The sequence below is a fragment of the Mobiluncus sp. genome, from assembly GCF_034180645.1.
In the GTDB taxonomy this organism is placed as follows: domain Bacteria; phylum Actinomycetota; class Actinomycetes; order Actinomycetales; family Actinomycetaceae; genus Mobiluncus.
The window spans coordinates 1-57,671 of the sequence record NZ_JAXFNY010000002.1 but is presented as its reverse complement, the minus strand read 5'-3'; the positions used below and the strand labels follow the sequence as shown (position 1 = coordinate 57,671).

Here is a 57,671-nt window from a genome sequence, read left to right as displayed (position 1 = left end):
CGGCTGCTGGACCACAATAGGGACCGCGAACATCGACCGTCTGTCTATGACCGGCAACTATGAAATTAATATGGAGATTTTTTCCACCGACCTGGCCGACCAGATGGAACAAGTGTTCCTCAACGACTTGACCAACGCTCGGCAACTCACCCTGGAGCAGTGGGAGGAACGACCCGTCGTTAATCGGGTCATTGAGCGTCTGTTGCGCCCGCTCGGCTCGGTTTTGTAGAGCTGGATATTCAGGGGTTTCGCCCACACGTCAGGAATCCGCCGGTGGCTACCCGCGGCTTGCACTGCGCTCAGAACCATGCTGCCCACGTCTCGACCCGGGCTGCCGCCAATCGCAGGACTGGCTCAGGTTCGCGACAAGCCCTTTTCTAGCAGGGCGTTGAAGTCAGCAGATTCGATGACGGGAATGCCCAGCGCCTGGGCTTTCGCCAGTTTTGACCCCGCGCCTGCACCGGCCACGACCAGGTCAGTTTTTTTTGATACCGAACCAGTCGCTTTCCCTCCGCGGGCTTCTACCGCTAACTGGGCGGATTCACGAGTGTAGCCGGGGACGTTTCCGGTGATGACTACGGTCAGGCCGGCCAGGGTTGGTGCTAATTCCCCAGCCAGAGAGGTTCCGCTCGCCGTTTCAGCTTGGCTGACTGCCCCGACTCCCGCGGCTTCCCAAGCATCAACGATTTCTTGATGCCACGGGACTGTGAACCAGTCGTGAATAGAGGCGGCAATGACCTCGCCTACTCCCTCGACTTCACCGAGCTGTTCCACGCTAGCGGCTCGGATAGCAGACATCGTGGCAAACTGTCGGGCTATGGTCCGAGCCGCGACCGGGCCCAGATGCCGAATGGATAGGGCCACCAAAACCCGCCACAGTTCTTTTGACTTCGCAGCTTGTAGCTGCTCAAAGAACGTCTGGACGACTTTCCCAGCCACGGGAGGCCCGAAGCGCTGTCCGGTAGCTTCCTGAGCGGCTTTCGGCAATGGTTTTGGTTTCGCCCAAAAGAACCGAACCTGTTGCCAATCCCGACCGTCAGTGCCCGGAATCTCGCGCCACACCATCACGTCGCGTAAATCCTCAGGCTGCAAAGCAAACAAACCCGCTTCTGAAGTCAGGACCGGGGACTGAACAGGCGGCAAGAGATCCTCGATAGCTTCCAGGCCGAGTTCCTGACCAGGCCGAACAGCGACAATGGTTCCGTCCTCCAGCTCACAGCGACCCCCAGCCGCGAGGGCAGCAGCCACATCGGCGCGCCCGAACTCCGGCTGGGTTAGCGCTAGAGCGCCTTCCTCACCCAAGCCCTCAATGTCCAAGGCGTTGCGTGAGCCTACGTGAATGAGCCTCTCGGTGATCTGTGCCGGGCATCCCGACTGATTGGGACAACGTAAGTCAATGTCACCTTCCTTTTGCGCTCCGAGCCTAGTCCCGCAGGAGGGGCAGGTATCGGGCATCACCCATTGGGGCAAACCAGCTGGCCGGAGGGACATTACCGGCCCTAAAATTTCGGGAATGATGTCCCCTGCTTTGCGCAACACGACGGTGTCGCCGGGCCGTACGTCTTTCCGGGCGACTTCTTTGGCGTTGTGCAGCGTGGCGCGCGAAACGTAGGAGCCGTCAACCAAGACCCGCTCCATCACCCCGAAAGGTGTGACTCGTCCGGTGCGTCCCACCTGCACCTCGATACCCAGCAAACGGGTGTGGACCTCTTCGGGAGGAAACTTGTAGGCACACGCCCAACGTGGCGCCCGCGCCGTAGACCCCAGGGCGTCCCGTTGTGCAAAGCTGTCAACTTTCAGCACTACGCCGTCAATCTGGTGGGCAAAATCGTGACGATGCGCCGTCATCTGGTCTAAAACCGAGTGAACCTCGGAGAGGGAGCGCATTCCCGCCAGAGGTAACCCCAAGCTGGCGGGGGTTTCCCGCACGGAATGCAAACCCCACGATTCCAATAACTCATAAAAGTCCTCTTGGGTCCCCAGCTGCGCTACCGCTTCGGGGCTAGCCCAACGTACTTCCCCAACCCCATGGGCTAAAAACGCGAGGGGACGCTTTGCCGCCTGGGCGGGGTCTTTTTGTTTCAAAGATCCGGTGGCCGCGTTGCGCGGATTAGCAAACGGTTTTTCTCCGTCCCGTTCGCGGGCCGCATTCATAGCGTCAAAATCCACCAACGGCAGGTATACTTCGCCGCGAATTTCCACCAGTTCCGGCACTATTTCACCATCGAGCAGTACCGGCACGGTCGCGATGGTTTTCACGTTTTCAGTCACGTCCTCGCCGGTAAATCCATCCCCGCGCGTAGCCCCAACCTCGAGCGTCCCGTGAAGGTAGGTCAAACTCATGGCCAACCCATCTACCTTGACCTCGGCAGAAACCGAGAAATCCTGACCTTCCAGGCTTTTTTCCACCCGCGCCCACCAGGCGTCAACCTCCGCGTAAGAGAAAACGTCATCGATAGACCCCATCTGTTGCAGGTGGCGATGCGGGGGGAACCCCTCCGAGCTAGCCGTTTGCCCGCTACCCCCGACTGTTTGCGTTGGCGAGTCCGGGGTCACCAGGCCGGGGTAGGCCGCCTCCAACAGCTGCAGTTGTACGAACAGGGCGTCATAGTCCGCATCGCTCAGCCGGGTCACGCCGGTTTCAGGAGTTTCGTCGTAGTAGTCCGTGCGCGCCGCCTCGATTTGGTCCACCAGGTCAGCATGTTGGGCTAAAGCAGACTCAGGGATAGAGGTTTTTTTCTTCACGATTCCATCTTAAGGCCAGCCGGAGACGAAAAATCCGCAGTTTCGCCCCGGTGCTGTTTGCACAGAATTTGTCGCTGTGTCGCCCGAAATTAACCGGGGCTTCCTTCCTGAGACCCCCCGCGAACCCTTCCGTCGCTATACTTGGATACGAAACTGATTCTGATGGTTAGGAGACGAAATGGAAGCCAGTATTTTTGTGGCCGATGGTGTCGAGGAATGTGAAGCCCTGCTGGTCGTGGACTTGCTGCGGCGCGGAGGCATCGAGATACAAACGGTGGCGGTCAACGATGCCGCCGGTGATGATGAAAAGGCGCGAACCATCGTGAGTTCCCACCGGGTTCCCCTGACTTGCGATGTTCACATCAACAACTTTGCTCCTAGCAGCGAACAAGTCCTGATTATTCCCGGTGGCAAGCTCGGGGTAAATAATCTCAAGGCATCAGCCAAACTATCCCAGATTCTGCGTTCTCACCAGGGGAATCTGGCGGCGGTGTGCGCCGGGCCGACCGTGTTGGGGGCGCTGGGCTTGCTCGATGGGCACAGAGCAACTGTTTATCCCGGTTTCCAAGACGGCCTGGGGAACGCCGACTATTCCGATACCGGCTTGATTCGTGATGGCCGGATTATCACCGCGCGGGCGCTGGGCTCCTCCATCGACTTTGCTTTGGCTATTATTTCTCTGCTGCGTGATGAGGCTCAGGCGCAACAGGTCGCTGCCCAGATTTGCTACCAAACTCACTGATTTTCCTGGTTTAGGTTCCTTCGGTTACTGTCCTGGTTCTCTGGGATAGAGTTGCTCTTTGAACAGGTTTTGCACAACTTTTTGAGGGTTATCAACAAGTCCTCACCCAAGGTTATCCACAACCTGTGGATAACCGTTTGCGAAAATCGGTTGCGGTCCCTAACTTGAGGGTATGGAACATTTTTTGCAACCAAGGGCGGCTCTGACATCTCCGTTGCTCTGGGTCGTTGTCAAAGGACCCGATTCAGGCCAAGCATTGCCAGCGATTCCAGGGATTTTTGGCAGACTGAGCGGACTGAGCGACCCGCAAGTCTCGCGTCAAAATCTGCACCTGGAGCCGTCGAAAAAAACTTTGCGCGCTTTGCCGTTCCCCGGTTCCGCACCTGTGTACAAAATGTGGAAAACGTTACCCTGGACCCATCGGATACGTCGGGCATGCCGCCTCAAGCCCGGTGCGCGCCTAAAACTTGGGGCCACCATCTTGCGCCTAAGCCACCGTCCGCCTGACCTTCGTCTGACTCCTCCCCCGGCGCCGCGACAGTTTGCGGGACGCACCGCTTTGTTTATGTTCCTGCCGCTGCTGCTCATGTTGGGTTTGGGGGCTTTCCTGGGGTGGCGCCTGCTGGTGATTCTGGGCATTGCCGGCGCAATTGCCCTGGTGGTGTTCATCCGACGGGCGCTGGCAGTACCGAATCCGGAAAAACTGTGGCTTGCCTCTGCCACCCCGCTGACGATGCCCTCGCAAAAGGTCACCGCGATTCGGGTGTTTTCGGGTCGGAAACTGCGCCGGCGTGTCCTGCAGATTCAACCGGGAGAAACGCTGTGTTTCACAGGAGCAAAAGGCGCAGATCAAGCCCGGTGGGTCATCGCCCAGGCCATCCTGTTTGGTCAGGCTCGGCTCAGCGAAAAGAATCCCAACCCGTGGCGCGGAATCAAACCTCGCGAAGAACCGGGCCAGGCCTCACCGCAAACCCTGGTGATTCGCGTGTTCGACCCCGGCGAGACCCCGCATTTGGAGACGGACGAAGTCGGGATGACCATCACCGCCGATACCCCTCCGCCGTGGGCGCAACGTATCCTCAACCCGTCCCCACGCCGCCGCGTTATTACGGCCGCCTGGTTCGGCTCTCTCCTGGAGGCCTTGGGGGACAATCCGCAGCGCCTTAGCTTGACCGCCATACCCCCCGCCGAAAGCCTGCCCGACTTGGTTGATGTCAGCCAGTGGTGGCAAATCAGTCCCGAAGCTATCGCCCAAAGCTGGCAGACACCTCCCCCAGGCTTGTGCGCTCAGCTCGGGGTGAGCACCGCAGATAGTCCGTGGCTGGTTGATTTGGTGAAAGAAGGACCTCACGCCCTGGTGGCGGGCACGACCGGGGCCGGGAAATCGGAGCTGCTGACCACGTGGTTGATGGCACTGGCTTTGCACTATTCTCCCCGCGATTTACGGTTTATTTTGCTTGATTACAAGGGTGGGGCGGCATTCGAGGCGCTGGGAGCGCTGCCCCACACTCACGGCGTATTGACGGACTTGACGCCGCAACTCACCTCTCGTGCTCTAGCGTCCCTGGAGGCATTCCTGAAGCAGCGCGAGACGGTTCTGTCCCAGGTTAAAGCCCGCGACCTGGAGCATTATCACCAGCTCACGGGACAACGGCTACCTAGAGTCCTCATCGTGGTGGATGAATTTCGCGCCCTAGCCACGGATCATCCCGAAACTTTGGAAAACCTGATTCGCCTGGCTACGCACGGACGTTCGCTGGGACTGCATCTGATTTTGGCTACGCAAAAGCCCGGTGGGGTGGTTAACGGCCAGATTCTGGCTAATACCAACCTACGGATAGCTCTGCGGGTTCGTTCTCCCCAAGACTCGACCGAGATACTCAGCGATACGCGGGCGGCGAGCCTCCCGCCCATTCCGGGGCGTCTGTTTTGGGAGGGGCTCACCTCCGGCGTGGCACAAGCCGCCTGGTGCGGAAAAGCCGACTGGGTACGCCACTGTGTGAATCAGATTCGCCAAGCCTGGGAGCAAGGCTGCGACAATGCACCCCTACCGGAAATCTGGTGTCCCGATTTGCCCTTGGCCCCGCCGTGTCCCCCCGGCAGTTTTGCCCTGCTGGACTTTCCCCACCAGGCTCGCCAAAGCTGGCGTTTGCCCCAAACGAGCTTGGGGCTTTTCGGCAATCCCGGCAGCGGACGGACTACCGCCCTAGCCACCCTAATCACGACGTGGCTGGGGCAAAATCGCTCGGTGATAGTCATCACCCCCAATCCGTCGGCCTTCTGGAACCGGTGGAGCAGACTGAGCGAACCGTTGGCCTCCCCGCTCCAACGCATTCTCACCGTATTCTCCCCGAAAGACTTGTGGAAACTCGATCAATTCATATCCTTAGCGGCTGACCGTGGTTTAGAAGGGGCCGCGGTGGCTATTGACCGCGCGGATTTACTGGCAGACGAGCTGGAACGGCTCTATCCGGGCCAAGGGGTCAAGCGCCTGGAAACGTTGCTGAGCGAAAATGGGGCGGGGGGCTATTTGCTGGCTTTCACGGCTCCGTTGAGCGCTGGGCATACGGCTTGGGGGGCCTTGGCTGGGGAAAAGTTTGTGTTGTGCCCACGCGATACGGTGGATTTGCATTCTGCCGGCATTGAATCCAACGGAGTGCGCGGGCGCCTGAGCGAGGCTTTGCCTGCCGTAGTTACGCCCGGCCGCGGGGTGTGGCAAATCGGCAACACGTGTGCCACCGCCCAAATCGGTCTGCCCAACTGTGAGGGTTTAGTTGAAATGGCTGGCATCATGCCTGGTACGGGCTCTCCTAACGGCAAACCGACGACCCCGAGCGGCGAGGCAATTGTCTTAACAGATCTGCCGAAAGTGTTTTCCCATCGAGAAATGCCCCGCTCCGCTCAGCAAGTTACGTTAGGCTGGTCCTCATCGCGCCGTGATTGGCTGAGCCTTTCGCCCGCGCGGCGTCACTGGGTAGTGGACGACCTCACCGAGATGCGTCCCCTGGTGGCTCAATTGAAACGGGAATATCGCCGTCTCGGCTATCAGGTGATTGAGGCAGAAGATTTTGAACTTGAACACATTGACCGGGATACCTTTGTCATTGTCTCCAATTCTGAACATAACACCCCTAACCTGAATATTTTACGGGAGCGTATTGAGAGTAGCCTGAAGTTTGACCTAACATTCCTAGAATTGCGTTCACCTGGGCTTATGCCGGGAAATTTAACCCTCTCATTACCAAATTTTACCAATCGGAAAGTGACGCTAACCCATTTAGGAAACACCATCGAAGCCAGACACCGGGCGGCAAATTACCTCGATATCGAGATGGATTTCGTCCGAAAAATCCAGGTTATTGGCGAATTTCCAGCGATTTATCAGACGGGCTCCGAGGTGGGCGCGCTACTCCCTCCAAGTGCTAATGTGACACATATCACCTGATTTTTGAAAAATTCTTCATTTACATCTCTTGAAAATGCGCTGGAATGATGTCACCCTTGTTAAGTCGAATTTATTCCACGCAAAAGTTTTACAAATCCCTAACCGAATCTTTTGCACCGAACTCTAAGGAGCAATTATGGACTGGCGTGATCAAGCAGCTTGCTTAACCGTAGATCCTGAACTTTTCTTTCCCGTGGGGAACACCGGCCCGGCATTGGCTCAGATTGAAGAAGCTAAGGCCGTGTGCGCGACCTGCCAGGTTGTGGACGTTTGCCTGAAGTGGGCTCTGGACAATAACCAAGATGCCGGCGTCTGGGGCGGCACCAGCGAGGATGAGCGCCGTTCTTTGAAGCGTCGCAATGCCCGCAATGCCCGTGCGCGCCGCGCTTCGAGCCTCTAAGTTACACGCCTCTGGGGGCGTCAAACCCGGGAAAGACCCCGCTGGTGGTGAGCGCATTAAGTGGCTCACCACCACGGTTTTTTTACTAGCCCAGCAGGCTACCGGAAGCTGCCGACTTACAGCTTGGTAGCGGTGAGGCGCACAATCGTACCGCTCGCGGGAGGCTCTCGGTTTTCCCACTGCACCGTCCCGACCAGTTCGGTTTTGACCAAAGTCTGGACAATCTGAGTGCCCAAGCCTGAACCGACCGATTTGCCGGTGAGGCCGTGTCCGTCGTCGGTCACCGTCACCACCAAAGTCTCGTTGTGGTAGTCCTGGTGGGCCTCGACCTCTACCACCCCGCCACGACCTTCTAAACCGTGTTCGATTGCGTTGGTCACCAGCTCGGTAAGCACCAACCCGAGGGCAGAGGCCGAGTCCGCTCCCAGCGTCCCAAAGCTGCCCAAGAAACGCGTCTCCACGAAGTGGTCGGAGGACGCCGCGGTCGCCACCAAAGCCAGTAGTTTACGGAACATGTCGTCAAAAGACACGGTCTCATCAACTGTATGTGACAGCGCCTCGTGCACCATCGCAATAATCGAAATTCGCCGTTCCGCCTGAGACAATTCCTCTTGAACCACCGCGTTATCTGAACGGCGAGCTTGCAGGCGCAACAGAGCACTGACCGTTTGGAGGTTGTTTTTCACCCGGTGATGCACTTCGCGAATGGTGGCATCTTTGCTCAACAGTTCCTTTTCACGATGGCGTTTTTCGGTCACATCACGGCACAGCAGCAGGGCTCCAATCCGTTCCCCTTCCTCGACCAGCGGTAGCGAACGAATGGTCAAATCCACTCCGCGCACGTCAATCTCGGCCATAGCCGAGGATCTTCCCCGAAGCACCGTTGACAAATCCTCATCGATGACGGCGCCTTTTTCCAACAGCGGCAAGATGGAGTCGCTAAGTTTCGTACCATGGAGCTGGTTGTGAAAACCAAGCCGTTTAAAAGCAGAAATCCCGTTCGGTGAACAATGTTCTACCAGCCCCTCATTATCCAGCATCAAGGCCCCATCGGCCACCCGGGGATTGCCGTGCTTACCGGTAGTCGGAGTGACCTCGAAAGGAAAGTCTCCGGCCGCCACCATCTTCCACAGTGTCCGGGAAACCGCTTTAAACCAACCCTCGCCACCAATCTCGCCGACCTGGAAAGCCAGGTTGGTTTCAATCGCCAGGACTCCAATGTTTCGTCCCGCAAAAGGCACGGGCACCAGCACCTCGGATACCGTGTTCATACCCGTCCAACGGCGTACGGGGTTCTCGATAATCTCGCCTTTTAACTGGGCCTGTTCCAGCAAGGGCAGACGAGTGGCAGGCAAGTTCAGCCCAATCACGTCATCGAGGTGAACCGTAGGTCCGGTGGCTGGACGGCAGTGAGCCGCGCAAGACATGCCGTCATAACGGTTCGGCAGCCACAGCAACAAATCGGCTTGGGACAGGTCAGAGATGATTTGCCAATCCGACACCAAACGATACAGCTGTTCTACAGCATCTTCGGTCAATACCTGGAATGGGGGTTCCCCCAGGGAGCGTTTAAACGTCGACACCTTCTCAGGTTATGCGTTGGGCTGTGTTTTGAGCAACCTGCATTTAGAATATAAGGGTAATTGATGCTTCAGGAGAGACCCGACATGAAATTCACCCAGACCCTGGCTTATCCCGGATCTCGCGCCCAAGTCACCGCGATGTTAAAAAACCCGGAATACTATAAAAAACGCTGGGCGGATTTGGATGATCACGCCCAAGTTGATTTGAGCCTGGTCGATAACCGTATCCGGGTATCTTCCACCGTGTCCATTTCTACTGAATACCTGGACCAACTGGCCAACAAGCTCAATACCGGGCTGAACCTAAAAGTGGTGGAAGTCTGGGATTTGAATCAGTCCGGGTGGGTTGAGAACGGCACTATGAGCGGCTCGATGGCGGGTGTCCCCGTAAAGTTTTCGACCACTATGGTGGCGAAATCTGAGCCAACTCCGCAGTCCGGCACCGAGATTACGCTGGAGGGCGAAGTTACCTGCGCGATTCCTTTTTTTGCGGCGGGCGTAGAGCGAGCCGTGGTAAAGACCATTGAAAACGCCTTCGCCAAAGAGACCGTCAAGGCGGACGAATTTTTGCTGTAGGGGTCCCTGATACAGTGGTTTTATACCGCCTTCAGCGTGTTTAAGAAGGGAAGATATGACCATCACCGACCACCAATACGAGGACTTATTAGCCGACATTATGTCCCACGGCGTGGAAAAACCCGACCGTACCGGCACGGGAACCCGCTCGATTTTCGGGCGCCAGCTGCGCTATGACCTCTCGCAAGGATTCCCCGCCATCACGACCAAGAGTCTGTACTGGCACGGCGTGGTCGGCGAACTGCTGTGGTTCTTACAGGGGGGGACGAACAACCGCTGGCTTAAGGAGAACAACATCCATATCTGGGACGAGTGGGCAGACGACTCGGGGGATTTGGGACCGATCTACGGTCATCAGTGGCGTGCCTGGCCCACCGCGGCCGGCCCGGTGGATCAGGTGAGAAACCTGCTCGATACCCTGAAAAACGACCCCTCTTCCCGACGAATGCTGGTGTCGGCCTGGAACGTTTCGGAGTTGGATCAGATGGCTCTGGCTCCCTGCCACGCTTTCTTTCAATGCTGGGTCGGGCAAGGCCGGCTCTCCCTGCAGATTTACCAGCGTTCGGCGGATATGTTCCTGGGGGTGCCTTTCAACATCGCCTCCTACGCTTTGCTGACCCATATGCTGGCTCAACAGTCTGATTTACAGGTCGGCGAACTCGTGTGGACCGGCGGAGACTGCCACATCTATGCCAACCACGTGGACCAGGTCACTCAACAGCTGTCCCGCGATCCTTTCCCCTTCCCCACTTTGGAACTGGATAGAGCCGACTCCATTGACGGCTACACTTTTGACATGATTCGTCTGGCGAATTATCAACACCACCCCAAGATTTCCGCTCCCGTAGCGGTCTGACATGAGAGGCAGCATGGTCGGCTTGAATACTGGCGCAAATAAACCGGTACACAATCCCTACGGATGGACTCCGCCAGTCTCTCCTGACCCGACCCCCATCCCGGAGGGCTCACCGACTGAATCCCGCGCCGGACACGGTATCGGTGTCCTCGGGATGATTTGGGCTGAGGACAAGGCAAAAGTGTTGGGTGCTGGCGGCAAAATGCTGTGGCACGTCCCCGCGGACTTCAAGCATTTCAAAGACACCACTATGGGTAATCCAGTGATTATGGGACGCGCCTCGTTCCTCTCCCTGGGACAGGCGCTGCCCGGTCGACGCAATATCGTCCTCACCGGGTCTCGTGAGTTCACCGCCCCTGATGTCGAGGTAGCCCACAGCCTCAACGAAGCGTTGGAACTGTGCGCCAACACCCCCCAGGTGTGGATTACCGGCGGAGCGAAAGTGTATCGCGAAGTCATGGAGCTGGGACTGGCGGATTTACTGGTAGTCACCCAGCTGGACATGACCGCGATGGTGCCTCCAATGAGCACGGTGGCTTATGCCCCGGTCATCGATCCGGTTCGCTGGCAACTGGATCTGACCCGTTCGGACGAAAACTGGCGCCCGAAATCTGGGGACGCTGCCTGGCGGGTACGCTACTACATCCCCCGCTAAACGTTCCGGCCCTGCAAAGGACGACGGGTTCGGTCACACCGAGAGTTACGACACGATTCCGAACCCATCGCGAAGAGGGAAATGCGTCCCTAGAGATGCAGTCGCCGCATAGCTTTCAGGGCGAATTTTAAGACCGTGACATATTGTTCCTGGCTCAATCCCATAACCGGAGCGATAGGTACCGCGCGGTTTTGCACGGCAATCGTACGCGATTCCATGTATTTATGGATGCCCTCGATACCGTGGCGACGCCCCAGACCAGAATCTTTCCAGCCACCCATAGGAGCATCGGTGGAACCCCAGGCGGCGGTGAACCCCTCGTTGACATTGACCGTGCCCGCCTCAATCCGACGCGCCACCGCCACAGCGTGAGCCGGCTTGCCCCAAACCGAGGCGTTCAAGCCGTAATTCGTGTCATTGGCCAGGGCTATGGCCTGTTCATCGGTATGGAAACGATACAGAGAAACCACGGGACCAAACGTCTCATGGTCGTACAGGGTCATTCCCTCCTCGACACCTTCCAGAAGGGTGGGCGCATAAGCGGTGTAGCTAATTTCGGGCAGTGCATGGCCGCCGGCCAGAGCTACCGCGCCCTTGCTCAGAGCGTCCTGAACTTGGGTATCAATCGTTTCGAGCTGGTGGTCGGAAACTAGAACCCCCATATCGGCCTCCCAATCAAAGGAAACCTCAACCTTCATATCGTTGATACGTTTGATGAGCTTAGCTTTGAACTCGTCATAAATCGAGTCTTGGACATAGAGACGTTCAATGGAAACACAAAGCTGACCAGTATTGGCGTAGGCAGACCGCACCAGGCCTCGCACCGCGTCGTCAACCCTTGCGTCCTCCAGCACTATCATCGGGTTCTTGCCGCCCAGTTCAGCCGAAACCCCAATCAGGTTTTCGCCCGATTGCTTGGCAATAATCCGTCCCGTAGCGGTGGAACCGGTAAACATCATGTAGTCGACTTGCTTAATGAGCGGGGTTCCTAGCTCGGAGCCACGTCCGGGCACCATAATGAACAAATCAGGATCCAACCCGGCCTCGACCATCAGGGCTTTGCCGACCACCACCGACAGCGGAGTGTTGGAATCCGGCTTGGTCACAATGGCATTACCAGCAGCCAAAGCCGCGATAGCGTCCGTAATCCCCATCGACAGCGGGTAGTTCCACGGCGCAATTACCCCCACAACTCCCTTGGGCTCATACATTACGAAAGTGCGCGTCACACCAGGAAACGCCCCGCGGCGGCGCTCATCGCGAACCGCGTGAGAGAGAGTGCGCGCATAGTAGCGGCAGTTCAGGGCAATATCCTGAATCTCGTCATAGGCGTGGTAGCGGGACTTGCCGGTTTCCCACTGAATCACGTCGAGAATCTCGTCCATGTGCTGCCACAGCAGGTCATGAAGTTTGTACAGAAACCGTGCCCGAGTGGTGGCAGGAGCCTTGCCCCAGCGCCGCCCCGCGTTGCGGGCGCGCACGATGGCCTGGTCCAAGTCTGCCAGAGTGGCCTGGGGGACTCCGAAAGCATCTATGCCGGTAAACGGAGACCTGACCGCCCGCAACGGACGACCTTCCGGCAACCCCACCACCCGTTCTAGATTTGGCACCAAGCTACGGAAAGAAGCCTCACAGCGCTGATGCATCTGACGAGCTTGGGCTTCGGCTTGGGCAGAAGGATAAATCGTCGTAGTTTCCGTATCGGACATCGCAGTCTCCTTAGACAGTTCAGTATCACACCATTGGGATATACATCCATCTTAGGACAGAATACCCATCTACGAAAGGTGAACGCGGTTTAGGAAAAAAACCGTCATTGCCTTCATTCCGTAACGGCTACGCCGAGCTGCCGTTTGCCTTTCCGGAACAAGACAACCCCGCCCGGCAGCACATCTGCGGCGGTAACGACCCGACTTTCGTCCTCAACCTTTTCGTTATTCAGGTATGCACCCCCGGAGGCGACAGTACGTTTTGCCGCCCCAATGCCCTTTTCCAACCCCGAGTCCACCAACAGATGCAAAATATTGGTTTCTCCCAGCACGGCCTGAGTCCGCGGCAGGTCCGCAGTAGCCGCTACCAGGGTTTTCCCGTCTACCTCGCGCAGGTCGCCGCGACCGAACAGCGCTGTCGAAGCGGCTTTCACCCGCTCGGTTTGATCCGCCCCGTGCACCAGGGTGGTCACGGCTTCAGCCAAAGTTCGTTGGGCAGCGCGCTTCCCCGGGTTTTGCTTCGTTTCGGTTTCCAATGCTTCGATTTCCTCGCGGCTCAGGAAAGTAAAGACTTTCAGCAAGTTGACTACGTCGGCGTCCTCAGTGTTCAACCAGAACTGGTAGAACGCGTAGGGACTGAACATTTCCGGATCGAGCCAAATCGCCCCGCCTTCGGATTTGCCGAACTTGGTGCCGTCTGATTTCGTAATCAGAGGCGTCGTCATCACGTGGACATCTTTGCCTTCAACCTTACGAATCAGGTCCATGCCCCCGACCAGATTGCCCCACTGGTCGTTGCCCCCGGTTTCCAAGGTGACGCCGTATTTGCGGTACAGCTGCAGGTAATCATTGGCTTGCAGGATTTGGTAAGAAAATTCTGTAAAAGAAATGCCTTCTTCGCTCTTGAGTCGCCGCGCCACGGCGTCCTTGGACAGCATGGTACCCATCCGGAAGTTCTTGCCCAGGTCGCGCAGCAAATCAATCGCGGACAAGGGCGCGGTCCACTCCAGGTTGTTGACCATTCGCGCCGGATTATCGCCCTCGAAATCGAGGAAACGCTCGATTTGGTGCTGCAGACGGTCCGCCCAGCCCGCCACCGTTTCCTTGTCCTGCAACTGGCGTTCCGAAGTCATGCGCGGGTCGCCAATCAAACCGGTCGCTCCCCCGACCAGCGCGATGGGATGGTGTCCTGCCAGCTGCAAATGGCGCATCATGATGAGCTGTACTAGGTGCCCGTGATGCAGGGAGGCCGCGGTCGGGTCAAAGCCGCAATAGAACGTGAGCGGACCTTCGTTCAAAGCCCGGCGCAACGCGTCCAAATCGGTGTGTTGCTTAATCAGGCCCCGCCAAGTCAGTTCGTCAATCAGATCGCTCACGTTTACTTCCTTCAATAGTTCGTTGTCATCGCGTTTTCACGCCCCTCTATGCTACCGGGTTTGCCGCGCGCATACGAAAAGGCCGAATGCTTCCGTGGCGGTAGCGACTCCGTGCGAGAGGGGATGCAGTTGGCCCCAGGAACACCGCGGTTCCTGGGGCCAACTTGTTTTCAGATTAATCTCCGTGTTCCCACGAAGTCGGGTCACTAGAAATGTTGCGTCCCTGCGCGATAGCTTCTTTCGTCCAAATATCGGTGGGAAGCTCACCGGGAAGGAACGCATTGTCAGTGGAACAGAACTGAATTTCGTCCTCGCTCTTAGTTTCCAGTTGGTGCTGGTAATCCTTGAGGGCGCCCAGAGCCCACTTGAACAGCAGGGTACAAGCCACCAAGTTCATGATGGCCATCAACGCCGCGGTCCAGTCGCCCAAGTTCCACACCATTTCCAAGGAAAGCACTGAGCCCAGGAACACCGCGATGATGGAAATCGCCTTGACAATCCACGCGTTGTTTTCGATGCCCAGCAGGTATTTGATGTTGCCTTCGGAATAGCTAAAGTTACCCAGCAAAGTCGAGTAAACGAACATAAAGATGACGATGAGGATAATCGGCTTAGTCCAGGGACCCAACGCGGCCAGGGAATCAACCGTGAGGGCCGCGCCGTCAGAAGGCTGTTCAGCCGCGTTCGGATCGTAGACCCCTCCGAGCAGCACGATGAAAGCGGTAGCGCTGCAGACCAAAATGGTGTCCACGAATACACCTAGGGACTGAATCATTCCCTGCTTAACCGGGTGGGACACAGTGGCGGTCGCAGCCGCGTTCGGGGCGGAACCCATACCGGCTTCATTTGAGAACAAGCCGCGCTTCGTGCCGTTCATCAGAGCCGCAAAGAGCCCGCCTAAAGTACCACCTGCTACCGAGTTCGCACCGAAAGCGCCTTGGAAAATCATGGCGAAAACTGTACCGAGTTGTCCGATATTCTCGATAATGACAATCAGTGCCAAAGTCATGTAAATGACTGCCATCAGCGGAGCCAGATATTCAGCGATACGCGCTACCGAACGAATCCCGGCAATAAAGAAAGGCGCGGTGATGGCTACCAGCAACAGTCCGGTGGCGTAGGTAGGCATCCCGAAGTTTGCCTTTGCTAAGCTAGCCAGGGTATTGGCCTGAATCAGCTGGAAGGTGAAAGCGTAGGTGAAAATGAGCAAAACCGCAAAGACGGAGCCCCAGGCACGCGAGCCGAGACCGCGTTCGATATAGAAAGCCGGGCCGCCGCGGAAGGTTCCGTCGGGATTGCGGACCTTGAACATCTGGGCCAAGGTCGCCTCGATGAAAGCGCTCGCCATACCGACCAGAGCCACAATCCACATCCAAAAGATGGAGCCGGCACCGCCCAGGGTAATCGCGATAGCTACCCCGGCGATGTTGCCGGTGCCGACACGGTCAGCCAAGCCCACCGCGAAAGCCTGGAAAGAGCTGATGCCTCCATGGGAGCCTTTCCGGGAACCCATCACGGTCTTCCACATTTTAGAAAACATGGTGAACTGGACGGCACCGGTGCGAATTGTCGCGTAGATTCCGAAACCGAGCAGTACCACAATCAGCACATAGCCAATGCTCATGCCATAGACGGTACCGAGGGCATTGGCCACAAGTTGATTAAATTTTTCGAAAGGTGAAAGTTCCTCGGGCTTCACCGGGACTATTGCTGGAAACGGCAGCATTTTTTCTCCTAACTGGATACTGGCGGATACTTGCGAATCGGGTGATGCGAAGCAATTGAAATCCGGTTGTTGGCATTAATCATGATGGCGCACCATTCGAGAGCAGCCACCTGAGCTTCGGTAAAGAATGTCTGCGCGTGCTCCCCCACGCTGGAGTTGCGCACTCCTTCAGGGAGCCTGGTTAAGTGCTCAGTCAACTCCAGTGCGGCCTTTTCCTGAGGTGTGAACAATTCCGTGTCTTCCCTCCAACTGGGCAACACATCAATCTGCAGTTGAGATACACCGGCTTGTAGCGCACGCGGCACATGTACAGAAAGGCAAGTCCCACATCTATTCATCTGACTGGCACGTAGGCAAACGAGTTCAATCAGGCTAGCCGGTAGACCGACCTGCTCGTAAACGGGCTTAAGCCTGCGAGTCACTTCCTCCATGGCAGCAGCGACTTCGGGAAAGGCTTTATCCAAGTACGGTACTCTCCTAGCGGCTGTTTCTGTCATTGCGTCTGTTCCTTTCCGTAAACCCACCCAGACCGGGTCTTTTAGGCTTCACTTCGGGAAGAATCGTTGATTTCTGAAGCTGGTGTTGACTCGGACTCGCCGGATTTCTTCATCACCCAGCGGTAGCTGACAGCCAACAGACCCACAAAAACAATCACTCCCACGACTTTGGCAGCGGGGGCAAAAGAATCCGGGACGATTCCTAGGGCATCAGCGTTACTGGTAGCTCCGATGATGCCGGCGTTGAGAATCCCAAACAGTGAATCACCCACAATCATGCCGGTAGCCAGCAGCACCCCGAGACGCTTGGACTGTTCCGCCTTTTCTTGGCGCAACGCCCAACGGTTGTAAATCCAGCCCACCAGGGCGCCCAGCGAGATGACCAGGGTGGTCGTGATGTTGAGGTACATGCCCATGCCGACAGCGAGCGGAGCCAGGTTGAAACGGCTGACGCGCCCCATGATTTCATCAACTATGACGATAACGACACCAATCAAAGCCCCCAGACCGAACAACTGCCAGTTCATGTCCCCGCCAAAAATTCCCTTGGCGATGGTGGACAGCAGGGTCGCTTGCGGGGCTTGCAGAGCGGTTGTCTCATCCACGCCCTCCATCCCGGAGAAGCCAAAGCTGGTCATCAACAGCTGTAGGACCGGAGGAATCACCAGGGAGCCAAATATAACCCCGATGATGAGCGCTACCTGCTGTTTCCACGGGGTTGCTCCGACCAACTGGCCGGTTTTCAGGTCTTGCAGGTTGTCATTCGAGATGGTGGCGATGCCAAAGACGATAGCGGTCGTAAACAGCGCGTAGGCGGTCAGTTCGGTGGGGTGAGTCTGGCTGGTGTTGCCGGTCACCAACAGAATCAGCAGCGAAGCCGCAATAATCACGATGATGCCCACGCCGGAGATAGGAGAGTTCGAGGCCCCAATCAGACCCGCCATATAGCCACAGATACTGGCAATCAGTAAGCCCAGAACCAGCACAAACAGAATGCTGAGGATGATGAGCGCCACCAGATGGTGCGAGATGGGCGAATCTCGGAGGAAGTTCCACAGCAGCAAACCAATGGGAATCATGGACAGCAAAGTAATGGCAGCCACGTACTTGAAAGGAATGTCCTGTTCCGTCAAGGGAACTTGGTTTCCGGTTTCACGCAGTTTAGAGGATTTCAAGGAATCAGCGATACCGCGCAATATGGGGCCAATAATCTTTAGCAGGGTCCATACTGCAGCCACAGCCATAGCTCCAGCACCAATCATCCGTACATCGTGGGCGAAAACCGTGCTGACCATATCACCGAGATCCTGACCGGCGACCTGGCCCTGGGTCAGAATCGGCAGCAGAATGCCATAGGAAAGTAGCAAACCGACCAGCATCGCGATGCCAACCGCGGGACCGACCAGGTGTCCTACCCCCATCAAGGCCAGAGACAACGAACCGCCAATCATGGTGCCTCCGGCGCCAATCCTAAAGTTCACGCTCAAGGACCCCGCGGCGGCTTTTAACGCCGTGAGCAGCGCCATTCCTGCGGACGCCAAACCGCCCCAGATAATCACCAGCAAGCCGCGATGATTTTCCTCGGCGGAACCGTTTTCATCCCCCACTTTCAACACTTCTGCGGCCGCTACCCCCTCCGGATAGGGCAAATCCGAGCCGGTCACCAAAGCGCGACGCAGCGGAATCGAATACATCACACCGAGAATGCCGCCGACCATGCACACGGCTGTGGTCTCCCAGTAGGGGAAGCCGGACCAGTATCCCACCATGACCAGGCCGGGAACCACAAAAATGATGGCCGAAAGCGTCCCGGCCGCTGAAGCGATGGTCTGGACGATATTGTTTTCCACGACCGTGTGATTATGGAAGTAACGCAGGATAGCCATGGAAATCACGGCAGCCGGAATGGAAGTGGCAAAAGTTAGGCCGACTTTCAACCCGAGGTAAGCGTTAGCGGCGGTGAAAATCAGGGTGATTAATCCGCCGACAACAATGGCTCGGAAAGTTAACTCGCGGTAAGGATGAGCGGACTTGGCTCCGGCATTATTTGTCGCAGCGGCCGCAGGCTGGTTGGACAAGGATTTCTCGCCTTCTCTATACAAATAGTTTCAATTGTTGCCGCCCCGGTAAGGCAAACAGCTTTTTACACGGGTTCTAAACTATCACTATCCTGACCTGACACACCAATACCCCAGCTTGACCGGGCAAAAGAAAACCCATATTTTCGCGCCACACCGCCGCAGCTCCCTTGTGAGCCCGAACCTCAAAACCGGGTGAGCCCACGCCACGTCCGAAGATACCCGAGAGGCACGAGAGCAATGACGCGCCGTTCAGTCCTGGGTGATGCCGTAATGCCGCGCAATCGCTGTCAGAATCGGATAATCAGCGGGGAGCCAAGGCAAACTCTCGGAATGTTTGAGGTCGACCCATCGCAGGGCCAGATGCGCCGCTCCGACCTGTGCCGAGCTGTGCGGAGCGAGGGCGCACAGGTACACGAACATCTGAAATCCTCCGTGAGCGGGCCAGGTTTCCTCCAATCGCTGCCCAACTATAATTTCCGCTGATAGTTCCTCGCGCAGCTCTCGACGCAGAGCCTGTTCAGGAGTTTCTCCGGGTTCAGTTTTGCCGCCGGGAAACTCATAGAAACCCCGCCACTGTTCGGGATAAGAGCGCTGCGCCCCCAGCACCTGCGTTGGTTGGCTGAGGTCATCCACAATCGCCGCTGCGACCACTATCGGCTGAAACACGCTTTCGAGTCTAATAACTCTGTAGCCGAGAGAGAAACCCCGCCCAGGACAATCCCGGTGCACGGTGTCACACTAGGATTATGGATTTTGGCTTTCAAAACGATTCCGGGACCGCCCTGACCGATATTCACCCCGTACTCAAAACCTCTCTCACCGGGCCGTGGCCCCTCCCCCACGAGGTTCTTTACGTAGCGATGGGATGTTTTTGGGGAGTGGAACGCATTTTTTGGAGCCAGCCCGGGGTCATCAACACGGCGGTAGGCTATCTGGGAGGTCACTGGCCGCACCCCACTTATGAAGATGTCTGTACAGGTCAAACTGGGCACGCCGAAACTACCCGCATAGTCTACGACCCCACCCGCACGAGCGCGGGAGACCTGCTGAAAGTGTTTTGGGAAAACCACGACCCCACTCAGGGCGAGCGGCAAGGTAACGATCGAGGCAGTCAGTACCGCTCGATGATTGTTTACACTACTGCGCAACAGCGCCAGCTAGCCGAGCAATCCCGGCAATCCTTCGGGAAAACCCTTGCCCAAGCCGGTCGAGGGCCGATTACAACCGAGATTCTCAGCCAGGCCGCAGCCGGCGAGTTTTGGCTCGCGGAGCCATATCATCAGGCGTACCTGTTTCACCACCCCCACGGCTATTGCAATCACGGATTCAAAGGCTTTGTTTGCGAGACTCCGCGGCTGACGAACTAGACGGCACTCGCGTTCCAGTCCCGGCACGCCGGATTTTAGGCAACAAAAAAGCGGACATCTTCGTCCGCTTGCGTCGTTGCTGTTTTTTTGGTTTCCGTCCCCCTTAACGGTCAGCCAAAATTTCATGCGCCATATTCACTCGATAGGCTTTCGCCATCACAGTGTCTGCGCACATCTGGGGCGCCTCGCCGGAAATAACCTTCCCGCTGGTGAAAGTTTTTGGGGCGGTCTTTAGCCAGTTCAATATGCTACTCATAACCGTTGCACCTCCTTTACTATCGTTCTGTCCTCGTCTCGGTGAGCCTGAGCCCACCTCTCGAATCCGGTCATCACAGATGTCCGCTCGATGTCTTTATTATACCTCGATTTATATTTTATGTACACTAAAGATTAGTTTGTCTACACAACATGAACGGTAAGCGGGGTGCCGCTGGCCTCTCCCCGGGCGGCACTGCACCACCCCTTCGCGCCGCGTTAGCGCTGGAACGCTTGTAACTTCTGGCGGGCCGCGGCAATCTGTTCAGCTACACGCTCCGGAGCGGTGCCACCCACCCCCCGGCGAGCCCGAACCGAACCGGCAGCGGTCAGGACGTCTCGAACCTCAGGGGTCAGCAACGGGTCGACCCCCGCGAAATCAGCATCGCTGAGGTCCTCCAACCCAACGCCTCGTCCTTCTGCCAACGCGACACAGGCTCCCGACACCTCGTGCGCTTGACGGAACGGCATACCGCGTTTCACCAGCCATTCAGCCACATCGGTAGCCAAGGAGAAACCGGCAATAGACAGCGTTTCCAGGCGCTCATAGTGCAGGGTCATGGTGTCCACCATTCCGGTCACCGCCGGCAACAGGACTTCCAGGGTGTCGATAGCGTCAAACACCGGCTCTTTGTCCTCCTGCAGGTCCCGGTCGTAAGCCAGCGGCAAACCTTTCATCGTGGCCAGCAATCCCGTCAAGTCGCCTAGCAGACGTCCCGCTTTGCCACGAGCCAGTTCAGCCACATCCGGGTTCTTCTTTTGCGGCATGATGCTGGACCCGGTCGAATAGGAATCATCCAAAGTGACGTAGCCGAACTCGGCGGTGTCCCAGATAATAACTTCCTCCGCTAATCGCGACATATCCACCGCCACCTGGGTGAGGACATAGAGAAACTCCACCACCCCGTCTCGTGAAGCCGTAGCGTCAATAGAGTTCGGACACACCTGGGAAAAACCCAGCTCACGGGCGACCAGTTCCGGGTCGAGCCCCAACGTATTGCCTGCCAAGGCTCCGCCCCCATACGGGGAGGCGTCATTGCGCTTTTCCCAGTCCCGCAAACGCTCCAAGTTACGCAGCTGGGGCCAAAAGTGAGCCATCAGCTGGTGCGCCACCAAAACGGGCTGGGCATGCTGCATATGCGTGCGACCGGGCATGATACGGGTTCCGGCACGGTCGGCCTGGGACAAAATTGCCTGGCAAAGTGCCGTTATCAGCCCTTGCAGGTGGGCGGCGGCGTCGCGCAGGTACATCCGCACCAGGGTGGCAATCTGGTCGTTGCGGGAGCGTCCCGCCCGCAGTTTTCCGCCCAGTTCCGACCCGGCGTAGTTCTCTTGCAGCAATCCTCGTTCCAGGGCGGTATGAACGTCCTCGTCATCGGGGGAAAAAGTGAAAGTTCCCTCAGCCACGTCCGCCCGCAGACGGCGCAGGGCAGCGCTCAAGTCGGCGTATTCCGACTCAGTCAGCAGCCCCGCCGCCCGCAGCGCCTGCGCATGAGCCAAAGAGCCCTGTAAGTCGTAATCTGCTAAACGCCAATCAAACTGGGTGGACACCGACAGCGCCGCCAACGCTTGGTCAGGTCCGCCCTGAAATCTGCCGCCCCACAGGGCCAACTTTTCACTCATGTGTACTCCTTTTCTCTCAACGCCACAGTACCACCGGCAGCCAAACCGATTGGCTCGGCTGCCGGGGAACTGTGGCGAGGCTGCGGCCCGGAAAACTGGGACGCTGTGCTGACATTTAGAGGTGCGAGGCCTGCAGCGTGATGCCCTTGCCGTACCTTACGTCACGCGCCGCGGCCAGCTTGGACTGCAATCCGTACAGTTCAATGAAACCACGCGCCGCGTCCTGGTTAAAAGAATCCCCGGAATCGTAGGTCGCCAGTTTGAAATCGTAGAGGGAAGCCTCGGAACGGCGTCCGTTGACCACCGCCCGCCCGGCGTGCATGACCATCCGAATATCGCCGGACACGTATTCTTGCGTGTGCGCCACAAACGCGTCCAAGGATTTCTTGAGAGGCGAATTCCATTGGGCTTCGTAAACCAAATCTGACCATGCCGGCTCCACCATCTGACGCTTGTAACGCAGCTGCATCCGCTCCAGGGTCACGGCTTCCAGGGCTTGATGGGCAGTAATCAGGGCCATCGCGCCGGGAGCTTCATAGATTTCGTGCGATTTAATCCCAATCAGACGATCCTCCACCACATCAATACGCCCAATCCCCTGGGCACCGGCACGCCGGTTCATCTCTTGAATGACCTGCAGCGGAGTCATTTTTACCCCATCAATAGCCACGGGAATGCCCTTTTCAAAAGTAATGATTACTTCATCAGGGATTCCCGCGAATGCCGGATCATCGGTGTAGTTGTACACATCTTTGGTGGGGGCGTTCCACAGGTCCTCTAAGAAGCCGGTTTCAATGGCCCTGCCCCACAAGTTTTGATCAATCGAGAAGGGGTTGTGTTTCGTCGCTTCGATGGGCAGGTGATGTTCCTCCGCGTAGGCAATCGACACATCGCGTTGCAGGGACAAATCACGAATCGGCGACACGCATTTCAAGTCCGGCGCCAGCGAGGTAAATGACACCTCGAAACGAACCTGATCATTGCCCTTTCCGGTGCAGCCGTGAGCCATGGTAGTGGCACCGAACTGTTTGGCAGCCATCACCAGGTGTTTGGCGATGAGCGGGCGGGACAGCGCCGAGACCAGGGGATATTGGCCTTGGTACAGGCCGTTGGTTTGCAGAGAGGGCATACAGTATTCGGTGGCGAACTCGTCTTTGGCGTCAGCGATGTAGGCTTCCACTGCCCCGCAGTCCAGCGCGCGCTGGCGAATCACATCCATATCCTCGCCGCCTTGGCCCACATCCACCGACACCGCAATCGTGTCCACACCGAGCTTGTCTTTCATCCAGCCGATAGCCACCGAAGTGTCCAAACCGCCGGAATAAGCCAGCACTACCCGTTCAGTCATTGTTTTCTCTCTTTCTCATTTTCAAAAAATAGGTCTAAAAATTGTGTTCTTGAGGTTTTAAATCTGGGGAAATAATATGTAGGTCTAGCGCTTGGCCAGGCCTCGCAGCTTATCGCGCAGTTCTTTGGCGGATTCCACGCTGTCGCAGATGACCAAAATAGTATTGTCGCCTGCCAGGCAGCCCAACACGTGTTCCAGGTTTTCCTTGTCAATGACCGACGCCAGGGTGCCGGCTGTGGCTGGCGGAGTGCGCAACACCACCTGATTCATGGCCTGAGTCGCCTGAATCAAAAGCGGGGCGCACCAGCGTTCCAACGTTCCCGGCAGCTGCAACGGCATATCTGCGGCAGTGCGCACGCCGCCCAAAACGTAGCGTAGCTCCCCTTTCTCATCGCGCACTTTGGTAGCCGCTAACTCTTCGAGGTCGCGCGAAAGCGTCGCTTGTGTGACCGAGAATCCGGCGTTTTCCAGCAGAATTTGCAAAGCCCCTTGAGAGCGCACCACGTTATCCGCCAACAGCCGGGAAATAGCACTGTGGCGAGCAATTTTGGATTGCACTACCAGGTTTTCAGACACGAGGGACTCCGAGTCGTATTTCTTCGTCTGCCTGGCGCTGCACCCGGTCCAAGATTTCCGGTAGCGCTTGGGTAAACATGCGGGTCTGAGACGGGTTGATGATAAGCGGCGGAGCCAGACGAATGGTGAACGTGTCCGGGGCGTTGACGATGAATCCGGCTTTGAACAGTTCATCTGCCAGCGGTTTGGCCAGAGGATTGCGCAACCCGATTCCCAGCAGCAAGCCCCGTCCCCGAACTTCACTGATGAGGGGGTGTTCCAGCTCGAGAATCTCGCGTTTACAGATTTCCCCTACGTTTTGTACGTTAGACAGCAAGCCTTCCTCTTCAACCGTGTTAATCATCGCCAGCACGGAGGCTCCCGCCAGCGGATTTCCCGCAAAAGTTGAACCGTGCATCCCCGGCTTTAACACGCTTGCCGCCTCAGCGTTAAGAGCCACGCAAGCCCCGACCGGGAACCCGGCGCCCAGCCCTTTTGCCAACGTCACCACGTCCGGAACGATTCCCGCCGTATGGTGAGCCATCCAGGTTCCTGTCCGCCCCATGCCGGTTTGCACTTCATCCAAAACCAGCAGGGCGCCGGCACGAGCCGTCACTTCGCGCGCGACCTTGAGGAAGTCATCAGAAATCGGACGCACCCCGGCTTCGCCTTGAATCGGCTCGATGAACAGAGCCGCGATGGACTCTCCCCGCTCCCCGTCAAAGGCACGCTCCAAGGCAGCGATGTTGTAAGGCAGGAAATCAACTTCGGCGGGCATCGGCAGGAAAGGATCGCGGAAAACCGATTTGTAGGTCAGTGACAGTGCCCCCATGGTACGGCCGTGGAAAGAGTTTTCCAGCGCGAGGAATCTGCTGCGAGCAGCTCCTCCGCGCGCCCGCGCCAACTTGAACGCCGCCTCCAGCGCTTCGGTACCGGAGTTGGTAAAGAACACGCGAGACCCCTGCGGAGCTCCCCCGGGCTCAATGATGGACAAAATCCGCTCAGCGGCCTCAATCTGAGGCTGGGTCGCAAAATAGTTGCTGACGTGGCCTAACGTTTCGACCTGTTCATGTAAAGCGGTGACGATATTCGGGTGTCCGTGCCCCAGGGCGTTGACCGCGATACCACCCAACAAGTCGAGGTATTGATGGCCGTCCTCGTCCCAGACAAAGCAGCCCGCCCCGCGAGTCAGCACGGTCTTCGGCGTCCCAAAAGTATTCATTATCGAGTTTTCGTAGCGCGTAATCCACTCTTTGACGTCCATTTTCGCTTCTTTCACTAGGCTGGTTCAGAGGTATAGGACAAGGCTCAGCGGAACTGTATCGTGGGCAGGGGCTCGCCGTCATGAGGGCGCGTCGGACGGAGATTATCGGGGATGACTTCGGTACCGGTTCCTTGGTCAGTCACGATTTCGAGGAGCATGGAGTGAGCCAGTCGGCCGTCGATGATAGTCGCTCGGGACACGCCGCCCTGCACGGCATCAAGACAGGCCTGCATTTTCGGCACCATTCCCGATTTCAAAGTCGGCAACATGCGCGCCAATTCGCTGACGGTCAAGTATCTGATGAGGGAAGCCGGGTCGTCAATATTCCGGTAAAGTCCCTCGACATCGGTGAGGATAATGAGCTTGCGTGCCTTTAAACCGATAGCCAAGGCCGCCGCGACCGCATCAGCGTTAACGTTCAGCACGACGTTAGGGTCGTCAACGGAAGGCGCGATAGAGGAAATGACCGGAATGTTGCCCCGTTCCAGCATATCCACGACAGCGCGGGGGTGAACATTGACGATGTCCCCGACCAGTCCCAGGTCGCTGTCCGGGGGGCATTGGCGTTTACGCGCCCCAAACAGGCCAGCGTCCTCACCGGTGAGACCAATTGCCAGAGATTCTTCCACGTTCAGCAAGCCCACGAGATCACGCTGAACCTTGCCGGTGAGGACCATGCGCACGACCTCCATGACTTCCGGGGTCGTCACCCGGTAGCCGTTGATGAAAGGCGCCTCTAAGCCCAGACGATCCAGCATTTCCGTAATCTGCGGCCCCCCGCCGTGTACCACGACCGTCCGCAAACCGACCTGGTGCAGGAACTGAATGTCAGCGGCGAATGCGCGACGCAAATCCTCGTTGACCATCGCGTTGCCGCCGTATTTGATGACGACAGTAGCGCCGCGGTAGCTGCGCAGCCACGGCATGGCCTCCAGCAGCACTTCGGTCTTTTGTATCGGCGTAATCATCGCGTTCCTTCCAATGTTCAGTCCTGGACCGTGTTTCCGGCCGGGTAATACCCCTCTAGGGTTGGTTACGTGGTGTAATCCCCGTTGATATGCACATATTCGTGGGTCAAGTCACTGGTCCACAGGTGGGCCTCTTCCTGACCGGCGTGCAGCTCGACCAGGATGTGGCACTCTCGCGGGCTCATGTCAGCCAGGTAGGGGTCCTCACCGATTCCCCCGTTTTTACAAACTTTCACACCGTTGATGGAAACATCCACACGAGCCGGGTCGAAAGGCAAGACATCTTCGGGAACTGTGCCCAGCTGGGACAGAATGCGCCCCCAGTTCGGGTCATTGCCGTACACGGCGGTTTTCACCAGGTTGGACCGCGAAATCGTTCGGGCGGCTTCCAAAGCGCCCGCTTCGCTGGCCGCCCCGGTCACCCTAATTTCGATATCGTGATGAGCTCCCTCGGCGTCTCCCAGTAACTGTAGGGCTAGGCTTTTACAGACTTGCAGAAGGCCGGCGGCGAACTCGTCCGGGTCAGGCTTGATCCCGGAAGCGCCGGATGCCAGCAGCAGCACGGTGTCATTGGTGGACATACAGCCGTCCGAGTCGAGGCGGTTGAACGTTTTTTCAACTGTGTCGGACAGTATCGTCTGTAGGGTGGCACCGTCCCAAACCGCGTCGGTGGTGATGACCGCAATCATGGTCGCCAGGGCGGGAGCCAGCATTCCGGCGCCTTTCGCCATACCGCCGATTTTCCACCCGGAAGGGCTTTCGTGGGTGGCTGTTTTCGACTTCGTGTCGGTGGTGAGGATAGCTTCGGCCGCCTCGTCGCCTCCGTCCTCACGCAGTTGGGTAGCGACTTTGTCGATGCCAGCGGTCATTTTCGGCATATCTAAAGCGCGTCCGATGATTCCGGTGGAGCACACCAAACATTCATTTTCAGACACACCGAGAACCCGACCCAGATGCGCTGCCATCGCTGCAGCGTCCCGATTCCCCTGTTCACCGGTGCAGGCGTTGGCGACTGCCGAGTTGATGACTACGGCTTGAGCCTGGCCGCCCGCAACGACTTTCCGGTCCCAGCCCACCGGGGCGGCAAACACACGATTGGAAGTAAACACTCCCGCCACGGTAGAATCTGGGCCCAGATTCCGCACGATGGCCATATCCGGGTGCAGTTTGCCGCGCAGGCCCACATGGGCACCGGCGGCTTTGAAACCACGGGGATAAGTAACGCTCACTGCCTACCTCCTGTTTTTCACACTTACAGGTAATAAATATACGCCAATATGAATAGTTTTACAAAACCGTACTGAAATCCGTAAAAACAGGTTGGCTCGAATCCATGAGAATCCGAGCCAACCTGTTCGCAGTTTACGCAGGATTAGAGAACCCAGGCACCATTTTGATCGAACTGGAAGTTGTCACCCTGATATGAACCCAGTTTGACCAAACTAATGATGAAGTCAACCAGAGTCCAAATTCCAACACAACCGAGGGTGAGAATCATCAGGATACCAAGACCGACTTGACCACGCAGGAAACGGTGTACACCCAGGTTTCCGAAAAAGAAACACATCAACACGTAGAGAATCTTGCTGACTTCGCGATATTGTCCCGGAGCACCGGCATTGACGCCGTAGGGCATCTGCTGGTACTGCTGGGGTTGGGACTGCGGTTGTTGAGGCTGTTGAGGTTGAGGCTGCACGCCGTATTGAGGATTGGACATAAGTAACACGCCTTTGCTCTAAATTTAGTCCGGTAGCGACACAGGCTGAACGGACGCTCGATGAAATCATAGCAGGCGCAGCGCAATCGATTGGGTATTTTGCGTGGTTCGGAACTCCCAGCGGAAAATCCGCGACGCCTAATCTGGTCTAGGGCGCCATCGAAACGGTAGGAACCCCGGTCAGCTCCGGGAAGCCCAAGGCCAAGTTCATGCCCTGAATGGCTCCTGCCGCGGTGCCCTTGCCCAAATTATCGATAGCGCATTGCGCCACAACTTTACCAGCACGTTCATCCACCGCCACTTGGATGGCCGCTTTGGCGCAGCCGCTCACCATCGACACGGTGGGCCAACTGCCCTCGGGAAGGAATTCCAATAGGGGTTCGTTGTCGCAAACTTCGTGATAGACGCGGCGTAGTTCGCTCGGGTCTCCAGTCCCAACCAAGGGCGCGGTAACGGTAGCGAGAATGCCGCGATTCATGGGAACCAATACGGGAGTGAAGCTGAGCTTGACTTCGCTGGCGCCGGCGACTCGGAAGTTCTGTGCGATTTCGGGGATATGCCGGTGTACGCCAGCCATAGCATAGCCTTGGGCGTTGCCGAATGCCGCCACGGCCATCAAGTGAGATTTCATGGCTTTGCCAGCCCCGGAATAGCCCACCGCGAGGTTCGCCACGATGTCAGACGTATCCACCAGTCCTGCCCACACCGCCGGCAGCAGCGCCAGAGTCACAGCGGTCACGTTGCACCCCGGTACCGCAATCTCCGAAGCCTGACGCAATGCGGCACGCTGTATCTGTGCCACACTTTCGTTGGCGTGCAACAGCTCCGGCAGCGAATACACCCAAGGTTCTTCGGGGTCCGAATGGTAGTAGTCCCGCCACGCGGCCGGGTCAGTCAAACGATGATCCGCCCCACAGTCAATGAGCAGGGACTTCACCCCGGCATCGCGCAAAGCGCGCGTCACCTGGCCCGAAGCGCCGTGCGGCAGCCCCAAGAAAATGACATCGTGTCCCGCCAGATTCTCTACATCTGTGGGCTGCAGCACTCGCTGGGCCAGAGGGAACAGATGTGGGTGATGCTTTCCTAACGGCTCGCCGGCCGAGGACGCCGCCGTCAGGGCCCCAATCTCCACCTGGGGATGATTCAACAGCAATCGCAGCAGCTCACCGCCGGCAGAACCGGAGGCTCCCGCCACCGCGACTTTGACCTTTTTACCTGAAATCTCTGCCATACCACCAACTATACATGTTTATTCATAGAGTTGCATATTTATGCCAAGAGGTTCGGGGGCTAGGAGTGAGATGACCGAAAAACCGCCCCCACGGGCTAGTGCCCAGCGAGTTTTGCACCCAAAGATTCCAGCCGATAGTGCCGCCAAACTTTCCCGCGATTACCGAGGATATCTGCTTCGTAGCGAGACAATATTCCGTTGCCTTCGTGGTGCAACACATAAGGTAAACCCTGGGCGTTGCGCCTATCTGAGATAACCGCCACGTGTTCTTTCCACACCACGATGTCTCCGGGCTGCCAAGACGCCACGTCCGTAGTGTCGGTGGTGAGGCTCTGGGCGTGACGGTCGAAATAGACGATGAGATTGCGCACTCGACGGTAATCAATGTCTGGATTGGCGGTCTCGCCCTCAGGAGCCGTGGCGGCATAAGCCTGCGGGTCAGCCCGCCGATCCGCGTCAACTAGGTCGCGCAAGTCCATTCCTGCCGCTTTGGCGGCGTACCACACCACATCGGTGCACACCCCGGTGCCATCGTTTGGTATCCCGCCGGGATAAACTTTGGAACCGTCATATTTCGGCGCGGTAGCAAGGTAAGCCACGGCACCGTCCAGCATCTGCCCCCCTACCGGCCCCGGATGATTCAGATTCTGGCCTCTCCAAGCGTCATTCAGGCGCCACGAACCTTTCGCGTTCCCATTCCACAACAGGAACGCGGCACCGCCCACCAGCGCTAGGGCCAAAACCAGAATCCCTCCGATGAAGAAACGCTTGCGACCTCGTGGACTCCGATTAACCACGCTCACTCCTTAAGTTGCGCCGCCAACTACGTCAGCAGCGTTTGATTGACCCGGGGCGTCTAGCGCAGGGTTGCCTGGCAGGTTTTCTCGACTTTCTTGATGATGCGGTTGCGAGTTTCCTTGATCTCCTGAGGGCTCAGCGTATGGTCATCGGCACGCAACCGCAACGCAAACGCCAAGGATTTCCGGCCCTCCCCCAGCTGTTCCACGTTCTCGAACACATCGAACAAGCGCAGTTCCTCAACCAGCCCTTCCCCGGCCTTGGCAATCGCGTTATAGACCTTCAGCGCGGGAACGTCTTGCTTCACGACAAATGCCAAGTCTTCTTTGGCGGCCGGGAAAGTCGAGACGGGACGCAGCTGGAATGCATCCTTGGGGCGGGCCCTTTCAATCGCGTCCAAATCCAGTTCAAATGCACAAGTCCGGGGCGGCAGGCCGAAGTTTTGGCACACCTTGGGGTGCAGTTCGCCGGCGTATCCCAGCACCTTCCCGCCGGTGAGCGCACCTACACGAATTTGCGCGATCCGTCCGGGGTGGAAAGGCGCGGCGACCGTGGCTTGTCCCCCGGCACCCAAGGCTTCGGGACGCACCGCCAAACCTTGCGAAACCGCTACGCGAATCGCCAACTCTATGGCATCCGCCCAGTCCCAAGCACGCGCCGCATCGTGAGGGCTGGCTTCTATAGCGTTTCCTGCCAGCACCGCCGCCACGTGCCAGGGTTGCTTCGGAACTCCCGCTCGCAGCGCCTGCATAACCTCGTCGCTGGGCTTTTCCTCCACTCCGGGAATCGGCGTCGGAACGACTCCCTGCGCACTAACAACCTGGTCCAACTCAAAAATCGCCACCCGCGGATTGCCGCGAGACACATTGCGCGAAGCCGTGTTCAGCAAGGTATCCAGCAGAGAACTGCGCAGTGCGGGGGCATCATCAGCCAGCGGGTTGGCCAGCTTGACGGTGTCGCGGCGCGGGTCGTCTGCCGGCAACCCCATCAAATCGTGTTCATTGCCCAAGAAGGGGTAAGTCATAACTTCGGTCAAACCCGCTTCAGCCAACGTGTCGCTGACCTCCCGACGGGTTCGCAGCGGTGCCGGGTTGCCAATCTTGGCGGGTCCGACCGGCACCACGGAAGGAATCTTGTCGTAGCCGTCCAGTCGGGCAATTTCTTCAACGAGGTGGGCGGGGCCGCCAGCTAGGTCGGGACGCCACGAGGGGGGCACGACCGCGAACGCATCATCACCGGACTTGGTGACGTCACAGCCGATAGCACGCAAGAGTTCCTCCACCCGCTCGGGCGCGTAGTCCACCCCGATGAGTTGAGTTGCGGCCGCAAAAGGCAAGGTCACGGTTGCTTGGGGCGTGACGTTGTTGACGTCGGTGACCCCCGCGTCAATGGTGCCACCGCCGTATTCCACCAGTAGCTCGGCCGCGTACTGGGCCGCCACCGGCGGAAGTTCGGGGTCGGAACCGCGCTCGAAACGCTTTGAAGCCTCCGAGGGTAGCTTGTGACGGCGCGCCGAACGAGCCACGGACACCGCGTCGAAATGCGCCGCTTCCAGCAGGACGTTCGTGGAGGCTTCGGTCATCTCCGTTTCCGCGCCACCCATAACTCCAGCGATGCCAAGTACACGCGCGCCGTGACCGCCCTGGCAATCAGTAATCAACAGATCCTCCGCGTCCAAGGTGCGTTCTACGTCGTCCAAGGTAGTGTGCTGTTCGCCCTGACGGGCTCGGCGCACCACGATGGGGCCGGTCACTTTGTCCAGGTCATAAGCGTGCATGGGCTGGCCCAGGTCCAACATGACGTAGTTCGTCACGTCGACCGGCAAGGATATGGAACGCATTCCCGCCGATTCCAGCCGCGCCACCATCCACTGCGGCGTAGGCGCGCTCGGATTCAGTCCGCGTACTATCCGCGCCACAAACCGGTCGCACCCCACATGGCCGCGAATCGGGGCCGCGTCCTCGATTTCGATAGGGAAGCCGGAATCATTGGCTGCGGGCAAGCCGTTTTTCAGGTTTTCAGCCAAGCCCCAGTCGGTAAACTTTGCGCCCGTGGAGTGGCTGTATTCACGGCCCACTCCGCGCATCGAGAAACAGTAGCCGCGGTCGGGGGTGATGTTGATTTCCAGCAGTTCCTGGTTCAATCCCAAGATGGGCAGCATATCGGTTCCGGGGGCGGGAATTTCCACGCCGCGCTCGCCCAGGTATTCCTCCAAAACGATGATGCCATCGAATTCCTCGCCTAATCCCAGCTCACGAGCTGAACAAATCATGCCGTCCGAAATATGTCCGTAAGTTTTCCGGGTGGCGATGGCGAAATCGCCGGGCAGTACGGCTCCCGGCAGGGAAACCACCACGTGGTCGCCCTCTTTGAAGTTGTGTGCCCCGCAAATGATGGAGCGGCTGGGAATGTCGGAGGGTTCCTTGCCGGTGCCGGGAGCATCGTTGAATTCCTCACCCACGTCTACCCGGCAGTAGTTGACGGTTTTACCGTTGGAGGCCGTTTCGGGAACCATCGAAGCCACCCGGCCGCACACCAGTGGACCCGTCACCCCCGAAGTGTGGATTGTCTCCTCTTCCAGACCGACCTTTACCAGGTCTTTTGCGAGTTGGGACGCGCTGGTGTCCGCGGGAACTTCCGTCCACCGCCGCAACCATTCAATCGAAACAAAAGCCATTTTTAGCGCCCCTTTCCATTCACGCCGAACTGATCTGAGAACCTCACGTCGCCTTCTACGATGTCGTGCATATCCTCTATGCCGTGGCGCAGCATCAGCGTGCGCTCAATGCCCATTCCGAAGGCAAACCCTTGATAAACCTCTGTGTCGACCCCGCAGGCACGCAGCACATTCGGATTGACCATGCCGCAACCACCCCACTCAATCCAGCCGGGGCCACCTTTCTTTTGTGGGAACCACAGGTCCACCTCCGCGGAAGGCTCAGTGAAGGGAAAGAACGATGGTCTGAAGCGGGTTTTTGCCTCCGGGCCGAACATGGCGCGGGCAAAGTGATCCAAGGTCCCTTTCAAATCCGCCATCGTTAGACCCTTATCCACCGCCAAGCCCTCCACCTGGTTAAACACCGGAGAGTGGGTGGGGTCCAGTTCATCAGCACGAAACACTTTGCCGGGGATAGCCACGTAAATCGGCAACTCGCGGGTCGTCAACAGACGCGCCTGCACCGGAGAGGTGTGCGTGCGCAGCACCAGGTTGGCCGGGTTTTCCGCGCTGCCACCCACGGAAGTGGAATCGACATAGAGAGTGTCTTGCATCTGACGTGCCGGGTGATCGGCGTCGAAGTTCAACGCATCAAAGTTGAACCACTCGTGTTCCACCTGAGGGCCGGCCGCAATGTCCCACCCGAGAGACACGAAAAAGTCCGCGACTTCCTCTTCCAGCACCATCAGCGGGTGGCGCGATCCCAGCGGGTGACGCGAGGACAACACGCTCACGTCCACGGTTTCCGCCTCCAAAGCTGCCTCTTGCGCGGCCTCCTGCAGTTCAATCTGTTTGGCGTCCAGAGCCGCCCGGACCCGCCCTTGGGCAGCCCCCAAGTTCTGACCCGCGGTGGCTTTATCCTGAGGATCGAGTTTCCCGATAAGTTTCTTTGCTAGGGTCAAAGGCGCTTTGTCTCCGTTGTAACGGGAACGCACCGCTTTCAGCGATTCCACATCGGCTGCCGCCGCGATGTCCTGTAAAGCCGCGGAAACTTCCCGCTCCAAACCCTCTGTATCCAGCGGACTCAACACGTTTTCGCTCATTTTTCCTCGATTTCCTTGACTCCGAGCCAACTCAAAACCTTTTCAACTTTAGTCGAAATGCCAGCCCTCCCGGTAATCAAGGCTCTTCAATACCGCCGCTTGTTACTCAGCAATCTTCGGAGCCGCCAAAATGAACTCTGCTGGAGAGGAAAACAAGCTCCAAGCACACCAAAAGGCGACCTGATGCAACAAATGAGTTGCTGTTGATACCCATATATTGTGGCAAATCCTCGCGTTTCGGGTGGCAAATCCTCGCGCAACACCGATTTTTCCCTTATAATATAAGGCATGTTGCGCGTTACAGAGGAACTGCCTCGACACGGGGGTTCGGTTGCCAGAGACATTCTGAAATATGCTCCGCTTCTAGTCGTGCAGGGAGCTCGTCAAGTTGGTAAATCCACCTTGATGCGCCAAGCCTTGCCTCCTGATGACACCGTATTTGTAACTCTGGATAACCCAGAAACTCTGCTGTTTGCTAAAAACGACCCGCGTGGTTTCGTGGAACAGGCTCCACAAAAAATTCTGGCTATAGATGAGGCACAGCGCGCCCCGGAACTGGCACTTGCCCTTAAGGCCTCCATTGATGAGGACCGGCGCCCAGGGCGCTTTGCTATCACCGGCTCGACAGATTTGTTAAAGACTCCAGAGATTTCAGATTCTTTAGCCGGTCGAGCTGAGTCGCTAACCGTTTACCCTCTTAGCCAGGGTGAAATCGAAAAACGCCTTGAACCCGAGGATTGGGTGGAATGGATTATCCGCGATTGTGCGGGAGGATTCACCCCAGCGGCCGAGACACGGGACAACTCAGAGACAATAACCACCCCGCAGACAGCTGAAGAAATACGTCAGATTGTGCTGGCTGGCGGTTATCCCGAACCATTGAAACGGCCTGATCCGCAAGCGAATCGCTGGTTTCGCAGTTATATTGAACGACTCGCCACTCATGATGCCAAAGAACTTGCCGGTGCCAGCACCTATCCCCTGCATTTGGAAAACCTGTTGCGGGTTTTGGCATCTCGCGGCGCTTCCGAACTGGTTAAGGCCAAAATTGCCAGGTCTTTGGGGATTTCTGAGACAGCTCTCGGTGATTATCTGCAACTGGCTGAAAGCATGTATCTGATAAATATCCTGCCGTCATGGGGTATGGGATTTTCGGGTCGGGCGGTGCGTCGGCCCAAGATTTCAGTGGCAGATTGCGGCATGGCGAGTTTCTTCTCCGGTCTGACACCGCAAAAGGCGCGACAGAGTGGAGGATTCGAACTCTTCGGCAGCACCTTGGAGGCTTTTGTACTGGCGGAACTACAAAAACAGAACACCTGGCGAGAGGAGCCCTATCGTCTGTTCCATCTGCGGGAGCGGAACACCGAAGTGAATATAGTTATCGAACTGGCAGACGGCAGAGTCATATTAGTCGAGGTAAAGAGCGCTGTTAACGTAGACGATCGAGCCACGAGACACCTTGAAACCCTGATGGGACGGCTGGGGACACGTGCCGTGGCAGGAACTGTACTGTACTTGGGAAAGGAACACCTATCCATGAATCTCGCCGCCGGGCGGATAGTGATTACGCCAATCCCAACACTTTGGCGCCACGCTAAGTTATCAGCTCCGGCTCGAAAATCTATCTAACACGGCCTCACACCAGCAAAATTACCTGATTCTCGACCGTATCAGCTCTCGAAAACCAGGCTCCCCGGCGACAACCGTGATGGCTTGCGGAACGACTTGGAAAACCCAGTGCCGCGCCGCCGCTTCGGGGTCGCCGTCCATCTCCCACACCGCCGGCTTGTGCAGCAAGACTTCAAAGCGCTTGCCGCTGAAATATTCCAGCGTGCTGCGCCGCCCCAGCCTCAAAACTACGTTCTTAACCACGCGCCACCAGCCGCCGACCCCCTGCGGAGCCCCAATCAGCAAATCTAGGGAACCGTCAAAGGGAGTGGCGTCGGGAAACAGCTGGATTCCACCGGTCAGCTCAGAGGTGTTGCCGACCATGAAAATAATCACGTTGCGCTTCAGAACCTGCTTGCCGTCAATGCGGAACCGACACCGATACACCGAGTTGTTGACCTGCTTGAAAAAGGACATGACGTATGCCACGGGACCGACCACCTTTTTCAGCCCCTCATCCACGTGATGCATGACTTCGGCATCTATCCCAATCCCTGCCATACCCGTGAAATACCAAGGTTTGCGGGAAGTCTCGTTATGCACCTTCACGATGTCCATCGAGACTTTTTGCCCCGTGAACGCCAGTTCCATGGCGGCTTTCATATCCAAAGGCACGTTGAGGTTTCGCGCCAACAGATTCGTGGTCCCCGCCGGCAATACCGCCACCGGAATCTCGCTGTGACGCATCTCGGTGCTGACCACACGCACGGTGCCGTCCCCACCCGCGGCAATGACCAGGTCGGGTTGCATCTCTCGAGCCTGCGCAGCCATCGCGAAACCGGGGTCATCAACGCTGGTAGTGAGGTATTCCACAGCGAAATCGTGCTTTTGAGCCGCCGCATTCAAACCGGCTGTAAACTCGTCCTCGTCCCCGACTTTCGCGGGGTTATAAATGACTATCGCCCGATGCAACTTCGGCTCCTCATCTGGTCTGGAACTTCTCGCCAGTTCAGGCATCATCACGCGAGAACGAATTGTGCATATTGAGGCTGGCGTCAAACAGGACCTTATCCAGCAGGTCGTCCGTTTCCCGCTTCAACAGGTCAGCAATCTCGGCATTAGCGGCCTCCAGCAGTTCGTAAACGCGGGAATCTTCCATGTTATTTGCCGCGTCCTCACCCAGCTCAACCACCGCCCGGTCAGTACGCGCCACAATCTGCAAAGCCTCCGCCACGACCTTTTGCTGATAACGCTCCACGTGCGGAATCGTCTGATGATAGTGGGCGTCCACCAGGGCGGCAATAATCCGATTGGCCCAATAGTGATGTTCGGTGGTGACCCGCTGGGTCGTCGCTTCCAGGTACTCCGGGGTGTGCCGCACGTTGGCATAGAATGGTACCAGGGCGTTGAACGGCATGGCCCCGTAGGCTATCCAGTTCAGTCCGGTGGTGGTGGCGGGTTTTTCCGGGCGAATCTGGAGGGCAGCCACGAAATTGGTACGGTTGATGCCAATCGGGCGATACATACCGCGCTGGTCAGCGCCGCCTATCAAAGCTTGTTCCGCCCTCGCGTAGGGGTTAAACGGGGTGCCTTGATAGTGGTAAGACTGGGTGTATTTCACGTCCTCCATAGTGATGAGCCGTTCTGGAATCAGGCACCAATCCAAGTCGTCTGAATCCGGGCGGGAATCCCCGTGGAAACCAAACCGAGACACGTCCGTGGGGTTGAGGAACCGCTGCAACGCCCACACTCGTGGCGTGTTGTAGGTGTGATCCGAATCCGTTCGCGACCCGAAAGCCAGGCGAGGATTGAAACGCTGAGCCGGCTGGCCGTCAGTTTGCGCGGTATCCAGGTGGTTGTCAGCCACGAATTCCCGCAAATCCGGCGAGCACAGATAATCGCGCCCCTCCCCCAGGGCATCGTCAAAATCAAAGTCGTCCAAACTGAACTGGTTAGCGATGACGGCATAGCATTCCTCCGGAAGGCGCCGTGCCAGCCAGTGATGCCCCCCTACTGTCTCGAGCCACCAGACGTCGTCGTTATCGGCGAAACCAATGCCGTTCATCTCGTAAGTGCCGTACTGCTGCAGCAACTCCCCCAAACGTAGCACGCCTTCACGAGCCGTCTTAATGTAGGGCAGCACCAACACCACCATGTCTTCTTCACCGATACCGCCGGGCTGTTCCGGCACAAAACCGTCCTGACCCTCCTCACCTTGGGCTTCGCGCAGTTCAACCAGCGGGTCGGCGCCCAGCACGCGCTCGTTCGAGGTCAGCGTCTCGGTGGCGGTCATCGAGACGCGAGCCGAGTTGATTCCCGCGCCTGCCCACAGGCCTTTGTGGGTGTCAGCATCGGGGAAACGGGTGTAGCGCAAACCGGTTTCCGGCAGGGGGATTTCAACATGGGACAGGACCGAACGGTAGGTTTTTGGCAAATCCTCGGGCGCGATGACCTCAAATCGTTTCGCTTCAAAAGACCCGTGTCCCGAGTCGTCGGTCCGAGCCATAATCGTCGACCCGTCCGCCGAAGCCTTTTTCCCAACCAAAATCGTCGTGCAACCCATGTGTTTTCGCCTTTCTCATATTTGCTGGCGACTGTACCCAGTCTGTCAATATCCTAAAACGGTTAGGCATCTGATGCTGAGGGAAATCCTACCTGAGGAACTATTGTTCCCGGCAAAGTCATAGGATGTATATGAACAGACTCAAGGAGTGACTATGATCAAAGACAATCCAGAGATTGGCCCCAAACCCGGAAAGCAGTTTCGTGTCCAGCACGTCCAGCAGTGCTTTGCCGCCGGGCGGCCGCTGACGATGCTGACCGCCTACGATGCGATTACCGCGCGGATTATTGATTCGGCCGGGATTGACATGATTTTGGTCGGCGATTCTTACGGAACCACTATGTTGGGAATGTCCTCCACTGTCGGGGTGACCTTAGACGATATGGTTCGCGCCACCTCCGCGGTCGCGGCGGGGGCTTCACGAGCGTTAATCGTGGGAGATATGCCTTTTGGGTCTTACGAGTCCAGTCCCGCCCAAGCCGTGGATACTGCGGTCGCGCTGGTGCGCGCCGGGGCTGCCGCGGTGAAACTGGAGGGGGGACGTCGCATCCTGCCCCAGGTCAAAGCCATCGTGGATGCGGGTATCAACGTGATGGGACATCTCGGTTTCACCCCACAATCTGAAAACCACTTGGGCGGCAAACGTATGCAGGGGCGCGCCGATGCTGCTCCGGCCTTGATAGAGGACGCGCTGGCCTTGCAAGAGGCAGGGGTGTTCTCGATTGTTTTTGAGATGGTTCCCGCCGCGACCACTCGCGCCGCCATTGACAAGCTCAATGTTCCCATCATCGGTATCGGCGCTGGCCCGGACGCTGCCGGGCAGGTCCTGGTGTGGACTGACATGGCGGGAATGCAAGACTGGAAGCCCTCATTTGCTCAGGTGTTCGGTCAGGTGGGGGCGGAACTGAAGCACGCTGCCCAAAGCTACCGTGACGCCGTGGTGAACCGGACTTTCCCCGCCACGGAAAACTACCATGAAAACTAGGCCGTCCCCGAGAGGCGACCTGAGAACTTTTGAATCGAAAGAATGACTACCGTGTTACACAAGAAAACTCGAACTGACGAACTAGCCCGCCGCGCGCCCTTGGGAAACCTGAAACCGGGACGCATTTCCGCCACCTTGCCAGTCCCCTCCCACATTGACCGCCCGGAATACATGTTCCATGACGGCCCGGAACGGGTTACGGCCTCCGATGTTAAGAACGAGGAAACGATTGAAAAAATCCGCCAAGCCGGACGTATCGCGGCCGATGCCATCGTGGAAACCGCCAAGTACATCGCTCCCGGCGTGACCACCGATACTTTGGACCGCGTGGCGCACGAGTTTATTTGCGATCACGGCGCCTACCCGTCTTGCTTGGGCTATATGGGATTTCGTAAATCTATCTGTACCTCGGTCAATGAATGCATCTGCCACGGAATCCCGGACGACCGACCACTGGAGGAAGGCGACATCATCAACCTGGACATCACCGCTTACAAGGACGGGGTTCACGGCGATACGTGTGCCATGTTCCCGGTCGGGACGATTGACCCCGAGTCCCAGCAGCTCATTGACTGCACCAAAGAAGCCATGATGCGCGCCATTAAGGTCTGCAAACCGGGACGTTCCATCAACGTTATCGGGCGGATTATCGAGTCCTATGCCAGCCGTTTTGAATACGGAGTGGTGCAGGATTTCACGGGTCACGGTGTCGGCGAGGCTTTCCACAGCGGTCTGGTTATTCCGCACTACGATTCCCCCCGGTATGACACGGTTATGGAAGAGGGCATGGTTTTCACCATTGAACCGATGCTGACTATGGGCTCAATTGCTTGGGAACAGTGGCGGGACGGCTGGACCGTAGTGACCCGCGACCGGGGACGCACCGCCCAGTTCGAACACACCCTCGTGGTGCGCGAGGACGGCGGAGAGATTCTCACCTGGCCCAGCAACCACCAGGATTGATAGTTTTTCTTTAGTTGGCAGGCTTGATTGGCAGTTGTCGGTGTCTCACTGGGACGGGGCTGAAATTTGGTGAAATCACGGGATTTGCCATAGAGTAATTTCCAAGTTCATCCCCACGCGAAAGGGACTTTTGTGGCAACTGGATTCGGGATTGATGTTGGCGGCTCCGGTATTAAAGGCGCTTATGTAGACTTGGAAACTGGCGATTTCATTGGCGATCGTCTGAGAATTAAAACTCCCGCACACTCGACCCCCCAGGCCGTGGCGGAAGTGTGCCGTAAAATCATTGAGGAAAAGGACGTTCCCGAAGACATGCCGTTGGGCCTGACGATTCCGGCTCCGGTTAAGAATGATTTGGTCCCGTTTATCGCTAATCTCGACCAGGGGTGGGCTGGCATTGACGTCCGCGTCCTGCTGCGCAAGCACACCGGTCACATGGTCAAGTGTGTGAATGACGCTGATGCCGCAGGTTACGCAGAAGTCCGTTACGGGGCGGCGCGCGATGTGCCCGGCTTGGTCATCGTCACCACCCTGGGTACCGGAATTGGCACCGCGCTCATTTATAACGGGATTCTGGTTCCTAACAGCGAGCTGGGACACATTGAGATTGATGGTAAAGACGCGGAGAGCCGCGCTTCCTCCGGGGTGAAGTCATCCAAGAAACTGTCCTTTAAGCAGTGGTCCAAACGTCTGCAAAAATACTATTCTCAGCTCGAGATGCTGTTCAGCCCGGACTTGTTCGTGGTTGGCGGCGGCGTGTCCCGCCAGCACAACAAGTTCCTGCCCCTGCTGGACCTGAAAACCCCGATTATCCCCGCTCAACTGCGTAACCAAGCTGGTATCGCGGGGGCTGCCGCGCTGGCGGCTGGGGTGTAAACCGAACTAACTGCCTTTTCGCTCCGGGATGCTGCGGCATCCCGGAGCGTTTTGCATTGGGCATAGCCGACGAACCCGAAACTGCCATTGCCCGGCGAGGCTGCCGCCCCCGCTTGTGCCCCCCGCGTTGCGAACCGGCTGATTTGAGCGGAAAAGCCGGGCATAAGCCGGATTCTGTAACGCGCTTTGTTACCGCCGCGCGCCGGTAGCCATTTCTCTGGAAGGCCGGTTACCCGACCTCTCTAGCAAGTAGTCGGGGAATTTTTTTGAGGAGGCGAGGGTTGACAAGGAGACCAATCTGTGATATGAAGAACCATCGATGAGTATCGAGGAGGAATCATGAAATCAATGATCTTTTCTATATCTACTTTGACTCTAATGGCCTTGCTTTGCACAGGAACGAGTATAGCTTCAGGTGCAACCAATGACTCAGATAAAATCAATACTAATGACAGTAGTCAAAGTATTGGAATGATAGATCAACTACCTGTAACTGAGGATTACAGCCTGGATTCTGTAATGACAGAGCAGGAGTCGCATTCATTCCTAAATAAGTTAAATCTCGCAGTAGCAGGTGGGACAATGAGCTTAGAAGAGGCTCAGCGGGAAGCCTTGAAAGAAAGCTTAGTATTTCATAGTCATCCTCTAAGAGCTAATCCTGATTTCCCTAATTCTGAGACTCTATCAAATACGCCTTATGTAAGTCAGGGGCAAAATGGAAAATATTGCGGCCCCGCAAGTGGAACAATGATAGCACGCCAATGGGGCAAACCCATTTCGATTGGAACCATGGCTGATTATATGCAAACCGATAAATACCAAGTGACGGACTGGAGCAGGGGGCAATTCGTAAGTGGATTAAATCTCGCTTTGGGAAAGAGCTTTTATTCGCAACATAATAGTCCTAGCGCTATTTCGATAACTACTGCATTTCAAACAACGGTTGGACACTATAAGCATCCTATCGCAGCCGACACCGTAGAATTCAAAGGCGGCATAACTTATAACAACCACGCACAGCCTACGAACAATCCTCGTGGTCACTGGATAGTAGGCTACGGCTATCGCAATAATGGAAGTTCAGGATTCTGGTACGATCCGGGAGCAGCATATCTCAATAGTCATGGCTCTAATGGCGTTAACACATCGTTTATTGCAAACAGTAATTTTATGCATCAATTTTTACAAAGCAACTGTATCGTTTTTTAAAGAATGATAAACTATGCTTACAAAACAAACTGCAGTACTTATTTTAGTAGGCTATTTGCTGTTGTCACTGACGGGTTGTGCATCTACGAGTGCTGTGACCACGGCACCTAAAACCGGTACAGACCAAGCAGAAAATGAAATTCTTTCTAAGGATAAGGCGACAAATATCCTCAGTGAAGGCACTTATTTTTTTGACCAGCGTCTTAATTACACACCCGATTCCAATGCAATACAAGATGCATACGAACTCATGGATAGTAACGGTGTATTCCCCTGTTACCGTAAAGCCCAAGAAACTTCTCCATTTACCAATAACGAACCCAACGGCGAATTTTGGTGGTGCCAAGCTACAGAGAGAGGATTAAAGCAATTATCCCAAATACCATTCCCACCAAACGTTCCACCAAAAGGTCAACAGATTTCATACATTTCCAGGCTTGGTAACCAGCTTCTATTCATTATTTCAGGAGCTTATGATGAAACTGCTGAAAGCAACTGGCAACTCGCCTTTTTTGATGGTCAAACCACCCGAACCATTGTGTCAAGCAAAGACTACACTGGTAAACCAATCAGGATGGCAGCGGAGCCCTGGCACATCGGACTGTGCGATGGCAAAGCCTATTGGGCCACCTTTGATATGCTGCAAGCAGACAACAGTCCAAAGAACTCTGCGTACATCTATACAACTCCAGTCAACAGCAAATCCAGTCCTCAAATTATTGCGAAAAATGTTACGTCCTTTAAGCTTAGTAAACAATGCGATTTAGCAATATACTACCAGCAAGATACGGCAAAAAATTCTCGGACCTCACCTAAAATTGACCTTTTTCACGGAAAATCAAAAATCGAATCTATTATTTTACATAGCAACATTAGCAACCTCTACGGTTTTGCTCATGATTACTTTATATATCGGTCCACTGAGACAAGTTCACAAAATGATTTAATTATAGAGAACCTACTAAATCATCACAAAATCACTTTTCGAGGTACGCCTTGCAAGAACATTCCAAATATAAACGAAGTTGGCACAAGTTACTTCTATTTTACCTGCGCAGACTCTAATTACTCTTCAGTTGATACATTTTTATATGACCTACACTCTAACAATTATTTTATTGTGCCAGATTCCTATGCTGGTTTTGCTTCGACCAACAGTGAGAAGTGTATGAATACAAGCGATTGTTTTTTGGTGTCTTGGAGCAAAACTGATTATGTTATACCAATCGCAGAACATCGGAAAAAGAAATTGTTTTCGATAACCCAAAGCTACGCCTACTGGTCACCAGATTTACATAACCGTCTCTGATTATTTCCCCATACTCCGTGCGTCGCGTCGTACCCGGTCAAGTGCTCCTGAATCAAGGAGCGGAAAAGCCGGGCATAAGCCGGATTCTGTAACGCGCATTGTTACCGCCGCGCGCCGGTAGCCATTTCTCTGGAAGGCCGGTTACCCGACCTCTCTAGCAGCCTACCCGCAGGCTTTGAACGGGCCGCCCAGCCTGCTGCTTGGCCTTGCTCCGGGTGGGGTTTACCCTGCCACGACTGTCGCCAGCCGCGCGGTGAGCTCTTACCTCACCTTTTCACCCTTACCCCGCCGTGTACAAAGCCCGGTGGGGCGGTTTCGCTTTCTGTGGCACTGTCCCGCGGGTCACCCCGGGTGGCCGTTAGCCATCACCCTGCCCTGTGGAGTCCGGACTTTCCTCGGGCTCATCGAATGACTCGCCCGCGGCTACCTGCCCGGCTTTTCCGCCCGATTATTGTACTACTTACGCACCAAAATGACTTCGTGGTCCTCGCTGACGATGACATCGTCGGGAGCCGCGATGTTTAAACGCGAGATTTCCGCCATCGAAAATTCCAAATCCATCCCGACCGACTGGTTCCCGCTGACCGCTACTACCCCGATTCCCCCGGTCGCCCGCTTGCAAGTTTCGTATTCCCGCAGCAAGTCGGCGGGTAGGATGGCGGCCAGTTCGTCTCGCTGGCTTTGCTGACCGGTCAGTTCCTGCTGCAGTTCGCCGGCAGCGCTGCCCGCTTCGGCTTGTGCTTCGTCGAACTCAACAGCCAGTTCCGCGCGGCGGTTTTCCACCTGCTTCACTTTTTCACTAGCGCGTTCCAGCGCGTCCAACGCGTCCAGGGCACTGTCTTCCAGTTCGCCCTGACGCGTCGCCAACTGAGCGAGTTCGGCTTGAATACGTTCCATCTCTTTGGGGCTCAACTGACCTGAGTCCAAGCGTTCGCGTTGAGTTTTCGCCCGTTCTTGAACTTTGCTGACTTCCCCTTCGGCTTGCTTCAAAGCCCGGTTCAAGTCGTTGCGGGCGGAAGTCGCCAAAGCCAGCTTGGTGCGCAGCTCGTCTTGCTCAGCTTTGATTTGTTCCAGACGCGCCGCGGCCGGAATGCTGGCCAGAGAGTGTTTCAACCCGGCAATCTTCCGATCTAGGACCTGCAGGTCCAAAAGTTTTTCTTGGTCTTCGGGCGCAGCTTTCATTGACTTCTTCCTTGCAGATTATCGGGGTCTTTTCCTAAATCGTAGCTTGATTTCAGGTATTAGTTTATCGAACCGTAGCCGGCATCGTCCGGCTCGGTCTCATCGTTGGTAACGGTGGGGATATAGGCGTCCCAGGGCTCGGAAATGACCGTGCTGATTTTCGTTTCCAGGGGTTTCCCGATTTCTCCGGCCCACAGGTTCAACGCTGTTTCTAAGCGGGGCAGCCACATCCATTCACTGGCCCAATGCGACGGCATGATAAGGGCGGGAGCCCCGTCCATCTCCAGGAAATCTAGCGCCGGGTGGTGACGCAAATCGGCTGTCACGAACACATCCGCGCCGGCGTCTAAGGCTGCGGGCAGCAGGGATTGACCCGACCCGCCACTGACCGCCACCGACTTGACTGGACGGTCAGCCTCCCCCGCCACCAGTAAACCTGCTGGTGAATCTGGCAATAGGTTCGCCAGACGGCTGGCGACCTCACCCACCGTGGTGGGCGTGACCGGGCCGACTCGTCCGATGCCCAAGGACGTATCGGCGGGAGCGGGCTGCAGCGGCCGCCAGGTCTGCGGGTCGAGTCCCGCTGCTTGGGCCAGAGCTTCCGCCACCCCATCGCGTGCCGAGTCTGCGTTGGTGTGGGCGTTAAACAGGGCAGCCCCGCCACGAATCAGGCGATGAACCACCCGACCTTTGGCAGTATCAGTAGACACAAAGGAAGTGCCGCGCAGGAACAGGGGATGGTGCGTAATGACCAGCTGCGCCCCCCACTCGAGGGCCTCGTCCACGACTGGCTCGACCGGATCCACCGCTAGCAGAATCCGCGTCACCGAGTCGCCCCGATCCCCGCAAATCAGCCCGACCCGGTCCCAATCTTCCTGCAGCTCGGGCGCAAAACGCGCGTCCATCCACTCACAAATTTCGCCTACGGTCAATCCGGTATTTTGCATACTCTCATCCTAGCGAACTTCGATTTGCTCCTGTTTGGTAACCTAGAACTGTGGTCGATTATTCCCCGATGAAATTCCTGCAAGCAGCCGCTTTACGCCACCCTGGACGCACTTCGATGATTTGGATCGCCCAGGGAGTCAGCGCCGAAACCATCGCTAAACCCAGTTTTGCCCCGCCGACTTGGACCGTGGCCCAGGCACTAACGCACACCACCAGGCTGGCAGCCCAGTTTCGATCCTGGGGCGTTGCGCCCGGCGAGCGCGTGGTCGTGATTGGGAAAAACTCCCCCTGGCATCTGCTGACTTTCGTGGCCGCCGCGGCCATTCCGGCGATTACAGTGCCGTTGGATCAAAACCTCCCAGCCCCGGAGTTGACAAAAATCCTGGCGCATTGCGAACCGAAAATCATTATTTGCGATTCCGCCCAGCACGAAAAACTGGCGGGCTGCGGCCCCACCTCTAACCCTCGCCCCCGCCTGGTGACGTACTCTGACCTGGAGGATTGCCTAGAGCCGCGCGACGACTCGACCCCACCCGTAACGTTGGCGCTCGCGGCCACCAAAATGCTGGACGGCCTTCCCGAATGCGGGGAGGACGTGCCCGGCGCGATTATCTATACCTCCGGCACCGCCGCTCACCCGAAAGGCACGCTGCTGACGTACAAAAACCTGTGGTGGGGCTGCACGAATTTCCGCGAAGTGTTTGAATATTCTCCGGCCACCGTCGAGGCGGTCACAGCTCCCCTGTCACATATTGGCGGGTTCAACGGCACGACGACGGACATTTTTTCCCACGGCGGCACCGTCGTCATTTTTGAGAAGTTCGATTCGGCCGCTGTCCTCGCCGCTATCGAGAAGTATCATGTCCAGATGATGTTCGCGGTGCCGACCATGTACCGGATGCTGGTGCGCGAAGTCCGGCAGGCGGCACAATCCGGACGGCCGATAGACACGTCTCGGTTCACAAAAGCCCTGGTGGGCGGCGCGCCGTGGGATGAACAGCTGGCCGCTGACATGATTGGCTTGGGGTGGAACCCCATCAACATTTGGGGCATGACCGAGCAAAGCGCTTCGGGAGCCGCCCTGACTACGGACGTCATGGCGGGGCGCGAACTGGCGGTAGGCCGGGCATTTCCGCATACTGAGCTGCGTATCGTTGACGGAGCGGGAAAACCGGTCGAACCTGGGGTGATTGGCCAGCTGGAATGCCGCGGCCCCAGCGTGACGCGGGAATACTTCCGTAATCCGGAACTGAACGCCGCCCTGATTGACCCGCAAACGGGCTGGTTACGGACCGGGGACTTGGGATTTTTTGATGCTGACGGTTTCCTTCACCTGGTGGGACGCCTGACCGACACGATTAACTCCGGCGGGGAAAAGGTGTTCTCCCAGCGGGTCGCCGCGGTGCTCTCGCGTCATCCGGGGGTGTCAGAAGCGCGGGTCGTCGGGGTTCCCGACCCGACTTGGGGTGAAATCGTGGCCGCGGTGGTGGTGCAAACCCCAGACACGCCCGAAAACGCGGAACCACTCAGCTTGGAACAACTCCAAGACTTCGCCCGCCCTCACCTGACGAAAGCGGAACTCCCCCGAGCCTTGCGCCTCGTGAGCCGCATCCCGCTAAACTCAAATGGAAAACCTGACCGGCAAGGGCTTTTGGCGCTGTTCCAATAACTCCCGAAACACCCCCCCACGCACTCAGGCGCGCGATTACCGCTGTTTTTCCCGCTCCACGACCGCTTCGGCTTCCTGACGAGCCGGGGGACGGTCCTGTTCCAGATGAGCGAACTGGGGCGGAATGAAACGCTCGTAGTGCCGCATCGCCTGGGCCCACAGCTTGCCGGCACGATACGAAGAGCGCACCAACGGCCCCGACATACACGCGGCGAACCCCATACCCAACGCCAGCTCCTTGAGCTGCACAAACTCTTCAGGCTTGACCCAGCGCACCACCGGCAGGTATCGCTCAGAGGGGCGCAAGTATTGGGTCAGGGTTAAGATATCTACCCCCGCGTTCAGCATATCGCGCATGGTCGCTTCGACTTCCTCGGGTTCTTCGCCCAGCCCCAGCATCAGGTTCGACTTCGTGATTAGCCCGAACTGTTTGGCTTGGGTGATGACGTCCAGGGAGCGCGCGTAGGTGAACGCGGGACGCACCGTGTGCATCAGGCGCGCCACCGTTTCCAAGTTGTGGCCAAAAACTTGGGGAACGCTCGCAAAGACTTCCTCCAGGGCGGCGGATTTGCCTTGAAAATCATCGACCAGCAGTTCCACTCCGGTTTCGGGGCAGAGCGCGCGAATCTGGCGTACCGACTCGGCGTAGAGCCACGACGCCCCGTTTTCCAGGTCGTCGCGAGACACCCCGGTGACCGTCACATACTTCAGCCCCAGATGCTTGACCGTTTCCGCGAGGCGACGCGGCTCGTCACGGTCGTAACCCTCCGGCTTGCCCGAAGCCACATCACAAAACCCGCACCGGCGGGTACACACGGCCCCACCAATCAGGAAAGTCGCCTCCCGGTCTTCCCAACATTCAAAAATGTTGGGGCATCCCGCTTCGGCGCAAACCGTGTGCAGCCCCGCCCCCTGCATGAGGGAACGCATTTCCTGGTATTCCGGCCCGGCTTTTGCCACCACGCGCAGCCAGCGCGGATGGTCCTCACGAGGTTGGCGTGCGTTGGCCACTTCCAGGCGCAACGGTTTACGGTGCTGCGCGGACTCCAGCGTGGACATAGTGTCTCTCTCTCAGTCGGTTTGGGGACATTCTTTCTTCATTTTACTCACGTTTCCCTCCGGCCTCACCACCGTTCCCGCGACAGTACACACGCGACAAAACAATCCGGGAACCTCACCACGCGGTGAAGTTCCCGGAAAGTCTGTTGGCCCGGTCGGGCTAGCGCGCCACAAACACCGGATTGTCGGCGAATGCCTCGTCAGCAGCGGTGTTGGCGGCGATGTAACCAAAGACCAGCGCGGCCCCGATGGAGGTGCCTCCGGCCGTGTAGGTGTGGCCGATGACCGACTTGGTCGTGTTGCCGGCCGCCAGCAAGCCGGGGATTGTGCTGCCGTCGGGGCGGGTCACACGAGCCTTCGGGTCGATGACCAAACCACCGGAAGTCCCGATGTCGCCCGGGTACACCTGAGTCGCATAGAACGGGCCCTTTTCCACACGACCCAGCGAGGCGTTGGGCTTGTGGTAGCGGTTGCCATAGAAGCGATCGTGTTCGTTTTCGCCACGGTGGAAGTCCAAGTCAACGCCGGCATCGGCGAAGTCGTTGAAACGGTCAATGGTGGCTTTCAACGCATCGGCCGGCACTTCGATGGCTTCAGCCAAAGCGGCGATCGTGTCGCGTCGCACCAGGGCGCCGGAATCGTAGTATTCCTCGGGCAGCTCCAGCTTTGGCAGGTGGCCGTATGCAAAGAAGTATTTGTCGCGGAACTGTTGGTCAAATATCAACCACGCGGGCATGTTTTCCGCGTCGCCCTCACCCTTGCCGAAGATGCCGCCGTAAAGCCCCTGGCCAGCAGTGCAGTACGGTAGGGCTTCGTTCATGAAGCGCTTGCCTTTGCCGTTGACTATGAGCGTATGCGGCAGCGAGCGGTCGGGGACGATGAAGCGTTCTTCGTCCTCGATGACGATCGGCTGGAAGGTGTCGGTGCGCGGCAGCGAAATGACCGGGGACCAGATGGCGTCGGCCATATTGTCGATGGCCGCGCCGTGGTTCAGGCCGATTTCGATGCCGTCGCCGGTGTTGCCCTCGACGCCGACCGTCCAGGTGCCGGTGATCGGGTGACGCTGGTACTTTTGGCGCATTTCTTCGTTGCGTTCAAAACCGCCGCAAGCCAAGATGACGCCATGTTTGGCCTTGATGTCGAAGGTTTCGCCGGCGTGTTCCAGGGTCACACCGTTCGCGCGGTCACCGTCGAAGGTGATGTCTTTCAGGGCGGTTTCGAGCTTCACTTCCACCCCGGCGCGCAGCGCGGAGTACATGATCGCGCCGGTCAGGCCCGCCCCCATCGTCAGCGGGCGACGTCCCTTAGCCCAGTGGACCAGGTTGCGCCACGCCAGCTTCATGCCGCGCACCCACGGACGCGGGTCGGTCATCGCCAACAGCAAATCTGCGGAATCGTACGAGTTCAAGTCCATTGGAATCATCGGCTTAAAGTACGCCTTGACGTGCGATTTCTCCCAGGGGCCCAGCAGGCGCGAATCGAAGGCACCGGCCTCGACGCCGCGGCCGGTTTTCGCCGCACCGGGGGCATCGAGCCAATAGTCGGGGTAGCCTTCCATCCGCCTAAACTCCAGGTAGGGGCACGAAGCGGTGAGGAAGTCCATGCACTTCTTGCCTTCCTCCAGGAATGTGTCAATCATTTCGTCGCTGGTGCAGTCCCCCACCGTTGCTTTCATGTATTGGCGGCCCAGGTCGGTAGAATCCGAACCCCCGAGTCTGGCGAAAACATTGTTTCCGGGTACCCACACCATGCCGGCGGATTTGGAGGTCGAACCTCCCCACTGGTCGCTTTTTTCGACCATCAATACTTTCAGACCACGCCTCGCGGCGGTAAGAGAAGCGGACAGGCCGGCAGCTCCAGAACCAACGACGACAACGTCATAGGTATCTTTGCTGGGACGTCCAAAGGGTTTACGAGCTGAAGACTTCTTTGTGTTCATAAGCTAAATGCTAGACTACTTCGACGGCTCGCGTCAGGGTCTTCGGTCCCTAAATTGTTGAAAACGGAGCCAGCAGGGGGGTGAGTTTCTCCGTGAGCTGGTCCACCAGTACTTTTGCGGCGGTGTCGAAGTCCGTTTCGATACCCTCCTCGAACAGGGAGGTGACCCCGGCATCGTTGAGTCCACAAGGAATAATGCCCGTGAACGCGCGGTTGAAATCCGGGTGAATGTTGAGCGCCAGCCCGTGCAGGGTCGCGTTTTGCACGACTTTCAAGCCGATGGCGCACAGTTTGCGGTCGCGTCCCATCCCCCGCTCGGCGGCGGTGCGCCCCGCGGCGTCACGGTAGCGCAGCCACACTCCCGCACGACCCTTCACGATTTCAACGTCCAAGCCCCAAGTGCCGCGAACCGCGTCGATGACCGCGCCTTCCACCGCGCGAATGTAGGCAATCAAGTCCACCGGCTCGTGCAGCCTCACCACCGGATAGACCACCAGCTGGCCCGGCCCGTGCCAAGTGAGCGACCCGGCCCGGTCGGTGCGAATGACCGGCAAGTCTTTGTTGATGAGGTCACTGTCGTGGGTGTTACGCCCGGCGGTATAGGTCGGTTCGAACTGTCCCAAGATGAGGGTGTGGTCAAGTTCTCCGTCCCGCACCCGCGCCCAAGTGTCTCGCTGAATCCGGTCCGCTTCCTGGTAAGACACCAGCCCTCTGGGCAGCAAATTTTCCACTCGCACGGGGTTTACTCTACCGCATCGAGCGGGTTCGAGCGCGAATAGGACAAACCGGGCAAGGTTTTTCCCACAATCTGGCGGGGAATTACAAGCAAAAATGTTCGGAAAGGACACGGTTAACAATCAACGATAGTCCGCTTTCTCCTGATAACTCTGATATCCAGAGTATCCAGGCTACCTGCCACCGGGCAACAAAGTTTACGGAGACTATCTAGACTTACAAACCGTGCGCTCTCATCCAGAGCTATTTACGGTTGACGATGCCTATTAAATAAAATAATTAGCCATATTTTGTATGGTTTCTATGCAATGCCTTGTCGCAGCCGATTAAGCACGTCAGCAGCGGATGCATCGTCTGCAGTAAACCGCACATGACCCGGTTCACAAATCGCCAACGTATCCCGAACAACCTTTTGCTCCGACAAGGTCAGGGGACGTTCAAAGTGTTCCTGAAAGATATCCACCGCATCCGCGCAGGCGGCACCGTCATAGAGAATTCCCCCGCTGCGATTCGTAACCGTGAAACTGTCAATCATCGGCTCACCGCTAAACGTGGCGTTCACAATCTTGCCAACGTTTTGCACCAGGCTATCCACGGTCACGTCGTGCGCGGTAGGCGGTGTCCACCGAGCCGGAAACCCCCGCAGCATATCCCGATAGAAACGCTCCGCGATACCCTCCAACGAAACCAAGGGAGGAACCGCAAGCACCACAGCGTGAGTTTGACGCCCCAACTCTTTGGCGCGGCGCGCAGTGTCGAGAACAGTTGCGGCATTGCGCCACGTGCCCTCAACGAGAAACGAAATCCGGTTCGCTTCTGCATATTCCACACACATCCCGACCCACGCGCCGGACGCAGGGGCGGTGGCGTGGGGCATCTTCAAAGGCTCGTGGGTAATGAGAGATACTCGTAATCTGGGTGGTGGCGGCGAAAGTCATCACCGATGATTTCAGCAACAGTGTCAGGGGGATACTGCGCCAGGGCATAATTCTTGCCTTGGGTTTTCCCAGACCCCAGCTGACCACCCAGAAAAATCGTCGCCGGGTTTTCAACAGATTCAATTTTCCTGAATACATCAGGTTTAACTAACAGTTCCCATAACGCTTGCAATTCATCTGGCGTCATCACATAGCTACTAACAATTCGGAAGAATCAAGTTCCACACGGCGTGCGTGCCATTTTTTAATCATGGCAATTTGTGCGTCGCGGTCATGAGCGCCGACCCGCGAGCGTTCCTCATCTAACTCAAATCGTTCTTGCTCGTAGCGGTCAGCTAAAGCATGGTTACCTTCTTTGAGAGCCGCAACCTGCCGGGACGAAAGCCAACCTCCCAGCATGGTTCCCGGCTTCATAGAACACGTCATAGAGAACCGAATCGGAATAGTCCTCATATTCATTGCTTACCATCGCCACGTCCCTTCCCTTTACCGACATTTTACCAGCCCCCTCTGGCTTTGTCGCCGGTGCGGTACCCCTGACGTATATTGAGCAAAACAGCATTTCCCCCGGCGCCGCCCCTCACGGGTTCGAGTCCCTCTGGACCGTAAATTGTTTTGTGAGGATGGGGATAAACCCCATCCTCACAAAAACCTGGTGGACCCAGAGGGACTCGAACCCCCGACATCCACGGTGTAAACGTGGCGCTCTAGCCAACTGAGCTATAGGTCCTAAAGGTTTGCGCGAAACGCAAACACAAGACTATTGAGAATAACATTTGCCACGGCAAGTTGCGAACCGGCCGGCCCGAATCACTCCGCAAAAATCACGTCTCCACCAAAAGCTGGAGCCCCAATGGGAACACCAACTCCTGAAGGCCAACAAATATCGTCGGTGTCTGCAGCTACCACGACCCTCCTGCCGTCGTACTTCTGCCACTGAGACGACCTGTCCTCTTCATTTCCAATACCTGTGTAAGAATACAGGTCAAGGATGTCTGTCTCTATCGTATCGGTCTCACCGCTACCATCACCAAGAATGCCCAATACACCCTGTTTCTGATCCAACAACACCACCACATAGCGTTCATGGCTGAAATCTGTCCCGGGCGGCACGGGATTAGGTTCCGGCATTCCTTGCATCTGCAGCACCTCCTTGTGACCCATAATCCGCAGGGTACCTTCAAGCACCTGCTTGCCTTGGGCTCTGGCCGCTGCAATAGCCTTGGCTTTCTGATCCGCAGACTTACCCCCTGCGGGTTGCTTAGCCCCTGCAGCACCGGCTGGCCCCGCCAGCTTCTGCAAGGCGGAACGGTCCGAGACATCCAACCACTGCAGTTCGGCTCCATCCCCGTCCAAAACTGGAGTGGACTCACCAAACGTGAAGTCACAATTATCGCTCTCTACCAGTTCGGAGCCTTGCAACACCATACGATTGCAGTACCACTGGGGATTCGAGGCGCTGCCAAGGACTTGAATAATCCCATTCCCAGCTTTACTCCCCATAATGAAGGCCCGCGTTCCTCCACCCAAGGCAACCCCATCCAGGAGGACCTTCGACGGCGCTATAAACGGATTTCCCGACCCGTCCGCGGAGAAAACTTGCACATTGAGCAGGCCATAACCATCATCAGCACCGAATAACAGTTCAGGAATACCGTCCCCATTCATCTCAGTCAGGGCGTATTTATACGCTCCACTTGAATTATCCCTCTCTAACGCAGTCAGATACTTGGTGGGGGCATCAAGTATTTCGGTGTACTGCGCAAAGGCCGTTTGAAGTTTCTGAGCATGTGAATGCTTCTGGACTGTCGCGGTCTTTCCTGCGGCCGAGGATGTCCCGGCAGCCTCCTCACCGCCGGCGGAACCCTTCCCGAGCAGCGCCACCAACAAAATAATCCCAGCAACCACTAACAGTGCCAACGCAACTATGATGCCAATCAACGGTACATTACGGCTCTTTGCGACCGCATCCGCCTCTGGACGTGGGGGCGGTGTGGGGCTGGATTCGGACCGAATCGATGCGGGCGGCATCGGGTCAGACATAACTTCCTGCTTTCTGCATGACGGTATGTTGAGATTAGCATCACCAAAACACCCTCCGTTACAGTCGGGAAGGCGATTTTCCGCGGCCTTGGAATCTGGCCCACGCTAGGCCACGGTTTTCACCAGGACCGAGCCTTCATCCGTGAATCCCAACCGTTTGAAGTAGCCCACATCACTGGTGGTATCGGGGGCGATTTCAACTTCGGTGGCTGCAATTCCCGCGAACAATTCCCGGTCGGAATACACATGCTTGCCGGGGGTCAGGTCACGGAACCGTTCAGTCACAAAATCCAAGACAATGCGGCAGCGGCCCTCCGCGGCGGCTTGTAGTGCTAGAACCCCCACGATTTCCTCCTGATAGAGCACCAGGAAAACACTGGCACCGCCCAAGGACTCCGCTGAAAACTGCGGATAGGCTCGGAGGATGTCTTGGTGATTACGCTCCACGAAACGCTGCACCACCGGGGCCTCACCCGAGGTACCCACTACTTCATAGACCCGCTCACTCTCGCTATCGCAACGATACAAGCGCCACAGCCAGTACACGTTAATCAGCACGATGGCGCCGTTCATCACCATATAAGGCCAGATACCAAAATACGCGTTATAGACCGTGGCAATCAGTGAGCCCGTCAGGTTCAAAATCCGAAACTTGCGCACACTGGGAATCATTAAAGACACCACTACCAAGATGGATCCGACCCACCCGATTATTTCCCATACCGGCATATATACATTCTCCTGATTAGTACACGAAATGAAGCATTCCATCGTACTCGGCTTTATCCGGCGTTGTGTAGGTTTTCACGTGACAAAAAATCTCTGGGACGCAAAACCGGTTTCCCGCTGAAACTTCGCAGTATCCTAACCGTGATGGTCAAAGTATCCGCCCGCAGGCAATTTCCCCAGTACGGCGAAGCATTCTTCCGTATTCCGGCCCTCGTGCTCACCTCCGCGGATTCGGTGCACCCGCATCGCTTGCTGGCATTCTTTGATGCCCGGCCCGACTTTCATGACCTTCCCGGCCTCATCTCTGTGCTGACCTGCTCTAGTGATGACTTGGGGATTTCCTGGACACCCTATGTTCCGTTGATTTTAGCCCGTGACGGGTGGGGTTTTGGCGATGCTTGCCCGGTGGCCCTGCATGACGGAGGGGTTCTTTGCGGTTACGCTGCAAGTCAGGGAATGAGTTTTTGGGATGATGCCGCTGCAGGAAGTAATTGGAAACTTTACGTCTGTTGGAGCGAGGACACAGAAACCTGGTCTCACCGAGACATCACCGCGCAGCTGTGGACTGAGGAGACTGGGAATCTCTTCTTTGCATCCGGAAATGGCATTCAGCTCACAACTGGCTCGCACCGGGGAAGGATTCTTCTGCCGATGGTGGAACGTCGGGTAAACTCCCCAGACATCAAAGCCCTCATCGTGTTTTCTGATGACGGCGGAGCCACCTGGCAACGTGGCGGGACCTTGCTTGGCGGGGACGAAAGCAAGCTGTTGGAACTTCCCCACGGAGATATTTTGATGAGCTCCCGCGCTTATCCCCAACGCCTGTGGGCGCTCTCAACCGATGGTGGGCAAACTTTGACAATGCGGACCTTGCAGGTAAAGGACCCCGGTTGCAATGCAGGATTAGCCATGTATCACGGAACACTGGTCCTCACCAGCCTCGACCCGCCCGAGGAGTCTCGGGAGGTACATCCCGACCTGGATCTGGACCCGTCTCGCGGAAAGAGCCACGACCAATTGCAAGACTGGTTTTCTCGCAGAAACTTGGTTGTCCGACTGGGAACCCTCCCGGAGCCACCCACGAGCCCTCTCGACCCCGCTGAGATTAGCTGGGGTGAACCCCACGTCATTGACTCGGGTCCCGCCGCCTACTCCGTGTGCGTCACGCTAGGCGACCGGATTGCCGTGATGTGGGAGACCGGTCAACAGAGCGGGGGTTCGCGCTCCCCCTACGGATCTATTGCCTTCACCACTCTCAAATAGGCTCTATCGCCGGGAAATCACAACCGCGCCTCGGTTCGGCTCACGCCTAGAATCATCGTAAAAGATAGGTCATTTCACCCAGCATGGATGCGACTGACATGGATATACTTGCTGTTTGTGTCTCATTCTCACTCGATTTCTCGGATTTCTCGGACTCAAGAGGCTTCGACGACTTCGCCAGCCTCGCGCCTGGCGATGGTGGTTGCCCTGGGCTTGATTACAATCTTGACCTTGGCAGGGGCGGTTTGGCTCTGGCCCGATTGGCATCATCTGCAGGAAGTCCGCCAGATGAACTTCAGTTTCGCGACCGCTCCGGGAGTTTCCTACGAACGCGCCACCATCGTGAAACTCGAGCCGAAGTGTCGAGACACCGACATCGCCCCTTCTGACGTACAAGGGCACCTGGACGACTGTGTTCGCCTGACGGTACGCCTGACCAGCGGACCGGATTCCAACCGGGTTGCCACCCTAGAAGCGGTCGGACCCGGCGCACATTCGGACCTGGCTCCCGGCGACACAATCCAAGTTATGCGCTCACCAGGAGAAAAACCCGGCACTGCCACCTACACCTTCACCGGCGTCCCCCACGACCTGCCGATTATCCTCTTTACCGTCCTGTTCGCCGTGGTAGTTCTGGCTGTCGCCCGCGTCAAAGGAGCGCTCTCGCTGGTGGGACTAGCTTTCGCGACCGTGGTGATTGTGTACTTCATGCTGCCTTCCCTGGCCAGCGGTCGGCCCGGCATCTGGGTCGGAGTGGTCGGATCGTGTGCCATCATGCTCATCGTCATTCACGTCGCCCACGGCATATCTATGCGGACCGCATCCGCCCTACTGGGCACCGTGTGCGGTTTGGGGCTTTCGGCCTTGCTGGGCGCCATCGCGGTGAAAAGCGCGCACATTTCGGGTTACATCGATGAAACCTCCTTTGACTTGTCCGCTGCCATTCCGCACCTCAACATGAGCCAGCTGTTCGTCGCTGCCACCATCTTGGCGGGGCTGGGGGTGCTGAATGACGTGACCATCACCCAAGCCTCGGCTGTGTGGGAACTGAGATTGGCCGCCCCGACCTATACCCGCCGCGAAATCTATCAAAGCGCTATGCGTATCGGCCGGGACCACATCGCTTCGACGATTTACACCATTGTTTTTGCCTACACCGGCGCGGCGCTCTCTACGGTGATGCTCATCGTTTTGTTCTTTGAACGTTCACTCAGCGACCTCTTCACGACGGAAGCCCTCGCCGCCCAAGCCTTGCAAATATTGGCTTCCGGCTCCGCCCTCATCGCCAGCGTCCCCATCACCACCGCTATCGCCACCCTGGCGGTACGCAAGCCCACCGGGCCGAGCGAACCTGACCGACCTTGTGCACCCGACCCGCCACTTGCCTAAGCTGCAGATACTCTCAAACGCACACCCAACGCTTGCAGGACTTTATTAATGGTTTCAAAAGACGGCGTCGCATCTGCGGTCAAGGATTTGTACAGTGAGGTTCGACTCACCCCAGCGTTGGCTGCAACCGCGGTCATGCCCATAGCCTTGGCAACATCGCCAATAGCAGCCTGCAACATGGCAGTATCTCCGTCCTCCAAAGCTGCATCCAAGTAGCCCGCAATCGATTCAGGGCTATCAAGGTATTCAGTCACGTCCCAGTCATTTATTGTCATATCTCTCCCCTTTCTTGGAGCCTAGCGAAAATTGCCTCAGCTTTCTCAATATCGCGCCTTTGTGAGGACTTGTCCCCTTCCGAAGACTAGAAGCACCACAGTACGCTCAAGCTTCGCATAATAGACTCGGTATCCAGGTCCATAATGGATACGTAACTCACTAATGCCGTCCCCCAGATATCTGGTGTCTCCCACGATTTCGTTCTTGACTTCCCAACGTCTCAAGGCAAATGCAATCCGACCTAGACCAACGTGGTCATGCAGCGTCTTTAGCCCCTTGTCGAACTCTCTTGCACGCTTGATTCTCACACTCTAAGCGTATCCGAATGGATACACTTAGTCGAGGGGATTGACCCATTTGGGCGAGAAGTACTTCAGCCGGTGACTGTAAATCGCGATTAAATCGGGGTTGCTGGTCTATATAACCACCTACCCCGATTTAATCCCCGATTTCTCACACCGCCACCCGGTAACGCCCGACACGCCCGACAGCGGGCACAAAACCCCGTTTCCAAGTGAACTGCTCCCCATCAGGGTTAAAGGACAAATTGTGTGTCTGGGGGGTTAGTCCCAGGTGTTGTTGTAGGGGGTGGTGTGGTGGAGTTCGTTCCAGATGATTCCGTCGCCCCATCCGGGGAGGCTTCGCCTGGTGATGTGCTGGTTTTCTTGGTTTAGGTAGTATTCCTCGAGTTGCGCGTCTGTGGGCATTATTCT

The 57,671-nt window shown here is 57.0% G+C and carries 51 protein-coding genes, 1 tRNA gene and 1 other RNA gene (1 of these 53 running past the window's edge); 17 read left to right on the top strand and 36 right to left on the bottom strand.

Features of this window, described 5'->3' with window-relative positions; genetic code table 11:
- On the top strand, positions 1-229 hold the end of the coding sequence (locus SPI05_RS00360; RefSeq protein WP_321075097.1) for a phospholipase D-like domain-containing protein. The gene continues 1,103 nt to the left of window position 1, outside the view; only the last 229 of its 1,332 coding nucleotides appear in the window; the start codon falls outside the window, past its left edge; the stop codon is at positions 227-229.
- Positions 230-354: 125 nt separating this feature from the next.
- Here the strand turns inward: SPI05_RS00360 and ligA are convergent, their stop codons facing one another.
- Complete coding sequence (gene ligA, locus SPI05_RS00355; protein ID WP_321075116.1) at positions 355-2,748, bottom strand: NAD-dependent DNA ligase LigA; 2,394 nt, start codon at positions 2,746-2,748, stop codon at positions 355-357.
- 175 nt (positions 2,749-2,923) lie between these two features.
- On the opposite strand from ligA, the gene SPI05_RS00350 reads away from it, so the two are divergent.
- The 3 genes from SPI05_RS00350 to SPI05_RS00340 all read left to right on the top strand — a co-directional run bounded on the left by SPI05_RS00350 (position 2,924) and on the right by SPI05_RS00340 (position 7,332).
- On the top strand, positions 2,924-3,487 hold the full coding sequence (locus tag SPI05_RS00350) for a DJ-1/PfpI family protein (RefSeq protein ID WP_321075095.1): 564 nt from the start codon (positions 2,924-2,926) through the stop codon (positions 3,485-3,487).
- A gap of 172 nt (positions 3,488-3,659) precedes the next feature.
- A complete protein-coding gene (locus SPI05_RS00345) occupies positions 3,660-6,932 on the top strand; it encodes an FtsK/SpoIIIE domain-containing protein (RefSeq protein WP_321075094.1) in 3,273 nt (1,090 codons plus the stop codon).
- 136 nt (positions 6,933-7,068) lie between these two features.
- The gene (locus SPI05_RS00340) at positions 7,069-7,332 is read left to right on the top strand and encodes a WhiB family transcriptional regulator (RefSeq protein WP_295027371.1); all 264 of its coding nucleotides are present in this window, start codon (positions 7,069-7,071) and stop codon (positions 7,330-7,332) included.
- 116 nt (positions 7,333-7,448) lie between these two features.
- Here the strand turns inward: SPI05_RS00340 and SPI05_RS00335 are convergent, their stop codons facing one another.
- Positions 7,449-8,915, bottom strand: coding sequence for a sensor histidine kinase (locus tag SPI05_RS00335; RefSeq protein WP_321075092.1), 1,467 nt, complete (start codon positions 8,913-8,915; stop codon positions 7,449-7,451).
- Positions 8,916-8,978: 63 nt separating this feature from the next.
- Between SPI05_RS00335 and SPI05_RS00330 the strand changes: the two genes are divergently transcribed.
- From SPI05_RS00330 to SPI05_RS00320, 3 genes are read left to right on the top strand one after another with little or no spacing between them, the layout of a single operon-like run.
- Positions 8,979-9,491, top strand: coding sequence for a DUF2505 domain-containing protein (locus SPI05_RS00330; protein WP_321075090.1), 513 nt, complete (start codon positions 8,979-8,981; stop codon positions 9,489-9,491).
- Between the two features lie 55 nt (positions 9,492-9,546).
- Positions 9,547-10,347, top strand: coding sequence for a thymidylate synthase (locus SPI05_RS00325; RefSeq protein ID WP_321075088.1), 801 nt, complete (start codon positions 9,547-9,549; stop codon positions 10,345-10,347).
- A 13-nt stretch (positions 10,348-10,360) separates the two neighbouring features.
- On the top strand, positions 10,361-11,002 hold the full coding sequence (locus SPI05_RS00320) for a dihydrofolate reductase (RefSeq protein WP_321075114.1): 642 nt from the start codon (positions 10,361-10,363) through the stop codon (positions 11,000-11,002).
- A gap of 89 nt (positions 11,003-11,091) precedes the next feature.
- Here the strand turns inward: SPI05_RS00320 and SPI05_RS00315 are convergent, their stop codons facing one another.
- From SPI05_RS00315 to SPI05_RS00290, 6 genes are all read right to left on the bottom strand, one after another.
- On the bottom strand, positions 11,092-12,711 hold the full coding sequence (locus SPI05_RS00315) for a succinic semialdehyde dehydrogenase (protein ID WP_321075086.1): 1,620 nt from the start codon (positions 12,709-12,711) through the stop codon (positions 11,092-11,094).
- Positions 12,712-12,824: 113 nt separating this feature from the next.
- On the bottom strand, positions 12,825-14,087 hold the full coding sequence (gene tyrS, locus SPI05_RS00310) for a tyrosine--tRNA ligase (RefSeq protein ID WP_321075085.1): 1,263 nt from the start codon (positions 14,085-14,087) through the stop codon (positions 12,825-12,827).
- 175 nt (positions 14,088-14,262) lie between these two features.
- Entirely contained in the window at positions 14,263-15,813 is a 1,551-nt protein-coding gene (locus tag SPI05_RS00305) for an alanine/glycine:cation symporter family protein (RefSeq protein WP_321075084.1), read from the bottom strand.
- 8 nt (positions 15,814-15,821) lie between these two features.
- On the bottom strand, positions 15,822-16,310 hold the full coding sequence (locus SPI05_RS00300; RefSeq protein WP_321075083.1) for a carboxymuconolactone decarboxylase family protein: 489 nt from the start codon (positions 16,308-16,310) through the stop codon (positions 15,822-15,824).
- A 41-nt stretch (positions 16,311-16,351) separates the two neighbouring features.
- Positions 16,352-18,388 (bottom strand): OPT family oligopeptide transporter, encoded by a 2,037-nt coding sequence (locus tag SPI05_RS00295; protein WP_321075082.1) that lies wholly within the window; start codon positions 18,386-18,388, stop codon positions 16,352-16,354.
- Between the two features lie 252 nt (positions 18,389-18,640).
- Positions 18,641-19,057 carry a (deoxy)nucleoside triphosphate pyrophosphohydrolase gene (locus tag SPI05_RS00290; protein ID WP_321075080.1) on the bottom strand — a complete coding sequence of 139 codons (417 nt, stop codon included), beginning with the start codon at positions 19,055-19,057 and terminating at the stop codon, positions 18,641-18,643.
- Positions 19,058-19,137: 80 nt separating this feature from the next.
- Here SPI05_RS00290 and msrA point away from each other — a divergent pair, with 80 nt between their 5' ends.
- Complete coding sequence (gene msrA, locus SPI05_RS00285; protein WP_321075079.1) at positions 19,138-19,758, top strand: peptide-methionine (S)-S-oxide reductase MsrA; 621 nt, start codon at positions 19,138-19,140, stop codon at positions 19,756-19,758.
- Positions 19,759-19,861: 103 nt separating this feature from the next.
- On the opposite strand, the gene SPI05_RS00280 is transcribed toward msrA, so the two are convergent.
- The 12 genes from SPI05_RS00280 to pheS form a co-directional block, all read right to left on the bottom strand.
- Positions 19,862-20,014, bottom strand: a complete 153-nt coding sequence (locus SPI05_RS00280) for a hypothetical protein (RefSeq protein ID WP_321075077.1) — start codon at positions 20,012-20,014, stop codon at positions 19,862-19,864.
- A gap of 218 nt (positions 20,015-20,232) precedes the next feature.
- Positions 20,233-21,636, bottom strand: a complete 1,404-nt coding sequence (gene argH, locus SPI05_RS00275) for an argininosuccinate lyase (RefSeq protein WP_321075075.1) — start codon at positions 21,634-21,636, stop codon at positions 20,233-20,235.
- Positions 21,637-21,751: 115 nt separating this feature from the next.
- Positions 21,752-22,984, bottom strand: coding sequence for an argininosuccinate synthase (locus SPI05_RS00270; RefSeq protein WP_295027358.1), 1,233 nt, complete (start codon positions 22,982-22,984; stop codon positions 21,752-21,754).
- A gap of 84 nt (positions 22,985-23,068) precedes the next feature.
- Entirely contained in the window at positions 23,069-23,560 is a 492-nt protein-coding gene (locus SPI05_RS00265; RefSeq protein WP_282921804.1) for an arginine repressor, read from the bottom strand.
- Complete coding sequence (locus tag SPI05_RS00260; protein ID WP_321075070.1) at positions 23,553-24,803, bottom strand: acetylornithine transaminase; 1,251 nt, start codon at positions 24,801-24,803, stop codon at positions 23,553-23,555. Before SPI05_RS00260 ends, SPI05_RS00265 begins: the two co-directional genes overlap by 8 nt.
- A gap of 44 nt (positions 24,804-24,847) precedes the next feature.
- A complete protein-coding gene (gene argB, locus SPI05_RS00255; RefSeq protein ID WP_321075068.1) occupies positions 24,848-25,771 on the bottom strand; it encodes an acetylglutamate kinase in 924 nt (307 codons plus the stop codon).
- Positions 25,772-25,836: 65 nt separating this feature from the next.
- Positions 25,837-27,000 carry a bifunctional glutamate N-acetyltransferase/amino-acid acetyltransferase ArgJ gene (gene argJ, locus SPI05_RS00250; RefSeq protein WP_321075066.1) on the bottom strand — a complete coding sequence of 388 codons (1,164 nt, stop codon included), beginning with the start codon at positions 26,998-27,000 and terminating at the stop codon, positions 25,837-25,839.
- Positions 27,001-27,143: 143 nt separating this feature from the next.
- The gene (locus SPI05_RS00245; protein ID WP_321075064.1) at positions 27,144-27,488 is read right to left on the bottom strand and encodes a TM2 domain-containing protein; all 345 of its coding nucleotides are present in this window, start codon (positions 27,486-27,488) and stop codon (positions 27,144-27,146) included.
- 148 nt (positions 27,489-27,636) lie between these two features.
- On the bottom strand, positions 27,637-28,719 hold the full coding sequence (argC, locus tag SPI05_RS00240; RefSeq protein WP_321075062.1) for an N-acetyl-gamma-glutamyl-phosphate reductase: 1,083 nt from the start codon (positions 28,717-28,719) through the stop codon (positions 27,637-27,639).
- Between the two features lie 95 nt (positions 28,720-28,814).
- The gene (locus SPI05_RS00235; protein ID WP_321075059.1) at positions 28,815-29,516 is read right to left on the bottom strand and encodes a DUF1287 domain-containing protein; all 702 of its coding nucleotides are present in this window, start codon (positions 29,514-29,516) and stop codon (positions 28,815-28,817) included.
- A 59-nt stretch (positions 29,517-29,575) separates the two neighbouring features.
- The gene (gene pheT / locus SPI05_RS00230; protein WP_321075057.1) at positions 29,576-32,194 is read right to left on the bottom strand and encodes a phenylalanine--tRNA ligase subunit beta; all 2,619 of its coding nucleotides are present in this window, start codon (positions 32,192-32,194) and stop codon (positions 29,576-29,578) included.
- A gap of 2 nt (positions 32,195-32,196) precedes the next feature.
- Entirely contained in the window at positions 32,197-33,276 is a 1,080-nt protein-coding gene (gene pheS / locus SPI05_RS00225) for a phenylalanine--tRNA ligase subunit alpha (RefSeq protein WP_321075055.1), read from the bottom strand.
- A gap of 288 nt (positions 33,277-33,564) precedes the next feature.
- Between pheS and SPI05_RS00220 the strand changes: the two genes are divergently transcribed.
- Positions 33,565-34,905, top strand: coding sequence for an ATP-binding protein (locus SPI05_RS00220; RefSeq protein WP_321075053.1), 1,341 nt, complete (start codon positions 33,565-33,567; stop codon positions 34,903-34,905).
- Positions 34,906-34,926: 21 nt separating this feature from the next.
- Here SPI05_RS00220 and SPI05_RS00215 read toward each other — a convergent pair whose 3' ends face one another.
- The gene (locus SPI05_RS00215; RefSeq protein WP_321075051.1) at positions 34,927-35,856 is read right to left on the bottom strand and encodes a diacylglycerol/lipid kinase family protein; all 930 of its coding nucleotides are present in this window, start codon (positions 35,854-35,856) and stop codon (positions 34,927-34,929) included.
- A gap of 37 nt (positions 35,857-35,893) precedes the next feature.
- On the bottom strand, positions 35,894-37,447 hold the full coding sequence (locus tag SPI05_RS00210) for a C69 family dipeptidase (RefSeq protein ID WP_321075049.1): 1,554 nt from the start codon (positions 37,445-37,447) through the stop codon (positions 35,894-35,896).
- 154 nt (positions 37,448-37,601) lie between these two features.
- Between SPI05_RS00210 and panB the strand changes: the two genes are divergently transcribed.
- From panB to SPI05_RS00185, 5 genes are all read left to right on the top strand, one after another.
- On the top strand, positions 37,602-38,432 hold the full coding sequence (panB, locus tag SPI05_RS00205) for a 3-methyl-2-oxobutanoate hydroxymethyltransferase (RefSeq protein ID WP_321075112.1): 831 nt from the start codon (positions 37,602-37,604) through the stop codon (positions 38,430-38,432).
- A gap of 51 nt (positions 38,433-38,483) precedes the next feature.
- Positions 38,484-39,395 carry a type I methionyl aminopeptidase gene (gene map / locus SPI05_RS00200; RefSeq protein WP_321075047.1) on the top strand — a complete coding sequence of 304 codons (912 nt, stop codon included), beginning with the start codon at positions 38,484-38,486 and terminating at the stop codon, positions 39,393-39,395.
- A gap of 132 nt (positions 39,396-39,527) precedes the next feature.
- Entirely contained in the window at positions 39,528-40,271 is a 744-nt protein-coding gene (gene ppgK / locus SPI05_RS00195; protein ID WP_321075046.1) for a polyphosphate--glucose phosphotransferase, read from the top strand.
- Between the two features lie 339 nt (positions 40,272-40,610).
- Complete coding sequence (locus SPI05_RS00190; RefSeq protein WP_321075043.1) at positions 40,611-41,480, top strand: C39 family peptidase; 870 nt, start codon at positions 40,611-40,613, stop codon at positions 41,478-41,480.
- A 13-nt stretch (positions 41,481-41,493) separates the two neighbouring features.
- A complete protein-coding gene (locus SPI05_RS00185; RefSeq protein ID WP_321075038.1) occupies positions 41,494-42,789 on the top strand; it encodes a hypothetical protein in 1,296 nt (431 codons plus the stop codon).
- Between the two features lie 60 nt (positions 42,790-42,849).
- On the opposite strand, the gene rnpB is transcribed toward SPI05_RS00185, so the two are convergent.
- The 3 genes from rnpB to SPI05_RS00170 all read right to left on the bottom strand — a co-directional run bounded on the left by rnpB (position 42,850) and on the right by SPI05_RS00170 (position 44,918).
- Positions 42,850-43,228, bottom strand: an RNA gene (gene rnpB, locus SPI05_RS00180) — RNase P RNA component class A.
- A gap of 17 nt (positions 43,229-43,245) precedes the next feature.
- Positions 43,246-43,971, bottom strand: a complete 726-nt coding sequence (locus SPI05_RS00175) for a zinc ribbon domain-containing protein (RefSeq protein WP_297724123.1) — start codon at positions 43,969-43,971, stop codon at positions 43,246-43,248.
- Between the two features lie 59 nt (positions 43,972-44,030).
- The gene (locus SPI05_RS00170; RefSeq protein WP_321075029.1) at positions 44,031-44,918 is read right to left on the bottom strand and encodes a Nif3-like dinuclear metal center hexameric protein; all 888 of its coding nucleotides are present in this window, start codon (positions 44,916-44,918) and stop codon (positions 44,031-44,033) included.
- 50 nt (positions 44,919-44,968) lie between these two features.
- Between SPI05_RS00170 and SPI05_RS00165 the strand changes: the two genes are divergently transcribed.
- A complete protein-coding gene (locus SPI05_RS00165) occupies positions 44,969-46,588 on the top strand; it encodes a class I adenylate-forming enzyme family protein (RefSeq protein WP_321075028.1) in 1,620 nt (539 codons plus the stop codon).
- 36 nt (positions 46,589-46,624) lie between these two features.
- On the opposite strand, the gene lipA is transcribed toward SPI05_RS00165, so the two are convergent.
- The 9 genes from lipA to SPI05_RS00120 all read right to left on the bottom strand — a co-directional run bounded on the left by lipA (position 46,625) and on the right by SPI05_RS00120 (position 54,030).
- The gene (gene lipA / locus SPI05_RS00160) at positions 46,625-47,647 is read right to left on the bottom strand and encodes a lipoyl synthase (protein ID WP_321075026.1); all 1,023 of its coding nucleotides are present in this window, start codon (positions 47,645-47,647) and stop codon (positions 46,625-46,627) included.
- Between the two features lie 160 nt (positions 47,648-47,807).
- Complete coding sequence (locus SPI05_RS00155) at positions 47,808-49,586, bottom strand: FAD-dependent oxidoreductase (RefSeq protein WP_321075024.1); 1,779 nt, start codon at positions 49,584-49,586, stop codon at positions 47,808-47,810.
- 49 nt (positions 49,587-49,635) lie between these two features.
- Positions 49,636-50,322, bottom strand: a complete 687-nt coding sequence (gene lipB / locus SPI05_RS00150) for a lipoyl(octanoyl) transferase LipB (RefSeq protein WP_321075022.1) — start codon at positions 50,320-50,322, stop codon at positions 49,636-49,638.
- Between the two features lie 299 nt (positions 50,323-50,621).
- Entirely contained in the window at positions 50,622-51,197 is a 576-nt protein-coding gene (locus tag SPI05_RS00145) for a zeta toxin family protein (RefSeq protein ID WP_321075020.1), read from the bottom strand.
- Positions 51,198-51,199: 2 nt separating this feature from the next.
- A complete protein-coding gene (locus tag SPI05_RS00140) occupies positions 51,200-51,445 on the bottom strand; it encodes a zeta toxin family protein (RefSeq protein ID WP_321075019.1) in 246 nt (81 codons plus the stop codon).
- Positions 51,445-51,717: a hypothetical protein gene (locus SPI05_RS00135; RefSeq protein ID WP_321075017.1), complete on the bottom strand. Its 273-nt coding sequence runs from the start codon at positions 51,715-51,717 to the stop codon at positions 51,445-51,447. Before SPI05_RS00135 ends, SPI05_RS00140 begins: the two co-directional genes overlap by 1 nt.
- Before the next feature lie 194 nt (positions 51,718-51,911).
- Positions 51,912-51,988 (bottom strand) — tRNA-Val (locus SPI05_RS00130).
- Positions 51,989-52,068: 80 nt separating this feature from the next.
- Positions 52,069-53,301: a hypothetical protein gene (locus SPI05_RS00125; RefSeq protein WP_321075015.1), complete on the bottom strand. Its 1,233-nt coding sequence runs from the start codon at positions 53,299-53,301 to the stop codon at positions 52,069-52,071.
- 105 nt (positions 53,302-53,406) lie between these two features.
- Positions 53,407-54,030, bottom strand: coding sequence for a hypothetical protein (locus SPI05_RS00120; protein WP_321075013.1), 624 nt, complete (start codon positions 54,028-54,030; stop codon positions 53,407-53,409).
- A 144-nt stretch (positions 54,031-54,174) separates the two neighbouring features.
- Here SPI05_RS00120 and SPI05_RS00115 point away from each other — a divergent pair, with 144 nt between their 5' ends.
- Positions 54,175-55,293, top strand: a complete 1,119-nt coding sequence (locus SPI05_RS00115; RefSeq protein ID WP_321075111.1) for a sialidase family protein — start codon at positions 54,175-54,177, stop codon at positions 55,291-55,293.
- Positions 55,294-55,410: 117 nt separating this feature from the next.
- Positions 55,411-56,682, top strand: coding sequence for a YibE/F family protein (locus SPI05_RS00110; RefSeq protein WP_321075011.1), 1,272 nt, complete (start codon positions 55,411-55,413; stop codon positions 56,680-56,682).
- Here SPI05_RS00110 and SPI05_RS00105 read toward each other — a convergent pair.
- Both SPI05_RS00105 and SPI05_RS08965 read right to left on the bottom strand, forming a co-directional pair.
- Complete coding sequence (locus SPI05_RS00105; protein ID WP_321075009.1) at positions 56,679-56,957, bottom strand: addiction module antidote protein; 279 nt, start codon at positions 56,955-56,957, stop codon at positions 56,679-56,681. The two genes, SPI05_RS00110 and SPI05_RS00105, sit on opposite strands and share 4 nt — an antisense overlap.
- A 45-nt stretch (positions 56,958-57,002) precedes the next feature.
- Positions 57,003-57,266 carry a type II toxin-antitoxin system RelE/ParE family toxin gene (locus SPI05_RS08965; protein ID WP_414601942.1) on the bottom strand — a complete coding sequence of 88 codons (264 nt, stop codon included), beginning with the start codon at positions 57,264-57,266 and terminating at the stop codon, positions 57,003-57,005.
- Between the last annotated feature and the right edge of the window lie 405 nt (positions 57,267-57,671).

Excerpts from the sequence above, each read along its gene's own strand:
- SPI05_RS00350 (WP_321075095.1), top strand. The coding sequence starts at position 2,924 with ATGGAAGCCAGTATTTTTGTGGCCGATGGTGTCGAGGAATGTGAAGCC.
- SPI05_RS00345 (WP_321075094.1), top strand. The coding sequence starts at position 3,660 with ATGGAACATTTTTTGCAACCAAGGGCGGCTCTGACATCTCCGTTGCTC.
- SPI05_RS00340 (WP_295027371.1), top strand. The coding sequence starts at position 7,069 with ATGGACTGGCGTGATCAAGCAGCTTGCTTAACCGTAGATCCTGAACTT.
- SPI05_RS00330 (WP_321075090.1), top strand. The coding sequence starts at position 8,979 with ATGCTTCAGGAGAGACCCGACATGAAATTCACCCAGACCCTGGCTTAT.
- SPI05_RS00325 (WP_321075088.1), top strand. The coding sequence starts at position 9,547 with ATGACCATCACCGACCACCAATACGAGGACTTATTAGCCGACATTATG.
- SPI05_RS00320 (WP_321075114.1), top strand. The coding sequence starts at position 10,361 with ATGGTCGGCTTGAATACTGGCGCAAATAAACCGGTACACAATCCCTAC.
- SPI05_RS00315 (WP_321075086.1), bottom strand. The coding sequence starts at position 12,711 with ATGTCCGATACGGAAACTACGACGATTTATCCTTCTGCCCAAGCCGAA.
- SPI05_RS00305 (WP_321075084.1), bottom strand. The coding sequence starts at position 15,813 with ATGCTGCCGTTTCCAGCAATAGTCCCGGTGAAGCCCGAGGAACTTTCA.
- SPI05_RS00300 (WP_321075083.1), bottom strand. The coding sequence starts at position 16,310 with ATGACAGAAACAGCCGCTAGGAGAGTACCGTACTTGGATAAAGCCTTT.
- msrA (WP_321075079.1), top strand. The coding sequence starts at position 19,138 with ATGGATTTTGGCTTTCAAAACGATTCCGGGACCGCCCTGACCGATATT.
- SPI05_RS00280 (WP_321075077.1), bottom strand. The coding sequence starts at position 20,014 with ATGAGTAGCATATTGAACTGGCTAAAGACCGCCCCAAAAACTTTCACC.
- argH (WP_321075075.1), bottom strand. The coding sequence starts at position 21,636 with ATGAGTGAAAAGTTGGCCCTGTGGGGCGGCAGATTTCAGGGCGGACCT.
- SPI05_RS00270 (WP_295027358.1), bottom strand. The coding sequence starts at position 22,984 with ATGACTGAACGGGTAGTGCTGGCTTATTCCGGCGGTTTGGACACTTCG.
- SPI05_RS00260 (WP_321075070.1), bottom strand. The coding sequence starts at position 24,803 with ATGGACGTCAAAGAGTGGATTACGCGCTACGAAAACTCGATAATGAAT.
- argB (WP_321075068.1), bottom strand. The coding sequence starts at position 25,771 with ATGATTACGCCGATACAAAAGACCGAAGTGCTGCTGGAGGCCATGCCG.
- SPI05_RS00245 (WP_321075064.1), bottom strand. The coding sequence starts at position 27,488 with ATGTCCAATCCTCAATACGGCGTGCAGCCTCAACCTCAACAGCCTCAA.
- argC (WP_321075062.1), bottom strand. The coding sequence starts at position 28,719 with ATGGCAGAGATTTCAGGTAAAAAGGTCAAAGTCGCGGTGGCGGGAGCC.
- pheT (WP_321075057.1), bottom strand. The coding sequence starts at position 32,194 with ATGGCTTTTGTTTCGATTGAATGGTTGCGGCGGTGGACGGAAGTTCCC.
- pheS (WP_321075055.1), bottom strand. The coding sequence starts at position 33,276 with ATGAGCGAAAACGTGTTGAGTCCGCTGGATACAGAGGGTTTGGAGCGG.
- SPI05_RS00220 (WP_321075053.1), top strand. The coding sequence starts at position 33,565 with ATGTTGCGCGTTACAGAGGAACTGCCTCGACACGGGGGTTCGGTTGCC.
- SPI05_RS00210 (WP_321075049.1), bottom strand. The coding sequence starts at position 37,447 with ATGGGTTGCACGACGATTTTGGTTGGGAAAAAGGCTTCGGCGGACGGG.
- panB (WP_321075112.1), top strand. The coding sequence starts at position 37,602 with ATGATCAAAGACAATCCAGAGATTGGCCCCAAACCCGGAAAGCAGTTT.
- SPI05_RS00190 (WP_321075043.1), top strand. The coding sequence starts at position 40,611 with ATGAAATCAATGATCTTTTCTATATCTACTTTGACTCTAATGGCCTTG.
- SPI05_RS00185 (WP_321075038.1), top strand. The coding sequence starts at position 41,494 with ATGCTTACAAAACAAACTGCAGTACTTATTTTAGTAGGCTATTTGCTG.
- SPI05_RS00175 (WP_297724123.1), bottom strand. The coding sequence starts at position 43,971 with ATGAAAGCTGCGCCCGAAGACCAAGAAAAACTTTTGGACCTGCAGGTC.
- SPI05_RS00170 (WP_321075029.1), bottom strand. The coding sequence starts at position 44,918 with ATGCAAAATACCGGATTGACCGTAGGCGAAATTTGTGAGTGGATGGAC.
- lipA (WP_321075026.1), bottom strand. The coding sequence starts at position 47,647 with ATGTCCACGCTGGAGTCCGCGCAGCACCGTAAACCGTTGCGCCTGGAA.
- SPI05_RS00155 (WP_321075024.1), bottom strand. The coding sequence starts at position 49,586 with ATGAACACAAAGAAGTCTTCAGCTCGTAAACCCTTTGGACGTCCCAGC.
- SPI05_RS00145 (WP_321075020.1), bottom strand. The coding sequence starts at position 51,197 with ATGCCCCACGCCACCGCCCCTGCGTCCGGCGCGTGGGTCGGGATGTGT.
- SPI05_RS00140 (WP_321075019.1), bottom strand. The coding sequence starts at position 51,445 with ATGACGCCAGATGAATTGCAAGCGTTATGGGAACTGTTAGTTAAACCT.
- SPI05_RS00135 (WP_321075017.1), bottom strand. The coding sequence starts at position 51,717 with ATGAATATGAGGACTATTCCGATTCGGTTCTCTATGACGTGTTCTATG.
- SPI05_RS00125 (WP_321075015.1), bottom strand. The coding sequence starts at position 53,301 with ATGTCTGACCCGATGCCGCCCGCATCGATTCGGTCCGAATCCAGCCCC.
- SPI05_RS00120 (WP_321075013.1), bottom strand. The coding sequence starts at position 54,030 with ATGCCGGTATGGGAAATAATCGGGTGGGTCGGATCCATCTTGGTAGTG.
- SPI05_RS00115 (WP_321075111.1), top strand. The coding sequence starts at position 54,175 with ATGGTCAAAGTATCCGCCCGCAGGCAATTTCCCCAGTACGGCGAAGCA.
- SPI05_RS00105 (WP_321075009.1), bottom strand. The coding sequence starts at position 56,957 with ATGACAATAAATGACTGGGACGTGACTGAATACCTTGATAGCCCTGAA.